The organism is Streptomyces sp. NPDC028368 (assembly GCF_055565615.1).
Genome location: NZ_JBVHTY010000003.1, coordinates 456,150 through 511,115, shown reverse-complemented (window position 1 = coordinate 511,115; position 54,966 = coordinate 456,150). Strand labels below are relative to the sequence as shown.

51 protein-coding genes, 1 pseudogene and 1 riboswitch (2 of these 53 running past the window's edge) are annotated in these 54,966 nt (G+C 71.3%); of the genes and pseudogenes, 29 read left to right on the top strand and 23 right to left on the bottom strand.

Features of this window, described 5'->3' with window-relative positions; all coding sequences use genetic code 11:
• Positions 1–605 carry the 3' portion of a FadR/GntR family transcriptional regulator gene (locus tag ACZ4S3_RS09420; protein WP_467928975.1) on the top strand. It extends 118 nt beyond the left edge of the window, so only the last 605 of its 723 coding nucleotides appear in the window; its start codon lies off the left edge, out of view; the stop codon is at positions 603–605.
• Positions 606–645: 40 nt separating this feature from the next.
• Entirely contained in the window at positions 646–1,890 is a 1,245-nt protein-coding gene (locus tag ACZ4S3_RS09415; protein ID WP_467929719.1) for a CynX/NimT family MFS transporter, read from the top strand.
• Between the two features lie 33 nt (positions 1,891–1,923).
• On the opposite strand, the gene ACZ4S3_RS09410 is transcribed toward ACZ4S3_RS09415, so the two are convergent.
• The 3 genes from ACZ4S3_RS09410 to ACZ4S3_RS09400 form a co-directional block, all read right to left on the bottom strand.
• Positions 1,924–3,009: a magnesium and cobalt transport protein CorA gene (locus ACZ4S3_RS09410; protein ID WP_467929717.1), complete on the bottom strand. Its 1,086-nt coding sequence runs from the start codon at positions 3,007–3,009 to the stop codon at positions 1,924–1,926.
• A 107-nt stretch (positions 3,010–3,116) separates the two neighbouring features.
• On the bottom strand, positions 3,117–4,280 hold the full coding sequence (locus ACZ4S3_RS09405; RefSeq protein WP_467928972.1) for a winged helix DNA-binding domain-containing protein: 1,164 nt from the start codon (positions 4,278–4,280) through the stop codon (positions 3,117–3,119).
• Between the two features lie 38 nt (positions 4,281–4,318).
• Positions 4,319–5,845, bottom strand: a complete 1,527-nt coding sequence (locus ACZ4S3_RS09400) for an MFS transporter (protein WP_467928968.1) — start codon at positions 5,843–5,845, stop codon at positions 4,319–4,321.
• A gap of 189 nt (positions 5,846–6,034) precedes the next feature.
• Between ACZ4S3_RS09400 and ACZ4S3_RS09395 the strand changes: the two genes are divergently transcribed.
• The 3 genes from ACZ4S3_RS09395 (at position 6,035) to ACZ4S3_RS09385 (ending at position 10,799) form a co-directional block, all read left to right on the top strand.
• Positions 6,035–7,039 carry a helix-turn-helix transcriptional regulator gene (locus ACZ4S3_RS09395; protein ID WP_467928967.1) on the top strand — a complete coding sequence of 335 codons (1,005 nt, stop codon included), beginning with the start codon at positions 6,035–6,037 and terminating at the stop codon, positions 7,037–7,039.
• 134 nt (positions 7,040–7,173) lie between these two features.
• Complete coding sequence (locus ACZ4S3_RS09390; RefSeq protein ID WP_467928963.1) at positions 7,174–9,486, top strand: heavy metal translocating P-type ATPase; 2,313 nt, start codon at positions 7,174–7,176, stop codon at positions 9,484–9,486.
• Positions 9,487–9,854: 368 nt separating this feature from the next.
• Positions 9,855–10,799 carry a beta-ketoacyl-ACP synthase III gene (locus ACZ4S3_RS09385; RefSeq protein WP_467928958.1) on the top strand — a complete coding sequence of 315 codons (945 nt, stop codon included), beginning with the start codon at positions 9,855–9,857 and terminating at the stop codon, positions 10,797–10,799.
• Positions 10,800–10,969: 170 nt separating this feature from the next.
• On the opposite strand, the gene ACZ4S3_RS09380 is transcribed toward ACZ4S3_RS09385, so the two are convergent.
• Together ACZ4S3_RS09380 and ACZ4S3_RS09375 are read right to left on the bottom strand one after the other, a co-directional pair.
• Complete coding sequence (locus ACZ4S3_RS09380; protein ID WP_467928954.1) at positions 10,970–11,191, bottom strand: hypothetical protein; 222 nt, start codon at positions 11,189–11,191, stop codon at positions 10,970–10,972.
• A gap of 69 nt (positions 11,192–11,260) precedes the next feature.
• Positions 11,261–12,181: a glutaminase gene (locus ACZ4S3_RS09375; protein WP_467928950.1), complete on the bottom strand. Its 921-nt coding sequence runs from the start codon at positions 12,179–12,181 to the stop codon at positions 11,261–11,263.
• Positions 12,182–12,406: 225 nt separating this feature from the next.
• Here ACZ4S3_RS09375 and ACZ4S3_RS09370 point away from each other — a divergent pair, with 225 nt between their 5' ends.
• The 3 genes from ACZ4S3_RS09370 to ACZ4S3_RS09360 all read left to right on the top strand — a co-directional run bounded on the left by ACZ4S3_RS09370 (position 12,407) and on the right by ACZ4S3_RS09360 (position 14,368).
• Positions 12,407–12,640: a hypothetical protein gene (locus ACZ4S3_RS09370; RefSeq protein WP_467928946.1), complete on the top strand. Its 234-nt coding sequence runs from the start codon at positions 12,407–12,409 to the stop codon at positions 12,638–12,640.
• A 155-nt stretch (positions 12,641–12,795) separates the two neighbouring features.
• The gene (locus tag ACZ4S3_RS09365) at positions 12,796–13,386 is read left to right on the top strand and encodes an N-acetylmuramoyl-L-alanine amidase (protein ID WP_467928941.1); all 591 of its coding nucleotides are present in this window, start codon (positions 12,796–12,798) and stop codon (positions 13,384–13,386) included.
• Positions 13,387–13,453: 67 nt separating this feature from the next.
• Entirely contained in the window at positions 13,454–14,368 is a 915-nt protein-coding gene (locus tag ACZ4S3_RS09360) for a 1-aminocyclopropane-1-carboxylate deaminase/D-cysteine desulfhydrase (protein ID WP_467928937.1), read from the top strand.
• A 49-nt stretch (positions 14,369–14,417) separates the two neighbouring features.
• On the opposite strand, the gene ACZ4S3_RS09355 is transcribed toward ACZ4S3_RS09360, so the two are convergent.
• Entirely contained in the window at positions 14,418–16,016 is a 1,599-nt protein-coding gene (locus ACZ4S3_RS09355; RefSeq protein ID WP_467928934.1) for a Na+/H+ antiporter, read from the bottom strand.
• A gap of 135 nt (positions 16,017–16,151) precedes the next feature.
• Between ACZ4S3_RS09355 and ACZ4S3_RS09350 the strand changes: the two genes are divergently transcribed.
• The 4 genes from ACZ4S3_RS09350 to ACZ4S3_RS09335 all read left to right on the top strand — a co-directional run bounded on the left by ACZ4S3_RS09350 (position 16,152) and on the right by ACZ4S3_RS09335 (position 18,663).
• A complete protein-coding gene (locus ACZ4S3_RS09350; protein WP_467928930.1) occupies positions 16,152–16,412 on the top strand; it encodes a UBP-type zinc finger domain-containing protein in 261 nt (86 codons plus the stop codon).
• A 32-nt stretch (positions 16,413–16,444) separates the two neighbouring features.
• The gene (locus tag ACZ4S3_RS09345; protein ID WP_467928925.1) at positions 16,445–16,933 is read left to right on the top strand and encodes a GNAT family N-acetyltransferase; all 489 of its coding nucleotides are present in this window, start codon (positions 16,445–16,447) and stop codon (positions 16,931–16,933) included.
• 304 nt (positions 16,934–17,237) lie between these two features.
• On the top strand, positions 17,238–17,651 hold the full coding sequence (locus ACZ4S3_RS09340) for an ATP-binding protein (RefSeq protein WP_003985353.1): 414 nt from the start codon (positions 17,238–17,240) through the stop codon (positions 17,649–17,651).
• A 43-nt stretch (positions 17,652–17,694) separates the two neighbouring features.
• Complete coding sequence (locus ACZ4S3_RS09335) at positions 17,695–18,663, top strand: RNA polymerase sigma factor SigF (protein WP_467929712.1); 969 nt, start codon at positions 17,695–17,697, stop codon at positions 18,661–18,663.
• 70 nt (positions 18,664–18,733) lie between these two features.
• On the opposite strand, the gene ACZ4S3_RS09330 is transcribed toward ACZ4S3_RS09335, so the two are convergent.
• Positions 18,734–19,195, bottom strand: a complete 462-nt coding sequence (locus tag ACZ4S3_RS09330) for a hypothetical protein (protein WP_467928920.1) — start codon at positions 19,193–19,195, stop codon at positions 18,734–18,736.
• Positions 19,196–19,291: 96 nt separating this feature from the next.
• Between ACZ4S3_RS09330 and ACZ4S3_RS09325 the strand changes: the two genes are divergently transcribed.
• Positions 19,292–20,275: a diacylglycerol/lipid kinase family protein gene (locus tag ACZ4S3_RS09325; protein ID WP_467928916.1), complete on the top strand. Its 984-nt coding sequence runs from the start codon at positions 19,292–19,294 to the stop codon at positions 20,273–20,275.
• 319 nt (positions 20,276–20,594) lie between these two features.
• Positions 20,595–20,852, top strand: a complete 258-nt coding sequence (locus tag ACZ4S3_RS09320) for a WhiB family transcriptional regulator (RefSeq protein ID WP_003983230.1) — start codon at positions 20,595–20,597, stop codon at positions 20,850–20,852.
• Between the two features lie 234 nt (positions 20,853–21,086).
• Here ACZ4S3_RS09320 and ACZ4S3_RS09315 read toward each other — a convergent pair whose 3' ends face one another.
• Both ACZ4S3_RS09315 and ACZ4S3_RS09310 read right to left on the bottom strand, forming a co-directional pair.
• Positions 21,087–22,559, bottom strand: coding sequence for a sensor histidine kinase (locus ACZ4S3_RS09315; protein ID WP_467928913.1), 1,473 nt, complete (start codon positions 22,557–22,559; stop codon positions 21,087–21,089).
• 407 nt (positions 22,560–22,966) lie between these two features.
• Positions 22,967–23,605, bottom strand: a complete 639-nt coding sequence (locus ACZ4S3_RS09310) for a TetR/AcrR family transcriptional regulator (RefSeq protein WP_467928908.1) — start codon at positions 23,603–23,605, stop codon at positions 22,967–22,969.
• Between the two features lie 135 nt (positions 23,606–23,740).
• On the opposite strand from ACZ4S3_RS09310, the gene ACZ4S3_RS09305 reads away from it, so the two are divergent.
• Entirely contained in the window at positions 23,741–24,514 is a 774-nt protein-coding gene (locus ACZ4S3_RS09305; RefSeq protein WP_467928904.1) for an SDR family oxidoreductase, read from the top strand.
• A 157-nt stretch (positions 24,515–24,671) separates the two neighbouring features.
• Positions 24,672–25,454 (top strand): glucosamine-6-phosphate deaminase, encoded by a 783-nt coding sequence (nagB, locus tag ACZ4S3_RS09300; RefSeq protein ID WP_467928899.1) that lies wholly within the window; start codon positions 24,672–24,674, stop codon positions 25,452–25,454.
• Positions 25,455–26,012: 558 nt separating this feature from the next.
• Here the strand turns inward: nagB and ACZ4S3_RS09295 are convergent.
• The 4 genes from ACZ4S3_RS09295 to ACZ4S3_RS09280 all read right to left on the bottom strand — a co-directional run bounded on the left by ACZ4S3_RS09295 (position 26,013) and on the right by ACZ4S3_RS09280 (position 30,813).
• Positions 26,013–27,563: a glycoside hydrolase family 3 protein gene (locus tag ACZ4S3_RS09295; RefSeq protein ID WP_467928895.1), complete on the bottom strand. Its 1,551-nt coding sequence runs from the start codon at positions 27,561–27,563 to the stop codon at positions 26,013–26,015.
• Between the two features lie 3 nt (positions 27,564–27,566).
• Positions 27,567–28,406, bottom strand: a complete 840-nt coding sequence (locus tag ACZ4S3_RS09290; RefSeq protein WP_467928891.1) for a carbohydrate ABC transporter permease — start codon at positions 28,404–28,406, stop codon at positions 27,567–27,569.
• On the bottom strand, positions 28,403–29,386 hold the full coding sequence (locus tag ACZ4S3_RS09285) for a carbohydrate ABC transporter permease (RefSeq protein WP_467928889.1): 984 nt from the start codon (positions 29,384–29,386) through the stop codon (positions 28,403–28,405). Before ACZ4S3_RS09285 ends, ACZ4S3_RS09290 begins: the two co-directional genes overlap by 4 nt.
• 161 nt (positions 29,387–29,547) lie before the next feature.
• Entirely contained in the window at positions 29,548–30,813 is a 1,266-nt protein-coding gene (locus ACZ4S3_RS09280) for an extracellular solute-binding protein (RefSeq protein WP_467928887.1), read from the bottom strand.
• A gap of 235 nt (positions 30,814–31,048) precedes the next feature.
• Here ACZ4S3_RS09280 and ACZ4S3_RS09275 point away from each other — a divergent pair, with 235 nt between their 5' ends.
• From ACZ4S3_RS09275 to mctP, 3 genes are all read left to right on the top strand, one after another.
• Positions 31,049–31,810, top strand: coding sequence for a GntR family transcriptional regulator (locus tag ACZ4S3_RS09275; RefSeq protein ID WP_467928884.1), 762 nt, complete (start codon positions 31,049–31,051; stop codon positions 31,808–31,810).
• A 141-nt stretch (positions 31,811–31,951) separates the two neighbouring features.
• Positions 31,952–32,221 (top strand): DUF3311 domain-containing protein, encoded by a 270-nt coding sequence (locus tag ACZ4S3_RS09270; RefSeq protein ID WP_467928880.1) that lies wholly within the window; start codon positions 31,952–31,954, stop codon positions 32,219–32,221.
• The gene (gene mctP / locus ACZ4S3_RS09265) at positions 32,218–33,909 is read left to right on the top strand and encodes a monocarboxylate uptake permease MctP (protein ID WP_467928876.1); all 1,692 of its coding nucleotides are present in this window, start codon (positions 32,218–32,220) and stop codon (positions 33,907–33,909) included. The genes ACZ4S3_RS09270 and mctP overlap by 4 nt, the downstream gene beginning before the upstream one ends.
• Positions 33,910–33,997: 88 nt before the next feature.
• Here mctP and ACZ4S3_RS09260 read toward each other — a convergent pair whose 3' ends face one another.
• A complete protein-coding gene (locus ACZ4S3_RS09260; protein WP_467928872.1) occupies positions 33,998–34,585 on the bottom strand; it encodes a Uma2 family endonuclease in 588 nt (195 codons plus the stop codon).
• A 143-nt stretch (positions 34,586–34,728) separates the two neighbouring features.
• On the opposite strand from ACZ4S3_RS09260, the gene ACZ4S3_RS09255 reads away from it, so the two are divergent.
• From ACZ4S3_RS09255 to ACZ4S3_RS09240, 4 genes are all read left to right on the top strand, one after another.
• Positions 34,729–35,232 (top strand): GNAT family N-acetyltransferase, encoded by a 504-nt coding sequence (locus tag ACZ4S3_RS09255; protein ID WP_467928868.1) that lies wholly within the window; start codon positions 34,729–34,731, stop codon positions 35,230–35,232.
• 106 nt (positions 35,233–35,338) lie between these two features.
• Positions 35,339–35,485, top strand: a riboswitch (cobalamin riboswitch).
• 161 nt (positions 35,486–35,646) lie between these two features.
• On the top strand, positions 35,647–38,070 hold the full coding sequence (locus ACZ4S3_RS09250; RefSeq protein ID WP_467928864.1) for a ribonucleoside-diphosphate reductase subunit alpha: 2,424 nt from the start codon (positions 35,647–35,649) through the stop codon (positions 38,068–38,070).
• Positions 38,070–39,125, top strand: a complete 1,056-nt coding sequence (locus tag ACZ4S3_RS09245; RefSeq protein ID WP_467928859.1) for a ribonucleotide-diphosphate reductase subunit beta — start codon at positions 38,070–38,072, stop codon at positions 39,123–39,125. The genes ACZ4S3_RS09250 and ACZ4S3_RS09245 overlap by 1 nt, the downstream gene beginning before the upstream one ends.
• 90 nt (positions 39,126–39,215) lie before the next feature.
• The gene (locus ACZ4S3_RS09240) at positions 39,216–41,204 is read left to right on the top strand and encodes a transglycosylase domain-containing protein (RefSeq protein ID WP_467928855.1); all 1,989 of its coding nucleotides are present in this window, start codon (positions 39,216–39,218) and stop codon (positions 41,202–41,204) included.
• A 40-nt stretch (positions 41,205–41,244) separates the two neighbouring features.
• Here the strand turns inward: ACZ4S3_RS09240 and def are convergent, their stop codons facing one another.
• The 6 genes and pseudogenes from def to ACZ4S3_RS09210 form a co-directional block, all read right to left on the bottom strand.
• Positions 41,245–41,889: a peptide deformylase gene (gene def / locus ACZ4S3_RS09235; RefSeq protein ID WP_467928850.1), complete on the bottom strand. Its 645-nt coding sequence runs from the start codon at positions 41,887–41,889 to the stop codon at positions 41,245–41,247.
• A gap of 67 nt (positions 41,890–41,956) precedes the next feature.
• Positions 41,957–42,943, bottom strand: a complete 987-nt coding sequence (locus ACZ4S3_RS09230; RefSeq protein WP_467929708.1) for a tetratricopeptide repeat protein — start codon at positions 42,941–42,943, stop codon at positions 41,957–41,959.
• 265 nt (positions 42,944–43,208) lie between these two features.
• Positions 43,209–44,534: an HD-GYP domain-containing protein gene (locus ACZ4S3_RS09225; RefSeq protein WP_467929705.1), complete on the bottom strand. Its 1,326-nt coding sequence runs from the start codon at positions 44,532–44,534 to the stop codon at positions 43,209–43,211.
• A 23-nt stretch (positions 44,535–44,557) separates the two neighbouring features.
• On the bottom strand, positions 44,558–46,036 hold the full coding sequence (locus ACZ4S3_RS09220) for an HD-GYP domain-containing protein (protein ID WP_467928848.1): 1,479 nt from the start codon (positions 46,034–46,036) through the stop codon (positions 44,558–44,560).
• A 331-nt stretch (positions 46,037–46,367) separates the two neighbouring features.
• Positions 46,368–46,673: pseudogene (gene rsrA, locus ACZ4S3_RS09215) on the bottom strand (mycothiol system anti-sigma-R factor); the annotation flags it as partial.
• Positions 46,670–47,374, bottom strand: coding sequence for a sigma-70 family RNA polymerase sigma factor (locus ACZ4S3_RS09210; protein WP_467929700.1), 705 nt, complete (start codon positions 47,372–47,374; stop codon positions 46,670–46,672). The gene ACZ4S3_RS09210 and the pseudogene rsrA, both read right to left, overlap by 4 nt.
• Positions 47,375–47,731: 357 nt before the next feature.
• Between ACZ4S3_RS09210 and ACZ4S3_RS09205 the strand changes: the two genes are divergently transcribed.
• Positions 47,732–48,319 carry a helix-turn-helix domain-containing protein gene (locus tag ACZ4S3_RS09205; protein ID WP_467928846.1) on the top strand — a complete coding sequence of 196 codons (588 nt, stop codon included), beginning with the start codon at positions 47,732–47,734 and terminating at the stop codon, positions 48,317–48,319.
• Between the two features lie 35 nt (positions 48,320–48,354).
• Here the strand turns inward: ACZ4S3_RS09205 and ACZ4S3_RS09200 are convergent, their stop codons facing one another.
• A complete protein-coding gene (locus ACZ4S3_RS09200; RefSeq protein WP_467928843.1) occupies positions 48,355–49,002 on the bottom strand; it encodes an alpha/beta hydrolase family protein in 648 nt (215 codons plus the stop codon).
• A gap of 31 nt (positions 49,003–49,033) precedes the next feature.
• Complete coding sequence (locus tag ACZ4S3_RS09195) at positions 49,034–49,864, bottom strand: SOS response-associated peptidase (protein WP_467928839.1); 831 nt, start codon at positions 49,862–49,864, stop codon at positions 49,034–49,036.
• 35 nt (positions 49,865–49,899) lie between these two features.
• Between ACZ4S3_RS09195 and ACZ4S3_RS09190 the strand changes: the two genes are divergently transcribed.
• From ACZ4S3_RS09190 to ACZ4S3_RS09175, 4 genes are all read left to right on the top strand, one after another.
• Positions 49,900–50,616: a M50 family metallopeptidase gene (locus ACZ4S3_RS09190; RefSeq protein ID WP_467928838.1), complete on the top strand. Its 717-nt coding sequence runs from the start codon at positions 49,900–49,902 to the stop codon at positions 50,614–50,616.
• 127 nt (positions 50,617–50,743) lie between these two features.
• Positions 50,744–52,117 (top strand): 3-phosphoshikimate 1-carboxyvinyltransferase, encoded by a 1,374-nt coding sequence (gene aroA, locus ACZ4S3_RS09185; protein WP_467928835.1) that lies wholly within the window; start codon positions 50,744–50,746, stop codon positions 52,115–52,117.
• Positions 52,118–52,131: 14 nt separating this feature from the next.
• Positions 52,132–53,139, top strand: coding sequence for a ribosome small subunit-dependent GTPase A (rsgA, locus tag ACZ4S3_RS09180; RefSeq protein ID WP_467928831.1), 1,008 nt, complete (start codon positions 52,132–52,134; stop codon positions 53,137–53,139).
• A gap of 91 nt (positions 53,140–53,230) precedes the next feature.
• The gene (locus ACZ4S3_RS09175; RefSeq protein ID WP_467928829.1) at positions 53,231–53,554 is read left to right on the top strand and encodes a DMT family transporter; all 324 of its coding nucleotides are present in this window, start codon (positions 53,231–53,233) and stop codon (positions 53,552–53,554) included.
• Between the two features lie 27 nt (positions 53,555–53,581).
• On the opposite strand, the gene ACZ4S3_RS09170 is transcribed toward ACZ4S3_RS09175, so the two are convergent.
• The gene (locus tag ACZ4S3_RS09170; protein WP_467928826.1) at positions 53,582–54,169 is read right to left on the bottom strand and encodes a TetR/AcrR family transcriptional regulator; all 588 of its coding nucleotides are present in this window, start codon (positions 54,167–54,169) and stop codon (positions 53,582–53,584) included.
• Between the two features lie 208 nt (positions 54,170–54,377).
• On the opposite strand from ACZ4S3_RS09170, the gene hisN reads away from it, so the two are divergent.
• Positions 54,378–54,966 carry the 5' portion of a histidinol-phosphatase gene (gene hisN, locus ACZ4S3_RS09165; RefSeq protein WP_467928822.1) on the top strand. 215 nt of this gene lie beyond the right edge of the window, so the window shows 589 of its 804 coding nt (coding positions 1–589); it begins with the start codon at positions 54,378–54,380; the stop codon falls past the right edge of the window.

Sequence of the window (54,966 nt, the reverse complement as noted above, 5' to 3'; positions counted from 1 at the left end):
TGGTGGAGCAGCTGGATGTCGGCCGCAACACCGTCCGTGAGGCGGTGCGCGCCCTCGTCCACACCGGGATGCTGGAGCCGCGGCAGGGCGACGGCACCTACGTCCGCGCCAGCAGCGACTTCGGCGCGGCCGTCCAGCGGCGGCTGCGGCGGGCCGAGCATCTGGAGGCGTACGAGGTGCGCGCCTCCCTGGAGCGCGATGCCGCCCGCTATGCCGCGCTGCGCCGCACCGACGAGGACCTCGCCGCGCTGCGCGGCGCGCTGGCCGAGCGTGGCCGGGCGTGGGACAGCGGCGATGTGGCGGCCTTCATCGACGCCGACGTGCGCTTTCACCGCGCGGTGGCCGCCGCCGCCCACAACACTGTGCTGGCCGAGCTGTACGAGCACCTCAGCGATGCCCTGCGCGCGACGCTGCAGGCGGTGGTCGGTACGCCGCTGCCCGATGCGGTACGCCACCAGCTCGACGCGCACACGGCCATCGTCGATGCCATCGAGGCCCGGGACGCCCAGGCCGCCGAGCAGGCGGCGCTGGCGCACCTCACCGAGGCCATGGACGCCCTGCGCGGGACCGGCCGGAAGATCTCAGGAGACGGCACAGATGCCTGACGAAGGACCCATGGCCACCGAGCCGATAGCCACCCGGCCGATGACTGCCCAGGCGGCGGCCGCCCCGGAGCCGGGCCCCGCCACCGCGCCCGCCGCCCCGGGCGTGACCGGCCGCCGCGCCCTCCACCTCGGCATCGGCGTGGTCCTGCTGGCCCTGAACCTGCGCCCCGCGCTGGTCGCCGTATCGCCGCTCGCCGGGACCATCCGCGACGACAGCGGGATGTCGGCCGCGGCCACGAGCCTGCTCACCGCGCTGCCGCTGCTCTGTTTCGGGCTGCTGGCGCCGGTCGCGCCGCGGCTGGGGCGGCGGCTGGGGATGGAGCGGTCGCTGCTCGGCACCATGGCGCTGATCGGCGCGGGCACCGGGCTGCGGCTGCTGGACTCGGTGGTCGCGCTGTTCGCCGGGACGATCGTGATCGGCGCGGGCATCGCCGTCGCCAACGTCCTGCTGCCCGGCCTGATCAAGCGGGACTTTCCGGCCCGCGCCGGGCTGATGACCGGTCTGTACTCCATGTCGCTGTTCGGCGGCGCCGCGCTCGCGGCCGGGATCACCGTCCCCATGCAGCAGGCCGCCGGACTCAACTGGCAGTCCACACTGGCCTGTTGGGGCGCCCTCGCGGTCGTCGCGCTGATCGTCTGGCTGCCGCAGGTGCGCTCCCGTACGCGGGTGTCGGCGGCCGCGGCGCGGCAGGCGGCACACCCGGTACGCGGCCTGTGGCGCGACCCGCTGGCCTGGCAGGTCACCGGCTACATGGGCCTGCAGTCGCTGAGTTACTACGCGGCCGCCGCCTGGCTGCCGACGATCCTCGAGGACGCCGGGATGAGCGCGGGCGACGCCGGCTGGATGCTCTCCTTCTCCTCCCTCCTGGGCATCGCCGGCTCGTTCCTCTCCCCCGTCATCGTCGGCCGCCGGCTGCGCGCCGGGGTACTGGCGGTGCTGGGTGCGGTGCTGTGCGCCACGGGCTTCGCGGGGATGCTGATCGCGCCGGTCGGCGGCGCCTACGCATGGATGACGCTGCTGGGCCTGGGCCAGGGCGCGGCGATCAGCCTGGCGCTGCTGTTCATCGTCCAGCGTGCCCCGGACGCCCGGCACACCGCCCAGCTCTCCAGCATGGCCCAGTGCTTCGGCTACATCCTGGCCGCCACCGGCCCCGCCGTCCTGGGCGCCGTCCACGACCTCTCGGGCAGCTGGACCGTCCCCCTGGCCGTCCTGCTGGCCCTGCTGCTCCCGCAGCTCGCGGCGGGGTGGGGCGCGGCGCGGCCCCGGCACGTGGCGGGACGGTAGCCGGTCACTTCCGGCCGGGGGCGGGAAGGCCGGTCAGAGCCAGCCGTTGCGCTTAAACCCGCGGTGGATCACCCAGCAGACCGCCACGATCAGCGCCATCACCAGCGGATAGCCGAACGTCCAGTGCTTCTCCGGCATGTACTCGAAATTCATGCCGTAGACGCCGCAGACCATGGTCGGTACGGCCAGGATGGCGACCCAGGCACTGATCCGGCGCATGTCTTCGTTCTGGGCGACGGTGACCTGGGCGAGATGGGCCTGGAGTATGGAGTTGAGCAGCTCGTCGAACGAGGTGATCTGCTCGGTGACCCGGTCGAGATGGTCGGCCACGTCCCGGAAGTACGTTTTGATCCGGGGGTCGACCTGCTCCATCGGCTGGGTCGCCAGTTCCTGCATCGGGCGGTCCAGCGGGGCCACCGCGCGTTTGAGTTCCAGCAGTTCGCGCTTGAGCTGGTAGATCCGGCCGGCCCCGCCGCCGCCCCGCACGGAGAAGACCTCGCTCTCGACGTCGTCGATGTCGACCTGCACGGCGGCCGTGACGTCGAGGTAGTCGTCGACGACGAGGTCGGCGACGGCGTGCAGGACGGCGGACGGGCCGAGCGCCAACTGCTCGGGAACGGACTCCAGTTGTTCGCGGAGCGGGCCGAGCGAGCCGTGTCCGCCGTGCCGTACGGTGATCACGAAGTCGGCGCCGGTGAAGACCATGATCTCGCCGGTTTCCACCACCTCGCTGGTGTCGGTGAGCCGGTCGTGGTCGACATAGCAGACCGTCTTGAAGACGGTGAAGAGGCAGTCGTCGTAGTGCTCGAGCTTGGGGCGCTGGTGGGCGTAGACCGCGTCCTCGACGGCGAGCGGGTGCAGTCCGAACAGCTCGACAATTCCGGCGAATTCCTTCTCGGACGGCTCATGAAGCCCAATCCAGACAAATCCCCTGCCGGATTCGCGGACCCGGCGTATCGCCACATCGGCCGGGTGGTTCCCGTCCTGCCGCACGCCGTCCACATACACCGCGCAGTTCACCACGGCGGTACCGAGCGGTGAACGCGCCGGGTGGCTGAGGTCGACCCCCCGGGTACGCGGCTGCGGCAGCCGGACGGCCTTGCGGAGGTTGCTGATCATCGACACGCAGCCCAGTATGGCGGGCGACGGCCCGGGAACGGTACGGCGAAGGGCCACTTTTTACGCCCGCGTGAAGCGCCCTGCGACGGCGTCGGCGGCCGCGCCCGTCAGGCGTGCGGCCCGACGGCGACGGTGCCGATCGTCAACTCCGCGGTGCCCTCTAGGACTTCGCCGACCCGGTGCGCCTGTGCCTCCAGGGCGCGCCGCTGCCCGGCGGTCAGCGGGGCCAGCGGCTCGACCGTGACATGGACGCGACGGCCCGCCCGGCGCTGGTGCCAGACGCCGCCGACGATTCCGTCGATCAGCAGCACCGGATAGTTCCCGGCCTGCCCCCTGGCCAGCGCGCGCTCCGCCGCCCGGCCGGGGAAGAGCAGATGGCGGGGGCGGCAGGCGATGCCGTAGGCGTCGAAGTAGGGCAGGAGGCGGACGCCGGAGGGGTCCGTGGTGGGGCCCGCGGTGTCGCCGGCCAGGATCCAGGCGGGGGAGCCGGCGAAGTCGACCCGCTGGAGACCGTCGCCCAGGGAGGCGAAGAGGTCCGCCGCCCATCGGTGCGGGGCACCGCACCAGGTGGCGAAGTCCGCGGAGGTGGCCGGGCCGTAGGCGTGGAGGTAGCGGCGCAGGAGGGCGGCGAGGGCCGTCGGGCCGGGCTGCGGGCGGAAGCCGGGCAGGGCGCGCCGGGGGCTGGTGTAGGTGACCTTGCGGCCGCGATGGGGGCCGAAGCACAGGGCGCCGCGCTGCCCGGCCAGATGCATGACCTGCCGCCAGCGCGGCCACATCGCCTGGAAGGCGGGCACCACCAGGTCGCCGGCCCAGGGCCCGGTGGCGGCGACGACCGCCTCGCCCAGCTCGTCGACGGTCAGCTCGGCGCCCTCCCCCAGGGCGTCCTCGATGGCGGCGAGGACGCGTTCGGTCTGCTCGGGGGTGAGCCGTACATCCGGGGCGGAGAGGCTGTTCCCCGGCGGTACGGCCGACAGCGCGCCGGTCCACATCGGCAGGTCGGCGGCGGGCAGCAGATGCACCGTGCCGCGCGGGCCGTGCGTCTTGACCAGGGTGCGGTCCTTCCAGAGGGCGTCGCGTACGGCGGTGCGGGTGCCCCGGTCCGTCCGCAGCATGAGCGAGAGCTCGGCGGCGGACAGCACCTGGGCGTGCGCCCCGCACATCGCGGCGGCGATCCCCGCGGGGTCCGGCGGCATCGGCGCCCCGGCGAGCCCGGCACGCTCCAGGCGACGGGCGCTGATCTCGGGCCAGGTGAGGGCGAGGGGGCTCGGCACGCTGATGACTCCTTTGTGTGGGAGGGGTGACGGCGCGGTCAGGAGGCCGGGGCGTCCTGCGTTCGCACCCGGCGCGGCAGCAGGAACAGCAGACCGAAGACGAGGACCAGGCCGCCCGAGATCCACCAGAGGGAGTTGACGGTGGCCGAGACGAAGGAGGCGCCCGGCGCGGTTCCGCCGCCCGCACGGTCCGTGACCCCGAAGAAGGCCACCGACGACAGGCCGAGGCCCAGCGCCATCCCCAGCTGGCCGGTGGTGTTGAAGATGCCGGAGGCCGAGCCGGAGTGCTCGGCGGGCACCTCGGAGAGCACGGAGTCGGTGATCGGGGCGACGATCAGGCCCATGCCCGCGCCCATCAGCAGCATCGCCGGGACCATCTGCCAGGACTGCAGGGCGGTGCCCAGGTGCCCGGCCTCCCAGAGGTAGAGCAGCGCCCCGGACAGCATGATCAGCGCGCCCGCCTGGAGGACCTTGCGGCCGAAGCGCGGCACCAGCTTCTGTACCGACATCCCGGCCGCGGCCGAGCAGGCGAGCGAGAACGGCACCCCGGTCAGTCCGGCGTGCAGCGGGCCCCAGCCCAGACCGAGCTGCATATGGAGCGTCCAGATCAGGAAGAACAGGCCGCTGACGGCGCCGAAGGTGAGCTGTACGCCGGCGCCGGCCGCGAAGGTCTTGATCGAGAAGAGGGAGAGTTCGACCAGCGGCGAGCCGTCCTTACGCGCCTTGGCGCGCTCGTAGCGGACGAAGAGCGCGAGGACGAGCGGGCTCGCGGCCATCGAGACGAAGCCCCACAGCGGCCAGCCGTTCTCGCGGCCCTGGGTGAGCGGGTAGAGGACCATGAGCAGGCCGAGGGTGGCCAGCGCGGTGCCGATGAGGTCGAGGCGGAGTGCGCGCGGGGCCTTGGACCCGGTGACGAAGCGGCTGCCGAGCAGGATGCCGGCGACGCCGACCGGCAGGTTGATCAGGAAGATCGGGCGCCATTCCAGGCCGAAGAGGTTGCCCTCGGTCAGCAGCGCGCCGATCAGCGGGCCGCAGACCGCGCCGAGTCCGATCACCGCGCCGAACATCCCGAAGACCTTGCCGCGCTCGTTCGCCGGAAAGCTGACATGGATGATCGCCAGCACCTGCGGCACCATCAGCGCGGCCATCGCGCCCTGCAGCACCCGCGCGCCGACCAGCATGCCGGGACCGGCGGCGAAGCCGCACAGCGCGGAGGCGAGGGTGAAGCCGGCCATGCCGAGCAGAAAGAGCTTCTTGCGGCCGTAGATGTCGCCGAGGCGGCCGCCGGTGATCAGTCCGATGGCGAAGGCGAGGGCATAGCCCGCGGTGACCCACTGAACGGCGCTGAAAGAGGCGCCGGTGTCCTTCTGGATGCTCGGGATGGCGATGTTCACGATGGTCGCGTCGACGAGGTCCATGAAGCTCGCGGTCAGGACGACGGCGAGCGCGATCCAGCGTCTGCGGTCGGCGGGCACGGGGGCTGCGGGACCCGCCTGCGCGGGGGCGGCTCCGGCCGCGTCGGCGGGGACGGCCGCCTCGGCGGGGGCGGGGACGGTCGTGGTCATGACGTTCGCTCTCCTGGTCTTCGTATGCCGTCGCATGTCTGCGGATGCCCGCCTATGCCTTCGCATGTCTGCGGATGCCTGCTTACGACGGCCGCCTGCAGGTCCGCCGCGGACTTACCCGCGACGTCTTCGACACTAGAAGGCGTATAGGACAGCCTCGGTCCTACATTCACCCGCATCATCGAGGGCATGAGTGAGACATCGGCACGGCTCCTGAACCTCCTGTCCCTGCTCCAGACCCCCCGCGAATGGCCCGGCAGCGAACTGGCCGACCGGCTGGGGGTCACCTCCCGCACGATCCGGCGCGACATCGAGCGGCTGCGTGACCTGGGCTATCCCGTCCACGCGACGCTGGGCGCGGTGGGCGGCTACCGGCTCGCCGCGGGTACGGCCATGCCGCCCCTGCTGCTGGACGACGAGGAAGCGGTGGCCATCGCGGTGGGGCTGCGCTCGGCCGCCGGGCACGCCATCGCGGGCATCGAGGAGGCGTCCGTACGGGCGCTCGCCAAGCTGGAGCAGGTACTCCCGGCCCGGCTGCGGCGGCGGGTGGGCACGCTCGGCAGCGCCACCGTCCCGATGCCGGCCGGCGACGGCCCGACCGTCGACCCGGAGCAGCTGACCGTGCTCGCCGCGGCGATCACCAACCACGAGCGGGTGCGGTTCCGCTACCGGGCGGGCGCGGGCGAGCACACCAAACGCCTGGTGGAACCGCACCGGCTGGTGGCGGCGGGGCGGCGCTGGTACCTCGTCGCGTACGACAACGACCGCGAGGACTGGCGGACGTTCCGGGTGGACCGGCTGACCGAGGCGTTCGCGACGGGCGTGCGGACCCCGCCGCGCGAGCTGCCCGCCACCGATGCGGCGGCCTACATCAAGGAGCGGATGCAGGGGATGGGTCCGGCGCCGCAGCGGGCGGTGGCGACGGTCCACGCGCCGGCGGCGGAGGTGGCCGCGCGGCTGGGCGGCCGGGCGGGTGAGGTGGAGCCGGTCGACGCGGAGTCGTGCCGGTGGCGCAGCGCGCCGGATTCGCTGGAGTGGCTGGCGATGCGGCTGGCGATGCTGGGGTGCGCGTTCACGGTGCATGAGCCGCCGGAGCTGGTCACGTATCTGCGCGCGATGGGTGAGCGGGCGCTGCGGGGGGCGGGGAGCGGCGAGGCGGGGGAACCGGCCGGATCGGCCGGATCGGCCGGGTGACGGAATACCCCTAGGGGGTATATGGTTCTGTGTAGTGGACGCCGGTCGCCCCGCAGCCGCCGTCCTCGCACCGCACGAACCGCCCGGCACGCCCCGCCCCAGCACCATTGCGAACGCCACACGGAGGAGCAGTCATGACGACCGCGACCGGAGAGCACATCGGCGACCAGCGCGTCGAGCTGGAGATCGGCGGAATGACCTGCGCCTCCTGCGCCGCCCGGATCGAGAAGAAGCTCAACCGCATGGAGGGGGTCACCGCCACCGTCAACTACGCCACCGAGAAGGCGAAGGTGGCGGTCGCGGAGGGCAGCGGGATCGAGACCGCGGACCTGATCGCCACCGTGGTGAAGACCGGTTACACCGCCGCGCTCCCCGAGCCGCCCGCCCCCGCACCGGCCGCCGAGGAGGACGACAGCGGCGGCGGGACCACAGGGGAGAGGGTCCCGGACGCCCTGGACGCCCTCCGCCGGCGCCTGTTCCTCTCCCTGGCCCTCTCCCTCCCCGTCGTCCTCATGGCGATGGTCCCGGCCCTGCAGTTCACCAACTGGCAGTGGCTGTCGCTGACCTTGGCGGCCCCGGTGGTGGCCTACGCGGCCTGGCCCTTCCACAAGGCCGCCTGGACCAATCTGCGGCACGGCGCGGCCACGATGGACACGCTCATCTCGATGGGCACCCTCGCCGCGCTCGGCTGGTCGCTGTGGGCCCTGTTCTTCGGGACCGCGGGCATGCCCGGCATGACCCACCCCTTCGAGCTGACCATCGCCCGTACGGACGGCAGCGGCAGCATCTACCTGGAGGCGGCGGCCGGCGTCACCACCTTCATCCTGGCCGGGCGCTACTTCGAGGCACGGTCCAAGCGGAAGGCGGGCGCGGCGCTGCGGGCGCTGCTGGAACTGGGCGCGAAGGACGTCGCCGTCCTGCGCGACGGCCGCGAAGTCCGTGTCCCCACCGCGGAGTTGAGCGTGGGCGACCGTTTCGTCGTACGGCCCGGGGAGAAGATCGCCACCGACGGCCGGGTGGCGGAGGGCGCATCCGCCGTGGACGCGTCGATGCTCACCGGTGAGTCCGTCCCGGTGGAGGTCGCTCCCGGCGACACCGTCACCGGGGCGACCGTCAACGCGGGCGGCCGGCTGGTCGTCGAGGCCACCCGGATCGGCGCGGACACCCAGCTCGCCCGGATGGCCCGCCTGGTGGAGGACGCGCAGAACGGCAAGGCCGCGGCCCAGCGGCTCGCCGACAAGATCTCCGCGGTCTTCGTCCCGGTCGTCATCGCACTGGCCATCGGCACCCTGGGGTTCTGGCTGGGCACCGGCGCGGGCGCGGTGGCCGCCTTCACCGCCGCCGTGGCCGTACTGATCATCGCCTGCCCATGCGCCCTGGGCCTGGCCACCCCGACCGCGCTGATGGTCGGCACCGGCCGGGGCGCCCAGCTGGGCATCCTCCTCAAGGGCCCCGAGGTCCTGGAGTCCACCCGCAAGGTCGACACCATCGTCCTGGACAAGACCGGCACGGTCACCACCGGTGTGATGACGCTGACCGGCATCCATCTCGCCGAGGGCGTGTCCCATGACGAGGCGCTGCGCCTGGCCGGCGCCCTGGAGCACTCCTCCGAGCACCCGATCGCCCGCGCCATCGCCACCGCCGCCGAGGAGGCCGCCGGCCCGCTGCCGACGCCCGAGGACTTCGCGAACGTTCCCGGCCTCGGCGTCCAGGGCATCGTCGAGGGGCACGCCGTCCTGGTGGGCCGCGAGCGGCTGCTGACCGACTGGAGCCAGCAGCTGCCGCCCGCCCTGGCGGCGGCCAAGGCCGAGGCTGAGGCGGCGGGCCGCACCGCGGTCGCGGTCGGCTGGGACGGCACGGCCCGCGCGGTGCTGGTCGTCTCGGACGCGGTCAAGCCCACCAGCGCCGAGGCGGTGCGCCGGCTGCGCGGCCTGGGCCTGACCCCGGTGCTGCTCACCGGCGACAACAAGGCGGTGGCCGAAGCGGTCGCCAAGGAGGTCGGCATCGACGAGGTGATCGCCGAGGTGCTCCCCGAGGACAAGGTGGCCGTCATCGAGCGCCTCCAGGGCGAGGGCCGCTCGGTCGCGATGGTCGGCGACGGCGTCAACGACGCGGCCGCCCTGGCCCGCGCCGACCTGGGGCTCGCGATGGGCACCGGCACCGACGCCGCCATCGAGGCCGGTGACCTCACCCTCGTACGGGGCGACCTGCGCGCCGCGGCGGACGCCATCCGCCTCGCCCGCGTCACCCTCGGCACCATCCGCACCAACCTGTTCTGGGCCTTCGGCTACAACGTCGCGGCGCTGCCGCTGGCCGCCGCCGGCCTGCTGAACCCGATGATCGCGGGCGCCGCGATGGCCTTCTCGTCGGTCTTCGTCGTCGGCAACAGCCTGCGCCTGCGCCGCTTCCGGGCGCTGACGTCACAGCCCGTGACGGCCGTCGGCTGACCGGCGACGGCGCACCCCGCGGCCCCGGCAGCCCCGCTGCCGGGGCCGCGGCACATCCGGCGCCGCGCCCGCAGGCGGAGCAATCCCCCCGCGGCACCGCCCCGCTGCCGTTGGATCGGGCGGACGGGCCGACCGCTGTCCCCTTGACCGCACCCGCCCGCCCGGCACCGTGTACGTCCCGGCACGGTGCGGGGCGCCCGCGTCCGATGCGTGCACGACGGTGGCGCGGCAGCCGGATCTCCGCGGTGCGGCGGTCGGATCTCTCCAGTTCTGACGGCGGAACATTGGCGGATCGCGCAACCGCCGGCCGGCACCTAGGGGTGACACTGGTCGCATACCCGCCCGCCCACGTACCTACAGGGGAACTCATGACGGGGTCACGCGTCCTGGCGCTCGGCCACTACCAGCCCTCCCGCGTGCTCACCAACGACGATCTCGCCCGGCTCGTCGAGACCGATGACGCCTGGATCCGCAGCCGCGTGGGCATCCGTACCCGGCACATCGCCGCCGCCGACGAGACGGTCGACTCGATGGCCGCCGCGGCCGCCGCCAAGGCGCTGGCCACGAGCGGGCTGGCCCCGCGGGACATCGACCTCGTACTGGTCGCGACCTGCACGGCCGCCGACCGCAGTCCGAACGCCGCGGCGCGGGTCGCCGCCCGGCTCGGCCTGGTCGCGCCGGCCACGATGGATATCAACGTCGTCTGCTCCGGCTTCACCCATGCGCTGGCCACCGCCGACCACGCCATCCGGGCCGGTTCCGCGACGAACGCGCTGGTCATCGGTGCGGAGAAGTTCACCGACGTGGTCGACTGGACGGACCGTACGACCTGCGTCCTGGTCGGCGACGGGGCCGGGGCCGCGGTGGTCACCGCGTCCGACGAGCCGGAGCCGGCGATCGGCCCGGTGCTGTGGGGTTCGGTCCCCCAGATGGGCAACGCGGTACGGATCGAGGGTGAGCCGGCCCGGTTCGCCCAGGAGGGCCAGACCGTCTACCGCTGGGCGACCACCCAGCTCCCGGCCATCGCCCGCCAGGTCTGCGAACGCTCCGGCATCCTCCCCGAGGACCTGGCCGGTGTCGTGCTCCACCAGGCCAACCTGCGGATCATCGAGCCGGTCGCGGAGCGTATCGGCGCGGTCAACGCGGTGGTCGCCAAGGACGTGGTCGACTCCGGCAACACCTCCGCGGCCTCGGTGCCACTGGCCCTGTCCAAGCTGGTCGAACGCCGCGAGATCCCGTCCGGCGCGCCCGTCCTCCTCTTCGCCTTCGGCGGCAATCTCTCGTACGCGGGGCAGGTCATCCGCTGCCCGTGAGACGGGCGGACGGCCACGTCCGATGCGTTCACCCCCGGACCGGCGGGCTCCCGCGCTCGCCGGGATCCGGACGGCCACGGGGGGGATCTCTTCGCCCCACGGGGTGAATCTCTTCGCCTCACGATGTGGATCTCTTCGCCCCGCCGGCCCGACCGGCCGCTCCCGGCTCGTTACGGCTGCTCGCGCAGATAGTGCGCACCGCACAGGAAACAGAACGGCTCGGCCTTGGACGAGCCCCAGGCGTCGGCGGGCAAGGTGGCCGCGGCCGGAGCCAGGTCTCGCCCGCACATGGCTGTGAGGCTGCCCACCCGGCACATGTGCCACAGCTTGACCGGCGTGTCCTCGTGCGGCAGCACGCCTTCCTCGTATTCAGCACGGATCTCGTGGTCCATGGCGGTGCACCTCCTAGCCCAACGATGCGCCGAGCGGGGGCGGGCCACAACGCAGGCGGGCGGCCGGGGTCAGAACACCGACCAGCCGGTCAGCGTGGTGAAGTGGTCCAGCGCCGCCGCGCCCGCGACGGAGTTGCCGCGGGTGTCCAGCCCCGGGCTCCACACGCACAGCGTGCAGCGGCCCGGCACCACGGCCACGATCCCGCCGCCGACCCCGCTCTTCGCGGGCAGCCCCACCCGGTAGGCGAACTCCCCCGCCGCGTCATACGTCCCGCAGGTCAGCATCACCGCGTTGATCCGCTTGGCCTCGCGGGCCTCGAGCAGCCGGGTGCCGTCGGCGCGCAGCCCGTGGCGGGCCAGGAAGCCGCCGGCGATGGCCAGGTCGCGGCAGTTCATCTCTATCGAGCACTGCCAGAAGTAGTGCTCGATGACGCTGGGGACCGGATTCTCCAGATTGCCGAACGACGCCATGAAGTGCGCCAGCGCGGCATTACGGTCCCCGTGGTCGGCCTCCGAGTCGGCCACCGCCTGGTCGAAGGCCAGCTCCGGATTGCCGCTCTCCTCGCGCAGGAAGTCCAGCAGCGAGGTGCTGGCATCGCCCGTGAGGGTCTGCAGCCGGTCGGTGACAACCAGGGCGCCCGCGTTGATGAACGGATTGCGCGGAATGCCGTTCTCCGCCTCCAGCTGGACCAGCGAATTGAACGGCGTACCGGACGGCTCGCGGCCCACCCGCCGCCAGATGTCGCCGTGGCTGCCGTGGCTCTGGGCCATCACCAGCGCCAGCGAGAAGGTCTTGGAGATGGACTGGACGGAGAACGGGACCTCCCAGTCGCCGACCCCGTACACCTCGCCGTTGATGTCGGCCACCGCGATCCCGAAGCGGTCCGCGGCCACCCGCTCGAGCGCCGGTATGTAGTCGGCGACCTGTCCCTGCCCCGCGTAGGGCCGGGCGTGGGCCGCTACCTCTTCGATCACGGCCTGGTAGTCCATGACGCACACGCTAACCTGGCGCGCGGATCAGCCCCATCGGAGCCCCCGCCGGCGCCTTCACCTCGGCCGGCCCAGACCTCCGCTCACGGCAGGCGCTTGCGCCGTGCGGCCCACCCGTGTCGCGCTCTTCGCTCACGTACCTCAGCCTGGCACGGGAACCCCACGGCCGGCCGCGCCGTTGATCCCTTTGATCCCCTTACGACACCGAGCTTCACGGAGGCAGCAATGTCAGGGTTCCTCGACCGTGCCAAGGAGCAGGCCCAGCGCGGACTGGCGCAGGGCAAGCAGAAGGTCGACGAAGTGCAGGCGCACCGCGCCGGATCCGAGCTGCTGAAGAAGCTGGGTGCCGCGTATTACGCCGAGCGCAGCGGCAGCGGCTCGCCCGAGACGACCCGGGAAGCGCTCGACGCGCTGGAGGCCCACATCAACGCCCACGGCGACGCATTCCTCCGCGGCTAGCGGCGGGCGCGCGCCCGGCCGGAATCGCTCGCACACCCCCCGAACAACCGGTCCGTTTTATGCCGTTCCACTCCATCGGTCCCGACCCATCCCGTAGAAGCGAGGCATGAGGCGGTGCGCGGTCGGCGGCCGCCGCGCACCGATCGGAGTCGGCCATGGCCGTACCGCTGTCCGCCGCCCAATTCCTCGACGCGCTCAAGGCCGAGGGACTGCGGGTCGTCGAGGTCGGCGACTGGAGGACGCACAACCGCGGGCACATGGGCCCATGGGGCCCGGTGCACGGCATCGTGGTGCACCACACCGCGACGTCCGGCGCCGAGGGCACCGTCCGGCTCTGCTACAACGGCCACACGGATTTGCCGGGCCCGCTGTGCCATGGCGTGATCACCAAGGACGGCGCGGTGCATCTGGTCGGCTGCGGCCGCGCCAACCACGCCGGACTCGGCGACGGCGACGTCCTGCGGGCGGTGATCGCCGAGAAGCGGCTGCCGCCGGACAACGACACCGACACCGATGGCAATCAGGTCTTCTACGGCTTCGAGTGCGAGAACCTCGGCGACGGCACGGACCCCTGGCCGGCGGCCCAGACGGAGGCCCTGGAGAAGGCCGCGGCGGCACTGTGCCGGGCGCACGGCTGGAGCGAGCGCTCGGTGATCGGCCATCTGGAGTGGCAGCCGGGCAAGATCGATCCCCGGGGCTTCACCATGGACGGGCTGCGCGAGCGGATCCGCGAACGCCTGAAGTGACCCCGCACCGCCCGGCGGACCGCACCGGACCCGCACGCCACACCGGCCGCACGGGACAATGGGTGCCATGTCCCGCCCCGATCCCGACATCCTGCGGCCGCGCCTCCCCTCCCCCCTCCAGGAGATCGCGGACGAGCCGTTCGCACGCCGCGGCGTGCGGCTGCTGCTCAAGCGGGACGACCTGATCCACCCGGACCTGCCGGGCAACAAGTGGCGCAAGCTCGCGCCCAATCTGCGGGCCGCCGCCGCGTCCGGTGAGCGCGCTCTGCTGACCTTCGGCGGCGCGTACTCCAACCATCTGCGCGCCACCGCGGCGGCCGGCCGTCTCCTGGGCTTCGCCACCATCGGTGTGGTCCGCGGCGACGAGCTGGCCGCCGCCCCGCTCAACCCGTCCCTGGCCCGCTGCGCCGCCGACGGCATGCGGCTGCACTTCATCGACCGGGCCCGCTATCGCCGTAAGACCGACCCGGACGTGCTCGCCGGCCTGCGCGAGAGCTTCGGCGCCTTCCGGGTCATACCGGAGGGCGGCAGCAACTCCCTTGCCGCACAAGGCTGTACGGAACTGGGCCGGGAGCTGCGCGGGGCCGCGGACACGGTCGCGGTGGCCTGCGGCACGGGCGGCACCCTGGCGGGCCTGGCCGCCGGGCTGGGCCCGGACCAGCGGGCCATCGGCTTCCCCGTACTCAAGGGCGGTGGTGCCGGGGGCCCGCACTTCCTCCAGGAGACGGTCGAGGAACTCCAGCGCGCGGCCTTCGGCGGTCCGCGCGGCGACTGGCGGCTGGAGGACCGCTTCACATGTGGCGGATACGCCCGCAGCACCCCCGGGCTGGACGCCTTCGCCGACGCCTTCGAGGCCCGCCACCGGCTCCTGGTGGAGCGCGTCTATGTCGCCAAGCTGCTGTACGGGCTGACGACGCTGGCCGAGGAGGGCGCGTTCGCCCCCGGCAGCACGGTGGCGGCCGTGATCACGGGGACGCCGTGAGCCGGGCGCCCGTCGGGCCGCCGGCCCGTAAGCCATCGGGCCGGACGCGCTAGGCCCGCTCCCGGTACGCCGCGGCCTCCTCCAGGTCCAGCCTGCGCAGCAGGGTCCGCAGCATCTCGTCGTCGATGCGGCGGGCGTCGCGCAGCTCGACGAAGACCCGGCGCTCGGCGTCGATCATTTCGCGGCTGAGCCGCCGGTAGGTCTCGTCGGCGGATTCCCCGGTTTCCTCGTTGACCGTGCCGAGCCGCTCCCACACGGCGTTGCGGCGCCGCTCCAGGACCGTGCGCAGACGGTCGGCGAGGGGCCCCGGCAACGCGTTGCGCGGGTCCTCGAGGAGTTCGTCCAGCAGCGCCTCGGCGGCCCGTGAGGCGTCGTTCTGGGCCTGTGCCTCGGCGAGCGTCTCGGCCTGTACGTCGCGGCCCGGGAGTTTCAGGGCCTTGATCAGCGGCGGCAGCGTCAGGCCCTGGATGACGAGGGTGGCGATGACGGTGGTGAATGTCAGGAACAGCACCAGGTTGCGGGCCGGAAGGGGGCCGCCGCCGTGCACGGTGGCGGGGATGGAGAAGGCGATGGCCAGCGACACCACCCCGCGCATCCCGGCCCAGCCGACGATGACCGGCGCCCTCCAGTCCGTATCGGGCTCGCGGGCCCGGATCCGGGCGGACAGGAAGCGCGGCAGGTAGGTGGAGGGAAAGACCCAGACGATGCGCGCGACGACCACGACGGCGAACAGCACGGCCGCGTACCCCAGGGCCTGTGCCGTGCCGAACTCCCCCAGGCCGCGCAGCACCACCGGCAGCTGCAGCCCGATCAGCGCGAAGACCGCGGACTCCAGGACGAAGGAGACGACCTTCCAGACGGCGTCCTCCTGGAGCCGCGTCTCGAAGTCGACCTGCCAGGAGCGGTGGCCCAGGTAGAGGGCGACCACGACGACGGCGAGCACCCCGGAGGCGCCGACCTGTTCGGCGGCCGCGTACGCCACGAACGGGATGAGCAGCGAGAGAGTGTTCTCCAGCAGCGCCGAGTCCCGCAGCCGGCAGCGCAGCCAGTGCAGCGGCACCATCAGGACCAGGCCGATGCCGATGCCGCCGAGGGAGGCGATGGCGAATGCCTTGATGCCGTCGGCCCAGGTGGCGCCGATCCCGACGGCCGCGGCCAGCGCCACCTTGTAGGCGGTGATCGCGGTGGCGTCGTTGACCAGCGATTCACCCTGCAGAATCGTGGTGATCCGGCTCGGCAGCCCGAGCCTGCGGGCGATGGCGGTGGCCGCGACGGCGTCCGGCGGCGCGACCACGGCGCCCAGGACGAGGGCCGCGGTCAGCGGAAGCCCCGGGATGACCAGATAGGCGGCGTAGCCCACCACCAGGGTCGCGAAGAGGACATAGCCGACCGACAGCAGCGCCACCGGCCGCAGATTGGCCCGCAGGTCCAGATACGAGCTGTCCAGCGCGGCGGTGTGCAGCAGCGGGGGCAGCAGCAACGGCAGCACGATGTGCGGGTCGAGGGTGTAATCGGGGATACCGGGGATGTACGAGGCCGCGAGCCCGGCGGCGACCAGCAGCAGCGGCGCCGGAACGGGGGTGCGCCGCGCCAGCCCGGCGACCCCCGCGCTCCCCGCGACCAGCAACAACAGCGGCATCACGTCCATCGGTCCCGTCCCGTCCCCGTACCTCCGCCGGCCCTCCCGGCGATCTACCCTGGCCATCATGAGCGAGCGCAGCGAGCGAATCATGGAAAGGTGCGCGCCTCGCGCATGCGAGGCCGAGCGGAGCGAGGGGTCGGCATGAACGAGTGCACGCATGTTCCCGGACTGCCGCGCGCCGAACCGGCCCCGCTGAGCGAGACCTGTCTGGAATGCCTGGCCGTCGGCAGCCACCCGGTGCAGCTGCGGCTGTGCCTGGTGTGCGGCCATGTCGGCTGCTGCGATTCCTCGCCGTACCGGCATGCGACCGCGCACTACAAGGAGACCGGCCACCCGGTGATGCGGTCCTTCGAGCCGGGCGACGAGTGGCGCTGGTGCTTCGTCGACCAACTCTTGGTGTGAGCTCCTCGCGGGCGTCCCTTTAGCCTTGCGGCATGATCCGCGAAGCAAGCGTTGAGGACGTCCCCGCGATCCTGGCCATGATCGCCGAGCTGGCCTCGTACGAGCGCGCACCGGAGTCCGCGCAGGCCACCGAGCCGCAGCTGAAGGAGGCGCTCTTCGGGGCCCACCCGGCGGCCTTCGCCTTGATCGCGGAGGCGGACGGCGCCCCGGTGGGCTTTGCCCTGTGGTTCCGGAACTTCTCGACCTGGACGGGCACGCACGGTGTCTATCTGGAGGACCTGTACGTACGGCCCGAGGCGCGCGGCGGCGGCCACGGCAAGGCGCTGCTCGCGGCCCTCGCCGAGATCTGCATGGCCCGCGGCTACGAGCGTTTCGAGTGGTCAGTCCTGGATTGGAACGAACCGTCCATCGGTTTTTACCGGTCGATCGGCGCTCAACCCATGGACGAATGGACGGTCTTCCGGCTCACTGGAGATGCGCTGCACAACCTTGCCGCCTTCTCGCGAGTCAACGGAGCGTAATCGGCATGGATTTGACTGTGCACCCCTCTAGCCACCGTCCGTACCCGTAGCCCTACAATAAGTAACAGTGCGTGACAGTGGCGGCGCGGGGCGAGCATGCCCCGGAGCGTCGCCCGGATGGCAGCCGTGCTCCTTCCGGGCGACACCGGCCCACCGATCGCGATAGCGTCACAGCCGAACCATGTGCTGCGCCGGTTCGTTCTCCTTTCACACGACGGGAGAATCGGCCGGCGTGGATGTCCCGAGGCCCTCGGAGACATCCAGCATTCCAGCTCAACCAGCTTGTGCCACCTTGGAGGTGAGGGTGTCCCAGATCGCAGGCGAGCCCGGGACTCAGGACTTCGTGGAAGTCCGTCTGCCCGCTGCGGGTGCCTACCTGTCCGTGCTGCGTACGGCCACGGCCGGACTCGCAGCCCGCTTGGACTTCACCCTCGACGAGATCGAGGATCTGCGCATCGCGGTCGACGAGGCCTGCGCGATCCTGCTGCAACAGGCCGTCCCCGGCAGTGTGCTGAGCTGCGTCTTCCGCCTGATCGATGACGCGCTGCAGGTGACCGTGTCGGCTCCGACGACCGACGGCCGTGCCCCGGAGCGCGACACCTTCGCCTGGACGGTGCTCTCCGCTCTGGCCGGCAAGGTCGATTCCACCGTCGCCGAGGACCGTACGGTCACCATCAGCCTGTACAAGGAGCGCGGCGCCGGTCCCGGACCGTCATGACCGAACAGGGGGCCCCGTGAAAGATCTCGAACGCGGCACGCGGATGGCGTCCGGAGTCGCCATCCCCGAGCAGCAGGCCCGGCCGCATCCGATGGGCACGGACGACCACGGCGGCCGGTTGGACGCGGCGGAGCAGGCAGAGCGGGCGGACCATATGGACCAGAGCGAGCAGCAGGGGCAGCAGGCGGATCGGCACGATCCGTCCGGCCCCGACCAGAAGCCCCAGGAAGACCAGCGTCCCCGCGAGCCGCACGGTCCACAGGACCGCAGCGGCGCGCGGGCGATGTTCTACGAGCTGCGCGGGCTGCCCGACGGCTCTCCGGAGCGCGCGGAGCTGCGCAACGTCCTCGTACGGATGCATCTGCCGCTCGTCGAGCATCTGGCGCGGCGGTTCCGCAACCGCGGCGAGCCGCTGGACGATCTGACCCAGGTCGCCACCATCGGTCTGATCAAGTCGGTGGACCGCTTCGACCCGGAGCGCGGCGTGGAGTTCTCCACGTACGCCACCCCCACCGTCGTCGGCGAGATCAAGCGGCACTTCCGCGACAAGGGCTGGGCGGTCCGCGTCCCGCGTCGCCTCCAGGAGCTGCGGCTGTCGCTGACCACGGCGACCGCCGAGCTCTCCCAGCGGCACGGCCGGGCACCGACGGTTCATGAGCTGGCCGAGCACCTCGGGATCTCCGAGGAGGAGGTCCTCGAAGGTCTGGAGTCGGCGAACGCGTACAGCACGCTCTCCCTTGACGTGCCGGACACGGACGACGAGTCGCCGGCCGTTGCCGACACCCTCGGCTCCGAGGACGAGGCGCTGGAGGGGGTGGAGTACCGCGAGTCCCTCAAACCGCTGCTGGAGGATCTCCCGCCGCGTGAGAAGAAGATCCTGCTGCTCCGCTTCTTCGGCAACATGACCCAGTCGCAGATCGCCCAGGAGGTCGGCATCTCCCAGATGCATGTCTCACGCCTCCTGGCCCGCACCCTGGCGCAGCTGCGGGACAAGCTCCTGGTGGAGGAGTAACTCTTACGTGTACGCGAAGTGGGCGGGGCCGCTACGGCCCCGCCCACTTCATTTACGTCCCGCTGTCCCGTTATTCCGTTTCCCGGGGGCCGATGCCCAGCGCCACGGTGGCCGTCGGGTTGACCAGCAGGCCGAGGACGACGACGGCGACGACGGCGAGCCCGGCACCAGCCGCGATCAGCGCCCCGCCGCCCTTGATCAGCGTCCAGGCCACCGGCAGCGCCACGATCTGGGTGATCAGCGAGGGGCCGCGGCTCCAGCGGCGGCGCAGCCACAGCCCTCGCGCGGCGACGAGCGGCAGCGCGGCAAGCGCGAGCACGGTCACCCCGCCCATCTCGGCCTGCTGCGGACTGTCCGGCGACCCGGCCAGCCCCATGATCAACATGTAGGCGCCCATGGCGGCCAGCGCCAGCCCCTCGACAGCGGTGAGCGCCGCGGCGGCGCTCAGCCGGGCGGGTCGCGGGCCGGTCGGCTCGGGTGCGGCGGAGGTGCCGGCGGCTCGGTTCGCGGACTGTTTCTGCTGACTGCTCACCCCAGCAGGGTAGCGCCGCGCTGTGCGGGGGCCGGGGCCGACCGAACCCTGGACGGGACGTGAAGCGAGTACCGGCAGGTAGGTACGCTGCTTCATATGCGCGCACTTCTCGTGGTCAATCCCGCAGCAACCACCACCAGTGTCCGCACCCGTGACGTGCTCACCCATGCGCTCGCCAGCGACCTCAAGCTCGAGGTCGCCGAGACGAAGTACCGGGGGCACGCCCGTGACCTGGCCCGGGAGGCCACCGAGGGCGGGGAGACCGAACTGGTCGTGGCGCTCGGCGGCGACGGCACGGTCAACGAAGTCGTCAACGGCCTGCTGGCGAACGGCCCCGATCCGGACTCCCACCCCCGGCTGGCCGTCGTCCCCGGTGGCTCCACCAATGTCTTCGCCCGCGCGCTGGGCCTGCCCAATGACGTCGTGGAGGCGACCGGCGCCCTCCTGGACGCGCTGCGCGACCGCAGCGAGCGCACCGTCGGCCTGGGCCTGGCCTCCGGCACCCCCGGGACCAAGGACGAGGGCGCACCGCCCCGCTGGTTCACCTTCTGCGCCGGCTTCGGCTTCGACGCCGGCGTCGTGGGCCGCGTGGAGCAGCAGCGCGAACGCGGCAAGCGTTCGACGCATGCCCTGTACGTGCGGCAGTTCGTACGTCAGTACCTGGGCGAGCAGAACCGCCGGCACGGCTCCATCACGCTCGAACGTCCGGGCGGCACGGCGGGCACCACCGAGGTCGTCGAGGACCTTGTGATGTCCATAATCTGCAACACCGCCCCCTGGACCTACCTGGGCAATCGCCCGATCTACCCGTCCCCCGGGGCATCGTTCGACTCGGGCCTGGATCTGTTCGCACTGGGCAGGCTCTCGGCCCCGGCGGTGGCCCGGTACGGCACCCAGCTCCTGACGTCAACACCGCACCGCGGCCCCCGGGGCAAGCACGCGGTCTCACTCCATGACCTCACCGAGTTCACCTTGCATTCGCAGGCGCCACTGCCGTTCCAGATGGACGGGGACCACCTGGGACTGCGTACGAGTGTGACGTTCACAGGCGTTCGCCGTGCACTGCGTGTGATTGTGTGAGCAGTAGGGCCTAAAGTCCTTTCACTCGAACGTTTAGGCTGTCCTCCACCCCCTGGAATGACGGCTGTGACCGAGGCGACACCAAGGAATCAAAAAAAAGTTTCCGGAAGGGGTTGTATCCGCCGCCGAGGTTTGCGAGTCTCTTCATGGCGATCGGGACGGCCGCTTTACCGGCCCCCTTGAGAGCCCGAATCCCCTCCTCATTCCACAGGACCGCACCAGTTCACAGCTGGATTTCGGCCCTTCCCTTGTGGAGGGATTCGTGAAAGCGTTCACATTCACAAGCAACGTTCCCGTCATACGAGGAGATGGAGCAGCCATGGACTGGCGTCACCGCGCCGTTTGCCGCGAGGAAGACCCCGAGCTCTTCTTCCCCATCGGCAACACCGGTCCTGCGCTGCTGCAGATCGAGGAAGCCAAGGCCGTCTGCCGCCGCTGCCCCGTCATGGAGCAGTGCCTGCAGTGGGCGCTCGAGTCCGGCCAGGACTCCGGCGTCTGGGGTGGTCTGAGCGAGGACGAGCGCCGCGCAATGAAGCGCCGTGCAGCTCGCAACCGGGCGCGCAACGCCAGCGCCTGAGCCAGCAGCCCCGTGGCCCCCGAGCCGCAGCGCGCAGTACCCCCGATGCAGCCCCGGCGCTGACAAGCCCGGTTGTTATCGCATCGCAATAGCTTTGAGCCCCGGACCAGATGGGTCCGGGGCTTGTTGCTGTTCACCGGCTCTTACGGCACTGCGGCGCCGCGTCGGAACGCTCTCCCTCAGAGCGGCTTCCCCCAGAGCCGTTTCTCGGCACCGCTTCCCGGTGGCCGCTTCTCAGTGCTGCTTTTCGGCGCGTACGGGGACGTCGAGGACGACCTGGGTGCCGCGCTCGGGCGCCCGCACCATGTCGAACGTGCCGCCCAACTCCCCCTCCACCAGGGTCCGTACGATCTGCAGCCCCAGGTTTCCGGCGCGCTGCGGATCGAACCCCTCGGGCAGACCGCGGCCGTTGTCCTGGACGGTGACCAGCAGCCGCGGCTCCGTACGGCTGCCGCCGCGCACCGCGCCGACCTCGACCGTGCCGCCTTCCGCCTGGTCGAAGGCGTGCTCCAGGGCGTTCTGCAGGATCTCCGTGAGCACCATCGACAGCGGGGTGGCGACCTCCGCGTCCAGGATGCCGAAACGGCCGGTGCGCCGGGTGGTCACCTTGCCGGGGGAGATCTCCGCGACCATGGCCAGCACCCGGTCGGCGATCTCGTCGAACTCGACCCGTTCATCGAGGTTCTGGGACAGCGTCTCGTGCACGATCGCGATCGAACCGACCCGGCGTACGGCCTCGTTGAGCGCCTCGCGGCCCTGTTCGGAATCCATCCGGCGGGCCTGCAGACGCAACAATGCGGCAACGGTCTGGAGATTGTTCTTCACCCGGTGGTGGATTTCCCGGATGGTGGCGTCCTTGGTGATCAGCTCCCGCTCGCGACGTCTCAATTCGGTGACATCGCGCAGCAGCACCAGGGACCCGATGTGCGTTCCCTTCGGCTTGAGCGGAATGGCGCGCAATTGGATCACGCCTTCGTCGCCCTCGACCTCGAATTCCCGGGGGGCCCAGCCGCTGGCGAGCTTGACCAGCGCCTCGTCCACCGGGCCGCGGGCGGGCGCCAGTTCGGCGGTGGCCTGTCCGAGGTGGTGGCCCACCAGGTCGGCTGCGAGGCCGAGCCGGTGGTAGGCGGAGAGCGCGTTGGGGCTGGCGTACTGGACGACACCGTCGGCGTCGAGCCGGATCAACCCGTCGCCGGCGCGCGGCGAGGCGTCCATGTCGACCTGCTGGCCGGGGAAGGGAAACGATCCTGCAGCGATCATCTGGGCGAGGTCGGAGGCGCTCTGGAGGTAGGTGAGCTCCAGGCGGCTCGGCGTCCGCACGGTCAGCAGGTTCGTATTCCGCGCGATCACCCCGAGCACCCGCCCCTCGCGGCGGACCGGAATGGACTCGACCCGTACCGGCACCTCCTCCCGCCACTCCGGGTCGCCCTCCCGCACGATCCGCCCCTCGTCCAGCGCGGAGTCCAGCATCGGCCGGCGGCCGCGCGGAACGAGATGACCGACCATGTCGTCCTGATAAGAGGTGGGGCCCGTATTGGGCCGCATCTGGGCGACCGAGACATAGCGGGTGCCGTCGAGAGTGGGGACCCACAGCACGAGGTCGGCGAAGGAGAGGTCGGAGAGCAGCTGCCACTCCGAGACCAGCAGATGCAGCCACTCGAGGTCGGAGTCGCTCAGAGCGGTGTGCTGGCGTACGAGATCGTTCATGGAGGGCACATCTTGGAGCCTACCGGCGTACGGTGTACCTGTTGTCGTACCTGATGTTCGGACGCATCTCCTGTCGGGCCTTCCAGCGGTGCCTCTCGATGGCCCGTGCAGGGGCATGGACAACCGAGAATGGTCTAGTCCACAATGTTGGGCGCAACACACTTTCTGAGGGTTCCCTCAGATCCTGATCCTCCGCTCTCCCCGCACAGGAGAGTGGAACGAGGCCCGAAGCGCTCTCTGCCCTGACTGCGCCGAGGCCTCCGATCGACCGGCCTCGGGCCGGGACCGTACCCCTACCGCACATGGGGTATCTCCCGGCCGGCAAACGGGGTCGGCCGATGTCAGCTCCGGGCTGCGGTGCCGGACAGGCTGAGGGTCCTGTCCCGGCGCCGCGGCCCGCGGGTGCTTCAGGGGGCTTCGGCCGTACGGGCCTCCCTCGTCTCCGGCCAGGCCTGCATCGCCAGCTCGGCCACGGCCTCCAGCGTCGCCCGGTCCGCGCCGTCCCGCGCCTGCTGCGACATGCCCTGCACCACGGCCCCTGTGTAATGGGCGAGCGCGAGCGCGTCCGTATCGGCGGGGAGTTCACCGGATGCGATGTCCGCGGAGATCGCCTGCTCGAAATCCCGGCGGTTCGACCGCCTCATCTCCCTCAGGGACTCGGCGACCTCGGCTGATGCGGGGGCGATGTTCTGGGCGGCGCTGATGACGAGGCAGCCGCGGGGGCGGCCGGGGACGGTGTACTCGAAGGCGGCCTCGCGCAGTGCCCGTTCGACACCGCGGCGGGCGGTCGGCTCCTCCGCCACGGCGCGGGACAGAAACCCGCCGTACAGCCGCCCGTACTCGGCCACGACCTCGTCGAACAGCGACCGTTTGTCGCCGAAGGCGGCGTAGAGGCTGGGTGCACTGATGCCCATGGTGCGGGTGAGGTCGGAGATGGATGTGGCTTCGTAGCCCTGCTCCCAGAAGGACCGAATCGCCTGCTCGAGGGCCGTCTCCCGGTCGAAGGAGCGGGGCCTGCCGCGCTGTTTCGTTTCCTTGCTCGCCATGGAGTGAATTCTATAGCGGCCGGTACGGAAGCCTGTTATGTTTTCTGTAGCGAGCGATACAGAACGCGCGGTGCGGGACATCCGTGCGCGCACGTCGCACGCCTGGCGACACAGGGAATGGGGAGGGGCACTGCCATGGGTGCACTGCGGGGCAAGACGGCACTGGTGACGGGCGGCAGCAGGGGGATCGGCCGGGCCATCTCGGAGCGGCTGGGGCGGGACGGGGCACGGGTCGGCGTGCACTACGGGCGCGATGAGACGGCGGCCAAGGAGACGGTCTCGGCGATCGAGAGCGCGGGAGGCCAGGCCTTTGCGGTCCGGGCCGAGTTGGGGGTGCCGGGAGACGCCCAGACGCTGTGGGCCGCATTCGCCGAACGGTCCGAAGGGCTGGACATCCTGGTCAACAATGCCGGGATCAACAAGGCACTCGACGGGACGCTGAAGCCGATCGGAACGGTGACGGAGGAGGATTTCGACCACCTCTTCGCGGTCAACACCAAGGCGCCGTTCTTCGTCGTCCAGCAGGGACTGGCCCTGCTGCGGGACGGCGGCCGGATCATCAATGTCTCGACGGGACTGACCCGCGGCGCGGCCAAACCCGAGCTGATCACCTACGCCATGTCCAAGGGCGCGATCGATGTCTTCACCTCGACGCTCGCCAAGGAGCTGGGCCGGCGCGGGATCACGGTCAACGCGGTGGCGCCCGGCGCCGTCGACACGGACATGAACGCCGGCTGGCTGCGCGGGGAGGCGAACGCCGGGGCGCGGGACACGCTCGGGGCGATATCCCCGCTGGGCCGGGTCGCGGACCCCACCGACATCGGGGACGTTGTGGCCTTCCTCGCCTCTGACGACAGCCGCTGGGTGACGGGCCAGTGGATCGACGCAACGGGAGGCGTGCTGCTCTGACGGCCGGCGCCGACCCGTCGGTCCGGTGGCCCGTGCGGCCATCGGACCGACGGCAAAACATCCCCCGCCGTTCGCCGACGACACCCGGTTCCGCGGGCCGCCCTCTGCTAGATTGGTCTATACCACATAGCCCATTCTCCAGAACGGCAGGCCAAGCGTGGAAGTTGTCATCGTCCCGGACGCCACGGCAGGCGGAGAGCTCATCGCGGAGGCCGTCGCCACCCTGATGCGCCGCAAGCCCGACGCGCTGCTCGGCGTGGCCACCGGCTCGACCCCGTTGCCCATCTACGAGGCGCTCTCGGCGAAGGTCCGGGCCGGTGCGGTGGACGCCTCGCGGGCCCGCATCTGCCAGCTCGACGAGTATGTGGGCCTGCCGGCCGGACACCCCGAGTCCTACCGTTCGGTGGTGCTGCGCGAGGTGGTGGAGCCGCTGGGTCTCGGTGCGGACTCCTTCATGGGGCCCGACGGTTCGGCGGAGGATGTCCAGGCCGCGTGCGAGGCGTACGACAAGGCGCTGAGCGAGGCCGGAGGGGTGGATCTCCAGCTGCTCGGCATCGGCACCGACGGGCACATCGGCTTCAACGAGCCCTGCTCGTCGCTCGCTTCCCGTACCCGCATCAAAACGCTCACCCAGCAGACCCGGGAGGACAACGCCCGCTTCTTCGACAGCCTCGACGAGGTACCGCACCACGTCATCACCCAGGGCATCGGCACGATCCTGGAGGCCCGTCACCTGGTCCTGCTCGCCACGGGCGAGGGCAAGGCCGACGCCGTGGCGCACGCCGTCGAGGGCCCGGTCGCCGCGCTGGTCCCGGCCTCGGCGCTGCAGCTCCACCCGCATGCGACGGTCGTCGTCGACGAGGGGGCGGCCTCCAAGCTGAAGCTCGCCGAATACTTCCGGGCCACGTATGCGGCGAAGCCTCAGTGGCAGGGGATCTAGGCCTCGTCGTCGGGGCGCGGTGAGGCGTTCGGCGAGGGCCCGCAGGTCGGGGAGGGCGGCGGCGATGCGGGATGCGGAGTCGTCGGGAAGGCCGGCCAGGGCGCGGGAGATGTCGGAGTGCAGGCGGGCGTCGACCTGACGGCTGCCGGCGTGCGTCCGGGGGGGGCGTAGCTGGACGGCGCGGCGGTCGGCGGGGGCGGGGGTGCGGTCGATCAGGCCGTCCGCGGCCGGCTTGGTGACCAGGGTGCTGACGTTGCGGGGCTGTGTCCGCAGCGGCTCGGCGGCCTGACGCACGCTGATGCCCGGCCGGTCGAAGACCAGTTGCGTCAGTCCGACCCGGGCCTACGGGCGCGTCTTCTCGCCGGCCGGGGGCGCTTGGCCTGCAGCAGTACGCGGTGCAGGGGCCGTTCGGGACGGGGGAGTTCAGCGGGCGTGTCGGGGCGTTCACGGCGCGCACCCTACGGCTGCGGCGGCGCTCTCAGCCGCCGGCCGCCGGCCCGCTCCCCGTAAGCATCCGATCCCCGCCCTTGCCCCCTCCCCGTCAGCGCCCCCTTCCCGTCAGTCCCCGCTCCCCGTCACGCTCGTGAGGGCCTCCGCCACCGCCTGGCCGCACACCCGGGCCGCGCCATGGGTGGCGATGTGGAGGGCGCCGGTGGGCGGAGACTGCGGGACGCCCATTTCGATGACCGCGGTGCCGGGGCGGGCCGCGATGAGGGTGCGCAGCGCCTCGGCCATCCACGGATGGCGGTGGGCGTCGCGGACGACGGCGACGATGCGGCGGCCGGCGGCCTCGGTGAGCAAGCCGTCGATCAGGGCGGGGGTGCCCGCCGCGGCCGCGGACCCGGCGGTGCAGGTGGCGGTCCGGGTGCCGGGGAGCAGCCGGGTGAGTTCGGCGGCGACGCCCCAGGGGGTCTCCTCACCTACGGCGATGTTGGCGAGGGGGGTGAAGGCGGCGACGTAGGCGGGGGCGGTCAGTGGAGCGTACGGGCGGTCGCCGGCGGTGATGCGCAGGGCGCGCCGGGCCGCGGTGAGGCCGATCCCGGGTGCGGGCGCGGCCCCCTCCCCCGCGCCCGCACCCCGGGTCCAGCGCGCCAGGGCGCGCACCCGTGCCGCGGCGTCGGCGAGCCGCTTCTCCGACAGCTCGCCCTCGCGCACCGCCCCCACCAGAGCGTCGCGCAGCCGCAGCACGGTGTCCTCGTCGGCCAGTCCCCCGCCGACACAGATGGCGTCCGCGCCGGCCGCGATGGCCAGGACGCTGCCGCGCTCGATGCCGTACGTGGCGGAGATGGCCTGCATTTCCATGCCGTCGGTGACGATCAGACCGTCGAAGCCGAGACCTCCGTCGGCGGCCGGCGCGCGCAGCAGGCCGTGCAGGGCGGCCGGGCTGAGCGTCGCCGGGTGGTCACCGTCCAGGGCGGGCAGCAGGATGTGCGCGCTCATCACGGCCTTGGTGCCGGCGGCGACGGCGGCGCGGAAGGGGACCAGTTCGCGTTCCTGGAGGGTGGGCAGATCGGCGGTGATGCGCGGCAGGTCGTGGTGGGAGTCAACGGCGGTGTCGCCGTGCCCGGGGAAGTGTTTGGTGCAGGCGGCGACGCCGGCCGACTGCAGCCCGTCGATGTAGGCGGCGGTGTGCCGGGCGACCAGCTGCGGGTCGGCGCCGAAGGAGCGGACGCCGATGACGGGGTTGTCGGGGTTGGAGTTGACGTCGGCGGACGGCGCCCAGTTGAGGCTGATGCCGCAGTCGGCCAGACGGCGGCCGAGTTCGCGCGCCACCTCGCGGGTCAGGGCGGTGTCGTCGACGGCGCCGAGCGCGAGATTGCCGGGGAAGGAGGAGCCGCCGCGCACTTCGAGGCGGGTGACATCGCCGCCCTCCTCGTCGATGGCGACGAGGAGGTCCGGCCGTGCGCTCCTCAACTGAGCGCAGAGCGCGGCAAGTTGTTCGGGGTTTTCCACATTGCGGCCGAAGAGGCCCACCGAGGCCAGGCCCTCATCGAGGCGGCGGAGCAGCCAGGTGGGGGCGGTGGTGCCGGTGAAGCCGGGCTGGAGGACGGCGAGCGCATCGCGGGTGAGGGTGTCGGTGGAACGTACGGGGCCCACAAAGGCAGTCATGCGTTATCCCTTCACTGCGCCGGAGGTGAGACCGCCGACCGCCTTGCGTTGCAGGAACAGGAAGAGGAGCAGGATCGGGACGGCGAAGAGGGAGGCGGCGGCCATGGTGGCACCCCAGTCGTCCCCGAACTGGCTCTGGAACTGCGAGAGCCACAGCGGCAGGGTGCCCGCGTCCGGCTCCTTGTTGAGGACCAGAACGAGCGGGAATTCGTTCCAGGCGGTGATGAAGCCGAAGAGGGAGGTGGCCATCAGCCCGGGGGCGAGGAGCGGGAAGACGACCTTGAGGAAGGCCTGGCGGCGCGAGCAGCCGTCGACCATCGCGGATTCCTCCAGTTCCCTGGGCACCGCGGCGACATAGCCGCGCAGCGTCAGGAGGGTGAAGGGCAGCACCATCAGCATGTAGAAGAAGGTGAGCGGGAGGAGGCTGTTGAGCATGTCGGCATCGCGGACGATCAGATAGATCGAGATCACCATGACCTCCCAGGGCGCCATCTGGGCGACCATGAAGGTCAGCAGGATGCCCCTGCGGCCCTTGAAGCGCATCCGGGTGAGGGCGAACGCCCCGCAGAGCGCGATGACCAGCGACAGGCCGACGGCGAGGACGGTGACGACGGCCGAGTTCCCGGCCAGGGTCCAGAAGTTGGGGGCGTTCACCGCCGTGGCGAAGTGCTCGAAGGTGCCGTGGAAGGGGAACCACACCGGGTCTTGGGTGATGATGTCCCGGGTCGGCTTGAAGGCCGTGCTGAACATCCAGTAGACGGGGAAGACGAAGCCGATGGCGAGCACGACCGCCGTCGCGTTGGGCCAGATGCGGCCGGCCGTCGAAAAAGCAGCGCGCTTCACAGCTCGTTCTCCTCTTGCCGTTCCTGCTTGAGCGTCAGACGCAGGTAGTACGCGGTCATGGCCACCAGCACCACGATCGTCAGCAGCGAGATCGCGGCGCCCATGCCGAAGTGGAGGTTGCCGACGCCTTCGGTGAAGGCGTAGATCGGCAGGGTTTCGGTGAGCCGGTCCGGGCCGCCTTCGTTGATCGCGAAGATCTGCGGGAACGCCTTGAAGACCCAGATGACTTCCAGAAAGGTCGTGGCGAGGAAGAAGGGCTTGAGGAAGGGGAAGGTGACGGAGGTGAAGACCTGCCAGGTGCCCGCGCCGTCCATCCGGGCCGCTTCGTAGAGCTCTTCGGGGATGGTCGTGGTGGCGGCGTAGAGGTTGAGGGCCACGAAGGGCAGCGACTGCCAGACGATCAGTACGGTGATGACGAAGAAGGTCGACAGCTGGGTGCCGACCCAGTCGTAGTGGGCCATCGCGTGCCAGCCGGCCGCGTCCAGCAGCCAGTTGACAACGCCGTAGCGGGAGTCGAAGAGCCACTGGAAGACGGTGGTGGCGGCGATCACGGGCATCGCCCAGGCCAGCACCAGCGCGGCGGACAGCGTCAGGCGCATCTTCTTGCCGAGCCGGGCCAGCAGCAGCCCGATCAGCACGCCGAGGACCATGATCAAGACGACGTTGACCGCGGTGAAGACGATGGTGCGGAGGGTGACCCGCCAGAACTGCTCGCTGCCGAGGATTTCCTGGTAGTTGCCGGTCCCCCGCCACTCGGTGAGGTGCTGGATCAGCTCCTTCATATTGAGGTTCTGGAAGGAGAGCAGAATGTTGCGCACCATCGGCCAGCCCAGGAAGACCGCGGTCGCGAGCAGGGCCGGGAGCAGCAGCAGATACGGGGTGGCCCGCCGTCTCCTGGGAGCGCGGCGGCCGGGCGGCTCGCCCCCCTTGCCGGTCCGCGCCGCGGCCTTCGTCACCGCGCCGTCGAGCTGCACTGCCATGGGCCCTGCTCCCCCTCGTTGCCGTCCTCGTTGCCGTCGGTTGCACCTGGTGGACGCGTACGGGACCGAGGACGGCCGGCCCCGTACGCCGCTGGTGGTCGTGAGTGGCGGCGAGTTACCCCATGGACGGGTAACTCCCGGGCGGATTTCTCCCGGGCGTTCTACTCCTTGGCGAGCCGCGCGTTGATCTCGGACTCGACGTCCTTGGCTGCGTCGGCCGGGGACTTACCGCCCAGCACGGCCGTCATATAGCTCTTGATCGGATTCGGCACGTTCTCCACCGCGGCCCACTGGGGAATCAGCGGAGTCGTCCCGCCGGACTTTTCCGCGGCCGGTGCGGCGGCGGCCGCGGCCGGATTCTCCTTGGCGGCGGAGGCCAGATCGGGGGACTTGGGCGTCCAGCCGGACTCCTTGACCATCTGGCCGTCGTTCTGCTTCGACAGGGCTATCTTCAGGAATTCCTTGGCGAGTTCCTGGTTCTTGCCCATTCCGGCGACGGCGAAGTTGGAGCCGCCGAGAAAGACGCCCTCGGGCTTTGCGGCGGTCTCACCGGGAATGGTGAAGAAGCCGATGTCCTTCTTGATTTGCGGGTTGGCCTTGACGGCGGTGGCGGCCTCATAGCCCATGGCGATAACGGCGCCGGTCTTCCCCTTGGCGAATACCTCGGCCTGCTGCGGGGTGGCCTCGTCCTTGTTCTTCGGGGCGGTGCTGAAAGCCTGGTACTGCCGGTAGATGTCCATGGCCTTGGAGACCTTGGGGTCGCCGAGGTTGGAGACCCACTTGCCGCCCTGCTTCTTCACCAGATCGGCTCCGGTGCCGATGGTCAGGCCGTCGAAGAAGTACCAGTTCTGGCCGGGGAGATACAGCGGCTCGGCGTCGGTCTTCTTCTTGATGGCGCCGAACGCCTTGAAGAGCTCGCCACGGGTCTTGGGGGTGTCCTTGAGGCCCGCCTCGGCCCAGATCTTCTTGTTGTACATCACCACGCGGTTTCCGGCGTACCACGGCAGCGCGTACTGCTTTCCGTCCACCAGCGCCGCCTTGTTGAAGGCGTCGTTCCAGTCGGCGCCGATGTCCTTCTTCAGGTCACCGAGGTCGGTCAGGGCGCCCGCCTTGGCGTAGGCGGCGGTCTGGGTATTGCCGATCTCGACCACGTCCGGCGGGGTGTCCTCGGAAAGGGCGGTGCTCAGCTTCTGCTGAATTCCGTTCCACTGCTGGACCTTGAACTCGACGGTGGCACCGGTCTTCTTCTTGAACTGCGCGGCGACCTGCTCGCTCCACTGCGCCGGATTCGATCCGCTCATCACCCATACGGTCAGCTTCTGGCCCTTGAAGCCATTCGCGCCCGCCTTGCCGTCGCTGGACCCACAGGCAGCGACACTCACCAGCATTCCCGCGACCGCGGTCGCCGCTATGAGCCCACGCTTCATTGCGCTCTCCCCCAAAGGCCGGGTGTGGTCTTTAATGGTTTAGACCAGTGCCCGCAGCTTGGCCTAGACCTTTAGGGGTGTCAAGGGTGTATAAGAGTCGCTGTCAGGTCCGTTACCGGACCGACATCCGGCGGGCCTGCGAGGGAGCACGGGAAGACCACTCGTGCCACGATGTGAGCCGCTACGTACGGAGGAGCCGGTGACGGCAGCTCGACAACAGTCGGAGAGGCGGGTCATGGAGACCGAAGGCGGCAGTGCCGAGAGCGCCGGCAGCGCCCCGCGCACCGCTCGGGTGCCCAAGTACTACCGCCTCAAGCGGCACTTGCTGGAGATCACCGACACGCTGCCGCCCGGCACCCCGGTACCGCCCGAGCGCACCCTGGCCGCGGAGTTCGACACCTCCCGCACGACGGTCCGTCAGGCCCTCCAGGAACTGGTCGTCGAGGGCCGCCTGGAGCGCATCCAGGGCAAGGGCACCTTCGTCGCCAAGCCCAAGGTCTCCCAGGCGCTGCAACTGACCTCCTACACCGAGGACATGCGCGCCCAGGGGCTGGAGCCGACCTCTCAGCTGCTGGACATCGGCTATGTCACCGCCGACGACCGGCTGGCCGGGCTGCTGGACATCACCACCGGCGGCCGGGTGCTGCGCATCGAGCGGCTGCGGCTGGCCAGCGGCGAACCGATGGCCATCGAGATCACCCATCTGTCCGCGAAGCGCTTCCCCGCGCTGCGCCGCAACCTCGTCAAATACACGTCCCTCTACACCGCGCTGGCCGAGGTCTACGACGTCCGTCTGGCCCAGGCCGAGGAGACCATCGAGACCTCGCTGGCCACCCCGCGCGAGGCCGGCCTGCTGGGCACCGATGTCGGCCTGCCCATGCTGATGCTCTCCCGGCACTCCCTCGACGCCCAGGGGCAGCCGGTGGAATGGGTCCGCTCGGTCTACCGCGGCGACCGCTACAAGTTCGTCGCCCGGCTGAGCCGCCCCACCGACTGAGAGCGCCACCGGCGGCGCACCGGGAGCCCGCAACTCACGTATGCCATACCGATATGCGGACACCTAGTGACGCGCGCCACGACCCTGCCTTAGATTTCCAGCCGATTACCCAGGAGAAAATGCCACGGACGGAGCCCCGCCATGCCAGAGTCAGCGCCAGCAGCCGCGCCCCCGGAGCCCAGACGGATCGTCACACCCACGCGGGTGGTGGCCGCGGTGTGCCTGCTCGCTCCGTTCGTGGCGATGCTGTGGGTCAGTTCGTACGCAAAGATCGAGCCGACGCTGATCGGGATCCCGTTCTTCTACTGGTACCAGATGCTGTGGGTGCTGATCTCGACCGCGCTGACGATGCTTGCGTACAAGCTGGTGCAGCGTGAGAAGCGCGCCCGCAAGGATGGTGTGACCAAGTGAGCCTCTACGCCTCCGCCGCCCACACCCCCGCCACGCACCTCGCGGCCGCGCCCACCGGCGGTGTCAACGGCGTCGCACTCGCCGTCTTCATCTTCTTCTTCATCGCCGTGACGGTCATGGGCTTCCTGGCCGCCCGCTGGCGCAAGGCCGAACAGTCCGCCAACCTCGACGAATGGGGCCTGGGCGGCCGCAGCTTCGGCACCTGGGTGACGTGGTTCCTGCTCGGCGGTGACCTCTACACCGCGTACACCTTCGTGGCCGTCCCGGCGGCGATCTACGCGGCCGGCGCATCCGGCTTCTTCGCCGTCCCGTACACGATCCTGGTCTACCCCCTCATCTTCACCTTCCTCCCCCGCCTGTGGTCGGTCTCGCACAAGCACGGCTACGTCACCACCTCCGACTTCGTGCGCGGCCGCTTCGGTTCCAAGGGCCTGTCGCTGGCCGTGGCGCTCACCGGCATCCTCGCCACGATGCCGTACATCGCTCTCCAGCTGGTGGGCATCCAGGCCGTCCTGGACGTGATGGGTGTCGGCGGCGGCGAGAACACCAACTGGTTCGTCAAGGACCTGCCGCTGCTGATCGCGTTCGCGGTGCTGGCCGCCTACACCTACTCCTCGGGCCTGCGGGCGCCCGCCCTGATCGCCTTCGTCAAGGACGGCCTGATTTACCTGGTCATCGCCGTCGCGATCATCTACATCCCGATCAAGCTGGGCGGCTTCGACCACATCTTCGACGCGGCGGGCAAGGCGTTCGCCCAGCCCGGCGCCGTCCCCGGCAAGCCCCGCGGCGAGCTGACGAGCGGCCCGCACGCGCAGTGGGCCTACGCCACCTTGGCGCTGGGCTCCGCGCTGGCGCTCTTCATGTACCCGCACTCCATCACGGCCACGCTGTCCTCGCGCAGCCGCAACGTGATCCGCCGCAACACCACCATCCTGCCGCTGTACTCCCTGATGCTGGGCTTCCTGGCGCTGCTCGGCTTCATGGCGATCAAGGCCGGTACGGACATCCAGGGCAACCCGCAGCTGGCGATTCCGCAGCTGTTCGAGGACATGTTCCCCAGCTGGTTCTCCGGCGTCGCCTTCGCCGCGATCGGCATCGGCGCTCTCGTACCGGCGGCCATCATGTCGATCGCCGCCGCCAACCTCTTCACCCGCAACGTCTACAAGGACTTCCTCAAGCCGGACGCGACCGCGGAGCAGGAGCACAAGGTCGCCAAGCTGGTCTCGCTGCTGGTGAAGGTGGGTGCGCTCGTCTTCGTCCTCACCATGGACAAGACCGTCGCCATCAACTTCCAGCTGCTGGGCGGCATCTGGATCCTGCAGACCATGCCGTCCCTGGTCGGCGGCCTGTTCACCCGCTGGTTCCACCGCTGGGCGCTGCTGGCGGGCTGGGCGGTCGGCATGCTCTACGGCACCCTCGCGGCATACGGCGTGGCCAGCCCCACCCAGGCCCACTTCGGCGGCTCCAGCAAGGAGATCCCCGGCATCGGTGAGATCGGCTACATCGGTCTGACCGCGTTTGTGCTGAATGTGGTGGTGACGGTCGTGCTGACCTTCGTCCTGAAGGCCGTCAAGGCGCCGGAGGGCGTCGACGAGACCAGCCCCGCCGACTACACCGCGGACGCCGGCGACAAGGGCGTCACGGCGGAGCTGCCGAAGACTGCGGAGGGGGCGCCGGCGGGGCACTGAGCCGGCGGCTTGCTCACGCCGAAGGGCCGCCGCGTTCCCCGGGGAACGCGGCGGCCCTTCGGCGTTTCATGGGCCTCTGCCCGCGGGGTCAGTTCACCCAGTCTTTGAGCGCCTCGGTCTCGAGCGTGATGCCCACGGGATCCGGCAGGTGGAGCGTCTTGCCGTACGGCGCCGTATGAACGTTCTCGTAGCCGGCGCCGTCAGGCTCGCTGTAGACCACCGCCTGGCACTTTTGACGGTCGATCAGCAGGTAGAGCGGAATGCCGGTCTCCGCGTATGCGCGTGCCTTCTCCACACGGTCGCGCCGGTCAGTGTCGGAGTCGTGCGAGGTGACCTCGACGACCATCAGCACGGGGCTGGGATCCGCCCACTCGCCCTGCCCCACGAAGGCCTCACTGGGCGCGAGCGAGCCGTCAGGGCGGGCACGGCCGCCTCGGTAGGGCTGCACCTTCAAGCCCTGGGTGGCATCGAGCCAGAGCTCCGGCCGGTGCTGCATGCAGATACGCGTCAGCCACTGGATGATCCGCCCGTGATCCCCGTCCGGCATGAGCTTGCTCCTGACCTGCCCGTCGATGAGTTCCAGCCGTGCACCTTCTTCCAGGCGGGCGAATATCCGGGCGACCTCTTCGAAGTGCCCGGTGTCCATGACGTGCGGCCGGTCAGCGAGCGCGGTCATGAGGTCTTCTCCTTCTTCTGTCGGCCGGAGCTGGGAACGTAAAAACGACGATAGCCGAGGCCACCGACAGGCACCGCTCGGTCACCTCAGAGAGAGCTGCCACGGTCGCCTGATTGTCAGACCCACCCCCCACACTGAACCCCATGGACATCACGATCAGGCCCGCCCAGCAAGCCGAGTTCGGCCTCGTCGGTGACCTTCTGGTGGAGGTCTATCTGGCCGACGGGCTACTGACCTTCGGGGAGAACGACACGTACGCCGCCGAGCTGCGGAAGGTCGCTCATCGGGCGGAGCACGCCGAGGTGCTGGTGGCGGTGGACACGGCGAGTGGGGCGGTGCTGGGGGCGGTGACTTTTGCCGCGTACGGGAGCCCGTATGCGGAGCTGGCGGGCCCCGGGGAGGGGGAGTTCCGGATGCTGGCGGTGCGGGCCGAGGGACGCGGGCGGGGCATCGGTGAGGCGCTGGTGACGGCGTGTGTGGAGCGGGCCCGCGGGCTGGGGCTGCGGGCGGTGGTGCTCTCCTGTCTGCCGCACCTGCTGCCCGCCCACCGGCTCTACCGCCGCCTGGGATTCGCGCGCGCCCAGGAGCGGGACTGGGATCCGATACCGGATTTCACGCTCTGGGCGTTCACCCGGGAGCCGGCCTGAGCGGCATTTCCGGGCCCTGCAGCGGCCGATGGCCGTTCGCACACCTGTAGGAGTGGTATGAGGTAGCGACACAAGATGTGGGGGTGCATGCGGAGAGCAGCACAAGATGTATGCTCGTGCTCGCTGTCGCCGCAGGGGAATCCGGTGCGAATCCGGGACTGTCCCGCAACGGTGTACGAGCGCGCCCAGGTAGCCGTACGGCCAGCTCACGCGCCCAGGAAGTCCGAGGACCTGCCGACAGCACGCCCGCGCCGCCATCGGTGCGGACGTCGATACGTCCGGGCCCCGAGGGTTGGGCAGGTGGACGCCGCGCGGTGTGCCCGCGCACCCCTGAGCGTCACGGGGTGCGGCATGCCCGCGTGCGCCCGTCGCGCCGCGCCCTCCCGGCCCCCGCCGAGTGAGGGAGAGCATCACGTGACCATCGCGCCAACGGAGCCCGCGTCAGACGCCGAGGTCGTGCAGCCCGCGGTGGCCACACCTGACACCTCCGCCGACGGCACTCCGGGTACCGGCGGGCCGGGCGCCGCCCTGCTGCGCACTCTGACCGAGCTGACCGCGGACCTGACCGCGACCGACCCCGGCAAGGTGGCCGCCGCCGCGCTGCGCGGCCGTCACCCGGGCTCGGACGAGGCCGAGTTGCGCTCGCTGGCCATCGAGGCCGCGGCCGGCCTGATCGGCGACGAGCCGCAGTACTCCAAGCTTGCCGCGCGTCTGCTCACCCTCGCCATCGCGGAGGAGGCCGCCGGCCAGGGCGCCACCGGCTTCGCCGCCTCGGTCGCGACCGGTCACCGCGAGGGCCTGATCGCCGACGGGACCGCGGAGTTCGTACGGACCCACGCGGAGGCGCTGGACGCACTGGTGGCGAAGTCCCTGGCGGACGGCGCCGACGACCGGTTCGGGTACTTCGGGCTGCGCACCCTGCACTCCCGTTACCTCCTGCGGCACCCCACGACCCGTCAGGTCATCGAGACCCCGCAGCACTTCCTGCTCCGGGTCGCCTGCGGCCTCGCCGAGGACCACTCCGCGCGGGCGCTGGCCGATGTCGCAGAGCTGTACCGGCTGACCAGCACGCTCTCCTACCTGCCCTCCTCCCCCACCCTCTTCAACTCCGGCACCCGCCACCCGCAGATGTCCTCCTGCTATCTGCTGGACTCCCCGCTGGACGAGCTGGATTCGATCTACGACCGCTACCACCAGGTGGCGCGGCTGTCCAAGCACGCGGGCGGCATCGGCCTCTCCTACTCCCGCATCCGCGCCCGCGGTTCGCTGATCCGCGGCACCAACGGCCACTCCAACGGCATCGTGCCGTTCCTGCGCACGCTGGACGCCTCGGTCGCGGCGGTCAACCAGGGCGGCCGGCGCAAGGGCGCCGCCTGTGTCTACCTGGAGACCTGGCACGCCGACATCGAGGAGTTCCTGGAGCTGCGCGACAACACCGGCGAGGAGGCCCGCCGTACGCACAACCTGAACATCGCGCACTGGATCCCGGACGAGTTCATGCGCCGGGTGGAGGCGGACGCCGACTGGTCGCTGTTCTCGCCGTCGGATGTGCCGGAGCTGGTGGACCTGTGGGGCGCGGAGTTCGACGCCGCGTACCGCAAGGCCGAGGCCGACGGCCGGGCGCTCAAGCAGATCCCGGCCCGGGTCCTGTACTCGCGGATGATGCGCACCCTGGCGCAGACCGGCAACGGCTGGATGACCTTCAAGGACGCCGCCAACCGCACCGCCAACCAGACCGCCGAGCCCGGCAAGGTCGTGCACTCCTCCAACCTGTGCACGGAGATCCTGGAGGTGACGGACGACGGGGAGACCGCGGTCTGCAACCTGGGATCCGTGAACCTCGCCGCCCATCTCGGTGAGAACGGCGAGATGGACTGGGAGCGGCTGGACGCCACGGTCCGTACGGCCGTCACCTTCCTCGACCGCGTCGTGGACATCAACTTCTACCCGACCGAGCAGGCCGGGGCCTCCAACTCCCGCTGGCGCCCGGTGGGTCTGGGCCTGATGGGCCTGCAGGACGTCTTCTTCCGGCTGCGGCTGCCCTTCGACTCGGCCGAGGCGCAGGATCTGTCGACCCGGATCTCCGAGCGGATCATGCTCGCCGCGTACGAAGCGTCCGCCGATCTCGCCGAGCGGCACGGCCCGCACGCGGCCTGGTCCGCGACCCGCACCGCCCGCGGCGTGCTGCACCCGGACCACTACCCGAACGCCGAGCCCCGCTGGGCGGACCGCTGGGCGGCCCTGCGCAGCCGTATCGCCGCGACCGGAATGCGTAACTCGCTTCTGCTCGCGATCGCGCCGACCGCGACCATCGCCTCCATCGCGGGCGTGTACGAGTGCATCGAGCCGCAGGTCTCCAACCTCTTCAAGCGCGAGACGCTGTCCGGCGAGTTCCTGCAGGTCAACGCCTATCTGATCGAGGAGCTCAAGGCTCTGGGGCTGTGGGACGCGCGGACCCGTGACGCGCTGCGCGAGGCGAACGGCTCGGTGCAGGACGTCGGCTGGATCCCCGAGGAGATCCGGGCGCTGTACCGCACCGCCTGGGAGATCCCGCAGCGCGCGCTGATCGACATGGCCGCGGCCCGTACGCCGTACCTCGACCAGAGCCAGTCGCTGAACCTCTTCATGGCGTCGCCCACCATCGGCAAGCTCAGCTCGATGTACGCCTACGCCTGGAAGCGCGGCATCAAGACCACGTACTACCTGCGCTCCCGTCCGGCGACCCGGATCGCCCAGTCCGCGCGCGCCGCGTCCATTCCCGCCCAGCTGCCGGTGGCCGACCCCGAGGCGGTCGCCTGCTCCCTGGAAAACCCCGAGTCCTGCGAGGCCTGCCAATAATGACCACCGCACCCGAGACGAACGCGGCCGCCGCGCACACGGCCACCACCGGCACCAAGAACCTCCTGGACCCGGGCTTCGAGCTGACGCTGCGCCCCATGCGGTACCCGGACTTCTACGACCGCTACCGCGACGCGATCAAGAACACCTGGACCGTGGAGGAGGTCGACCTCCACTCCGACGTCGCCGACCTCGCCAAGCTCTCGGCCGGCGAGCAGCACATGATCGGCCGGCTGGTGGCCTTCTTCGCGACCGGCGACTCCATCGTCGCGAACAACCTCGTGCTGACGCTGTACAAGCACATCAACTCCCCCGAGGCCCGGCTGTACTTGAGCCGGCAGCTCTTCGAGGAGGCCGTGCACGTCCAGTTCTACCTGACGCTGCTGGACACCTATCTCCCCGACCCGGACGACCGCGCCGCCGCCTTCGCCGCCGTGGAGAACATCCCGTCCATCCGGGAGAAGGCGGGATTCTGCTTCAAGTGGATGGACTCGGTCGAGAGCATCGACCGCCTGGAGTCCAGGGCCGACCGCCGCCGCTTCCTGCTCAATCTGATCTGCTTCGCGGCCTGCATCGAGGGGCTGTTCTTCTACGGCGCGTTCGCCTATGTCTACTGGTTCCGCTCGCGCGGCCTGCTGCACGGCCTGGCGACCGGCACCAACTGGGTGTTCCGCGACGAGACCATGCACATGAACTTCGCGTTCGAGGTCGTGGACACGGTCCGCTCCGAGGAGCCCGATCTCTTCGACGACGAGCTGGAGCAGCAGGTCGTGGACATGCTGAAGGAGGCCGTCGAGGCGGAGCTGCAGTTCGGCCGCGATCTGTGCGGTGAGGGCCTGCCGGGCATGAACACCGCGTCGATGCGCGAGTACCTCCAGTGCGTCGCCGACCAGCGGCTGCAGCGGCTGGGCTTCGCACCCGTATACGGCTCGGAGAATCCGTTCTCCTTCATGGAGCTGCAGAACGTCCAGGAGCTGACCAACTTCTTCGAGCGCCGGGCCTCGGCCTATCAGGTGGCCGTGGAAGGCTCGGTCTCCTTCGACGACGAGTTCTAGCCACCACCGGCCGCCCGCCAAATATGAGCATTCGGTTAGCGGGCGGCCGGAACGGCAACCGGGGCCCGATGCCGCCCCATCTAAGTGGGCATGAGGGGTACGAAGAAGGAGCGTCGCCCGGTGCGTCGCAGGGTCATCGACTATCCGCGCCAGGGGCGGCGGGGGCTGCGCCGCTGGCTGCCGTCATGGCGGCTGGTGCTCAGCACCTTCGGGATCGTCGTCGGAAGCATCGTGGGGCTGTTCCTTCTCGTCTACCTCACTGTCGACATCCCGAACGAGAATGAGCTGGCCGGCCAGGAAGCCTCCATCTATTACTGGGCGGACGGCAGCCAGATGGTCAGCGTGGGCGCCGTCAACCGGCAGAACGTCACCCTCGACAAGGTGCCCGATTCCGTCGAGAACGCGGTGATCGCGGCGGAGAACGCGACCTTCTACAGCGATTCCGGTGTCTCCCTCCAGGGCATTGCCCGCGCCATGGTGAACATGCTCTCCGGCGAGGAGGCACAGGGCGGTTCCACCATCACCCAGCAGTATGTGAAGAACACCTATCTCTCGCAGGACCAGACGGTCACCCGTAAGGCGAAAGAATTCATCATCTCGCTGAAGGTGAACAACCAGAAATCCAAGCGGGAAATTCTGCGCGGCTATCTCAACACCAGCTGGTTCGGCCGGAGTTCGAACGGGATCCAGGCGGCCGCGCACGCCTATTACGGTATCGACGCCGACAAGCTGAACCCGAGCCAGGGAGCGCTGCTGGCCGCCCTGCTGAAGGGGGCGGAGCAGTACGACCCGGCGCTGAGCAAGGCCAATCACGAGCGGGCCGTGGCGCGCTGGAAGTGGATACTCGACCGGCAGGTCGCCACCGGCAAGATGAGCAAGCAGGAGCGGGCCCGGTACACGCGGTTCCCCGAGCCCCGTGCGCCGGCGAAGCCCACCAGCCAGGCCGGTCAGACCGGCTATCTCGTCGATATCGCCAATAAGTTCATCAACAGCAGCACCGGCCTGACCGACAAGGACCTGGCGCGCGGCGGCTATCGCATTCACACCACATTCGACAAAACGCTCACCCACCGCCTGGAAAGCGCGGTCGCCGCCGTCCGTAAGAAGAACATCGATCCGAAGAAGCGGGCGACCGACACCTTTGTGGAATTCGGTGCGGCGTCGGTACGTCCCAAGGACGGGGCGATTGTCGCGCTCTACGGCGGCTCGGACGCGACCAAGCACTTCAGCAACAACGCCGACACCTCGGCCGTCCCGGTGGGATCGGCGTTCAAGCCGTTCGTGCTGGCCACCGCGCTGGAGCAGGAGGCCGAGGAGTGGGGTGCCCAGGCGCGGCCCGGAGACGAGGAGCGCACAACGGAGGATCTGCGCGGGGCCCTGACGACGGCGCAGAACCCGCCCTTCGTGGAGGCCGGGCAGCGTCTCGGGCTGGAGCGGATACGGGATCTCGTGGTGGCCGCGGGGCTGCGCGAGGAGAGCCTGGCGCAGCTGGAGCCGACCTTCCCGCTCGGCACCTCGGCCCCCAGCGCGATACGGATGGCGAGCGCCTACACCACCTTCGGCAACGGCGGGCTGCACGCCGATCCGTACGCGGTGTCCAAGATGACCCTGGACGGCAAGCCGCTCGACGGCTTCGAGCGGCCGGAGCCGGCGCAGGTCCTCTCCCCCGATGTCGCCCGGCAGATGACCGGGGTCCTGGAGGAGCTGGGCTGGCGCGCCATGGGAAGCCCCGACGACCAGGCCACCTTCCAGCCGGTCGCGGCGGGCGTCAGCGAGCCCGGTGACCGGATGAAGTCGGCGTGGTTCATCGGCAGCCCGTCCGGTGTGCCCTTCGCCCACGGGCGCGGGCCGGTGACCGGCGGCTCCCCCACCGGCGACGCGGCGGCCAAGGTCCAGGACAAGGGCCTCGGTGAGCGCGCCGGTGACGGCAACGAGCCGACCACCGCCATCACCATGTTCCGCAACAGGCCGGGCGCGCCCGAGCTGCTGCCGATGAACGGCGTGGGCGGCCCGGACTCCGGGCTGGGCACGGCCATCCCGCCGCAGATCTGGACCGCCTACCGGAAGGCGTCGTCCTGAGGGACCCCGCGGCGCCCGCGAGGTCCGAGCGCCCGGGGGCTCAGTCGTTGGCGACGACGGGGTAGCGCGGCTCCCGCTCGGCCATCTGCTTCAGCGCGTCCTTGCGGTCCCGCTTGGAGAGCCGGTCGATGTAGAGGTAGCCGTAGAGGTGATCGGTCTCGTGCTGGAGGCAGCGCGCGAAGTAGCCGGTGCCCCGGACCGCGATCGGCTCGCCCTTGGCGTCCTGGCCACGCACCACGGCGTAGTCGGGGCGGGCCAGCTCGGCGTACGCACCGGGCACCGACAGGCAGCCCTCGTTGGAGTCGTCCAGCACCCGCCGCCCGGCCGGCAGCTCGTCCAGCACCGGGTTGCAGACCGCGCCGACGTGCCGTACGCCCTCGTCGTCCAGGCAGTCGTAGACGAAGACCTTCAGGTCCACGCCGATCTGGTTCGCGGCCAGCCCCACGCCCTCGGCGGTGCGCTGGCTGGCGAACATGTCATCGATGAGCTGGGCGAGCTCGTCGTCGAACGCGGTGACGTCCTTGCACTCCTTGTGGAGCACGGGGTTGCCGACCACCGTGATCGGCCGCGAGGTGCCGCGCTCGCGGTGCGCGGCCTCGCGCTCCTCGGCGTCCGCCGTGTCGTCGAGGAACTCCTCGTCCACCTGCTGCTCACCGTCTTGATCAAACACCGGCTGCTGGGCCATGTCCGCCGTACGCCTTCCTGAAAACCCTGATAGTCGCCGTACAGCCTACGGGGACGCGGGCAGGAGCTCAGCAGACCTCTTCAAGATCGCGCCATTCCCGGCTGTCCGGGCTGTCGGCGACCCAGCCGTCGAGCAGGCCGCGGACCAGGGCGGCGGGCGCCGCGATGCCGCATTCGCGCTCCGGGACCCACAGGGAGCCCGAGCCCGCGGTGCGGTGCCCCAGCGGCCCCGGGTGGCCCGGTTCGCTGTGGTCGTGCGGGTCCAGATGCTCGCCGTCGCCCTCGTCGCTGGGCATCCGGCTCTCCGAGCACGTACGGCACAGCAGCCGCACCGACGACGACCAGTCCTCGGCGGCGAAGCCCGCATCGGCCGCCAGCCTCTCCAGGGCGTCCCGGTCGGCCTCCGTGGCGGCCTCCAGGAGCACCACCCAGGTGGGGACCGGCGAGGGCGCCCACAGCTCGATCTCGTCGAACACGGGATACGCGGGTCCTGCGGCGGTGGTCCGCTCGCCGTGCGGGACGCCGTCGTGCAGGACGACCTCACCCCAGCGGCGGCCGGAGGACGGCAGCGGGATGGAGAGCACCTCGATACGGGCCGGGTCCAGCCGGCGGCCCCAGACCACCTCGGCCTCGCCCTCCGGGGAGAGCCGGACCGCGGCGCTGCCCAGGGCCATCCCTACCGGCTCACCGGACGGCGAGCCCTCACTGGGGACCTTGAGGCCGTACGCCTGCCAGGCGCGGCGGGCCAGCGGCCAGTCCTGCAGGGCGGTGGCGGCGATACCCACGTTCCACCAGTCGGGCGCCCCGGTCTCGCGGTCCAGCAGGGCCACGGCGCGCAGGCCGGCGGCCCGCGCCTGCTCCCAGTCGTGCCGGAACTTGTGCAGCAGCGCGAGATTGAACCAGGACTCCGAAAGCCACGGCTCCATGTCCGCGGCACGGGTCAGCAGCGCCCCCGCGTCCTCGTAACGGCCGTCGCCGATCAGCGTGAAAGCGCGGTCGGTCGCCTGCCGCCACGAGGCGGAGGGCCGGTGCCGTACCTTGCCGAAGATCCTCACGATTCCCGCCTGCTGGTTGCTCTTGATGCCGCTGGCCAAGGTGTCCCGAGCGGCGCCCGGGGCCTGCTGGGGCCCACTCGACAACCTGCCACAGATTGCTGCCGGGCTCAGCCTGATTGCTGTGGCCCCCTGCGGCTCCTTGCCCTTCGCCGACCCCCTGAATCCCCCTACAGGGGGCTTCCTTCGCATCCAACCATGCCCATCTCGGGGGGCGCTCATTACCCATGGGTTCCACGACGTGAGACGGCCGGAGCCGCTCCCGCTTTCACCGCGCGTGATCCCTTGGGCACCTGACCGTTACCTCACGCCGCCCGCCCGCCGCCAGGACCCGGGCGAGCGCCTCGACGACCCGCGGTTCGTGGTCCTGTGCGGTGGACAGCCGCAGCCGCTCCAGGGCCCGCAGCGGACCGCCGGGGCCCGCGGTCTGCCGGGACAGGTCGTCGTAGGCGTTGACCGTGCGGACGATACGGGCGGTGACCGGCTGGTCGCGGTACGGATCCGCCTGCCGCTCGACGATCACCGCGACCTCCGCGGGCACGCCGGTCTGCCGGACAACGGCGCCGCCCAGCAGCGCGATCCGGCGCTGTTCGGCGGGCGGCAGCGGTGCGGTCGCGCCGGCCGGTACCGGGTCGAGGAGCGAGAGCTGCCCGATGTCGTGCATCAGCGCGGCGTATTCGAGAACGTCCAGGTCCGCTTCGTTCAGGCCCAGTTCGCGGCCCACGGCGCGGCTGAGCGCGGCCACCCTGCGGGCATGGCCGGGCGGGGTGTAGCCGGCGATCTCGGTGGCGCGGGCCAGCGAGGCGATGGTCTGGCGACAGGTGGCCCGTACGGCGGCGAAGCGGCGGAAGGCGAACTGGGTCAGCAGCAGCGGCAGCGCGCAGACGGGCAGCGCCCACAGCCCGGCGACGGCGGTGGTGAGCGAGATGACCACCCCGGTGGCGCAGATGGCCGAGCCGATGCCGAGCAGCGCCCGCAACTCGTCGCGCAGCAGGGGCCCGTAGGGCCAGCCGGTGCGGGCGTGGGCGAGGGCGGCGGCCAGTACCGCCTCGCTCAGCGCGGTGAGCGCCAGCAGCCCGACCAGGAAGAGCGGGTAGAGCCGGCCGTCGGCGCCCCACTGCGCCAACGTGCCGGTGTTGTACAGGGGTTGGAAGCAGGTGGCGGCGAAGCCTGCGGTCAGCACGCGGCGGGCGAGATGGTCGAGCGCATGGCCCCGGCCGAGCGCGAGATGCGGGACGAGCCCGACCAGGACGGCCGCCAGGACGACCGACACGACCTGCGGCACGCCGTGCGAGGTCGGCCGCCCGCCGGCCTCGCCCAGCAGCGCGTACGCGAGCGCACCGGCCGCACCGAGCGGCGCGCTCTCCCGCTCCCCGGGGGCCGGGCCGCCGGGCCCGGTGGCGCGCAGGGGCCCCCGGCGCAGCAGCTCACCGGCCACTATCAGCACCCCGAAGGCCAGCGCGATCCCGGGCTGCGCCAGGCCGTCCCACAGGGTCCGGCCCAGGCTCCAGACGGCAAGGACGGCGGCGGCCGCGTAGACGGCGGCGACGGTGGGGGCGCTCCCCCGGCTGCCGCTGGGCGGACCCCCACCCATGCCCTTGGAGCTGCGGGGGAGGCTCATGGCGCGCCGTTGCGGCCGGGCGCGCCGGGCCGGTGCGCCGTGGGCATGGCTTCGGGCACGTCCGGCCGCGCAGGAGGGACGTTTCCGCTGCGGGGCGGCGCCGCGGCCGCCGCCACACGGCCCGGCTCCGGGTCCGCCGCCGTCACCAGGTCGGGGTGCCAGCCATGGCGCTCCAGCGACGCGGCCAGCGCCGCGACCATCCGCGGGTCGAACTGCGCCCCGGCGCACTTGCGCAGCTCGGCGACCGCGGCCGGGACCGGGCGGGCGCGGCGGTAGGAGCGGGTGGAGGTCATCGCGTCGAAGGCGTCCGCGACCGCCACCACCCGCGCGAACTCGGGGATGTGCTGCCCGGACAGGCCGTACGGATAGCCGCGGCCGTCCAGCCGCTCGTGGTGGTGCAGGATCGCCGCCCGCGCCTCTCCGAGGAAGCCGATGCCGCGGACGATCTCGTGGCCGTACTCGGGGTGCAGCTCGATCACCGCGCGCTCGGCCGGGGTCAGCGGCCCGTCCTTGCGCAACAGCCGGGTGGGGACGCCGAGTTTGCCGACGTCGTGCAGGATCCCGGCGAACCGGAGCACCTCCATCCGGTCCTCCGCCATGCCCAGTTCCCGGGCGATCATCACCGACGCGCGGCCGACCCGCTCGCTGTGGCCGCGGGTGTAGCGGTCCTTGATGTCCACGGCCTGTACCAGGGCGCGGATGGTGGCCTGGTGGGCGGCGCGTTCGCGGTGGTACTGGGCGAAGACCCAGCAGGAGAGGTACATCGGCAGCAGGACCAGCAGCGCCGCCGGCGGTCCGTACGCGCTGCGCCACAGCACCGCCAGCATCAGTCCGGCGAGTCCGTGCACCAGGTGCGGGCCCAGGGAGCGGGTCAGCAGACCGCGCCAGGCGGTGCGCGCCGGGTGCCGCTCGGCGGCGATCAGCACCCCGCCGTCCAGCGCGGCGAGCACCGCGCAGAAGGTGAGGGCGGCGGCCGCGGCCGGAAGCAGGACCAGGGGGAAGGGCGGTACGGACAGCGGGTGATGGCCCAGGGCGCCCATGAGGGTGCGGCAGAGCCAGGAGGCCGCGCAGCAGGCCAGGGCGAGTTCGGCGGCGTGCCAGATCCGGCGGGCGGCCGCCGGGCGGTCCTCCACCGGCGCGATCAGCGCGCCGGGTACGGCGACCAGCGCGGCCAGCGGCGGCGGCAGCAGCAGAGCCCCGGCGAGCAGGACGGGGCTGGCCCAGCCGGACGGGAACGCCGCGGCCACCGTGGGAAGCCCGGCCGTGCCGGGGCCGAGCGGCGCCCGGTCGCCCGTCAAGCCGCCCGTCAGCAGGCAGCGGCGCAGCTGTTCGCACAGTCCGTACAGGGTGGTCAGGGCCAGGGCGCTGGTCCAGGGGGCACTGGCGCCGAGCCGTAAGGCGGGGGCGGCACACAGTGCCGCGGCCAGGGCGACACAGCCGATATACCCTCGCGCGGCCGCCGGAAGTCCCCGCATCGCGCCCTCCTCACGCTCCCCCAGGCTCTGAAGAAGCAGGGGAGACCCCCATGCCGGTGCCGCATCCGCGGTATGCCTGGGTCCGGTGAGAATAGAGGCGGCGGGGCGCCGAAAAAGCCGCTTCAGCGGATCGGGCGGGACGAATCGCCCCGCCCCTCACCCCTTAGGGTGATGTGCCGCGCTATTCGGCGCGCGCGGCCTCTTGGCGTGCATCGGCCGAATCGGCGGTGCCGGACGACGGACCGGACACGCCGGAACCGGGCGCCTTCGAGCCTCCGGCGGCGGAGCCCGCGGCCCGCTCCGCCTGCTCCCGCTCCGCCTGCTCCCGCTCCGCCTGTTCCTGCTTGGCCTGATCGAGCACGCTGACCTCGGGCACGGTCTCCCCTGCCCGGATCAGATCGATCCGGCCCATGACCTTGGAACGCAGGTCGCTGGGGACGTCGTCATGGCCGCAGCAGCGCTTGACCAGCTTCTTGACGGCCTGCTCCAGCCCGTACTTCTCCAGGCACGGCGAGCATTCGTCCAGATGCACCTGGAAGTCCGCGCACTCCCCTGCGGGCATCTCGCGGTCGAGATACTCATAGAGGTGATCAAGGACCTCTGAGCAGTCCTTCTCGTGCGGCTCTCCGCAGCTCATGATCCCGAGCCTTTCCGGTCGTGCGACCCCGACGTCCGCGCGGCCTGCGGATCCGCGGCCGTCGCCCCCGCGGGGACCAGCCCGCGCTCACGGGCGTAATCCTCCAGCATGCCGCGCAGCTGGCGGCGGCCGCGGTGCAGACGGGACATCACCGTGCCGATGGGTGTCCCCATGATGTCCGCGATCTCCTTGTACGCAAAGCCCTCCACGTCCGCCAGATAGACCGCGATACGGAATTCCTCGGGAATCTCCTGGAGCGCGGCCTTGACATCCGAATCGGGCAGGTGGTCCAGCGCCTGCGACTCGGCGGAACGCAGCCCGGTCGACATATGCGACTCGGCCCGCGCCAGCTGCCAGTCCTCGATCTCGTCGGCGGCGCTGCGCTGCGGCTCCCGCTGCTTCTTGCGGTAGGAGTTGATGAACGTGTTGGTCAGGATGCGGTACATCCACGCCTTGAGGTTGGTGCCCTCCCGGAACTGATGGAAGGACCCGTACGCCTTGGCGTAGGTCTCCTGCACCAGATCCTCCGCATCGGCCGGATTGCGCGTCATGCGCAGCGCGGCGGAGTACATCTGGTCCAGGAAGATGAGCGCGTCCCGCTCGAAGCGCGCATTGCGCTCGACGTCACTCTCCCGCCGGCCCGTGGTCTTCTCCTCAGCCGTGCCGTCGGTCCCTGCGTCGGTACCGGTGACCGGACCCACCTCCTCCAACACCGTGACGGATCCGGATGCGGACCCCCTCGAATCGGAGAATAGACGACGATCAGGTGCCGCCGCCGCTCCAGCCATGGCGGGCTGCGCCACCTGCATCTGCGACCACGACAGGTCGGCGGCCGGGCGGGCCGGGCAAGCGATTCCCATGCGGCGGACTCCCAATTCCTCGTGCTGCGTGCGCTGGGTACTTGATCCTTACGACTGGCACAACAGCCGGGCCCCGCGCGTCATTCCCGGGACGGCGGGGATATTTCGCAGGTGGCGGGTTCGTTCGCCGGACCGCCCGTCCCCGTTCTCCGAACCCGCCCTCTTGACAAACCTCCTTGCCGCTTCGGCAATGGAGCAATGAACGGGAACGCGTACGAGCAGGTGCTCACCGAGGTAGGCCCGCGCTTGCGACGGCTGCGGCAGGAGCGGGGCGTGACGCTGGGCGCGCTCTCGGAGGCGACCGGTATTTCGGTGAGCACCCTGTCGCGGCTGGAGTCGGGCGGGCGCAAGGCCACCCTCGAGCTGCTGTTGCCGCTGGCCCAGGCGCATCAGGTGCCGCTGGACGAGCTGGTGGGGGCGCCGGAGGTCGGGGATCCGCGGGTGCGGGCGGTGCCGCAGCGGCGGGGGCACCTGACCGTGGTGCCGCTGACCCGCCAGCCGGGGGCGCTGCAGGCGTTCAAGATGGTCATGGATCCGCTGGAGGGGGTGCCCGAGCAGCGTACGCATGAGGGGTACGAGTGGCTGTATGTGCTGTCGGGGCGGCTGCGGCTGCTGCTCGCCGACCGGGATGTGGAGCTGCGGGCCGGCGAGGCCGCGGAGTTCGATACGCGGCTGCCGCACTGGTTCGGGCCCGCGGGCGCCGAGCCGGTGGAACTGCTCAGCCTCTTCGGGCGGCAGGGCGAGCGGATGCACGTCCGCGCCCGTCCGCGCGGCCGCGCCGAATGAGCGCCGCGGCCGGTCCCGGGGCCCCGCGGCCCCGCTCAGCCGAACATCCCCGCCAGCCACCCGGTCACCGCATCGGTGATCACAGCCATCGACTCCGCCTCGCCGACCCCCGCCTTCTTCGGCACCGCGAACCCGTGGTCCGCGTACGACACCTCGGTGATCTCCGTGCCGGGCGGGAACTCCTCGGGCCGGCCGAACGGGTCGCGGCCGCCCTGGACGACCAGCGTCGGCACCCCGGCGCCGGTCAGCTCCTCGGCGCGGGACTTCTCCGGCCTGCCGGGCGGGTGCAGCGGAAAACTGAGGGCCAGTACGGCGTGCGCGCCCAGTTCGCGGGCCGTACGGCAGGCCACCCGGGCGCCGGCGCTGCGGCCGCCCGCCACCACCGGCAGCCCCGGCTTCTCCAGGGCGGGCCACAGCGCCGTCCACCCGGCATCCAGGGTTTTCGGTGCGGGTGCCAGCTTCTTCCCGGCCACCCGCCACGGCTGCTCGACCAGCGCCACGGTGTAGCCCCGGGCCGGCAGCGCGGCGGCCAGGGCACGCAGGTCGCGGGCCTCGATGCCGCCGCCCGCGCCATGGCTGACGGCCACCACGGCCCGCGCCGGTTCCACATCGCGAAACCAGGTGATGCGGGCGTCGCCCACCGGGGTCGTGACGGTCTCGCTCTCGTTCGCCCTCGTGCTCATGGGTCCATCCTGCCCCGCGCGGGCGCCCGGCTCAGAACAGCGTGCCGACCTCCGGGGCGGCGAGTTCCTGGAGCAGTTCGGGACCGTTGTTGCGGACGTTGCTGACCTCCGTCGGGACGGGATAGGCCCGCATCAGGCCGGCCGGCGGCGGGGTCAGCAGTCCGCGCAGGTCATCGGGGTCCGTACGGGCCGGGTCGAGCCAGGCGTCCCAGCGGTCCGGGGACAGGACCAGCGGCATACGGGGGTGGATGTCGGCCAGCGACTGCGGGCCCTCGCCGCCGTCGGCGCCGGCCAGCGGCGTGGTCTCCGCCTCGGTGGTGACGACCGTGCAGGTCACCCACCAGGCCTGGGGGTGGTCCGGGGGCAGCGTCCCGTCCCGCCAGAACTCGTACAGCCCGGCCATCGCCATCACGGAGCCGTCGGCGGGCGTCACGAAATACGGCTGCTTACGGCTCCGCTTCTTCTTGCCCTGCTCCTCCAGCCGGCGTTCCGCGGCGGCGGTGACCCACTCGAAGTAGCCGTCACCGGGGAGCAGGCACCGGCGGGCGCCGAAGGCCCGCTTGAAGGACGGCTTCTCGTGCACCGTCTCGGCCCGCGCGTTGATCATCTTCGCGGCGGCCTCGGGTGATTTCGACCACGACGGGACCAGGCCCCATTTCAGCGTCCGCAGCTGGCGCACCGGTCCGGGCGGGAAGGCGGCCGCCGCCTCGCCCTTGAGGGGACGTTCGAGCACCACGGGGACGTTGGCGGTCGGGGCGACGTTCCAACTGGGGGCCAGGGTCTCCTCCCGTTCCCACTGCTGGACACCGAGGAGGCCCACCAGATCCTCGGGCTTACGACTGGCTGCATACCTACCGCACATGCATGCCACACTGCCATGCCACACGAAGGGGAGACATGGATACCGACCACATCACGGACGTCTGGAGCCGCGTTTTCGGGGTCCAGCCGGATCCGTCCCTCTGGCTGGTGATCGTCACCGGGGTGCTGGCGCTCGGCGCCGTGGTCCCGGGCACCGCCTGGCGGCTGTCGCGGAACGCCGTGACCATCGCGCACGAGGGCGGGCACGGGCTGGTCGCCCTGCTCACCGGCCGCCGTCTGCAGGGCATCCGGCTGCACTCGGACACCTCGGGGCTGACCGTCTCCCGTGGCAAGCCGACCGGGCTCGGCATGGTGCTGACCGCCGCGGCCGGCTACACGGCCCCGTCCCTGCTGGGCCTGGCGGGCGCCGCGCTGCTGGCCGCGGGGCACATCACAGCGCTGCTGTGGGGCGCCACCGCGCTGCTGATCGCCATGCTGGTCATGATCCGTAACGCGTACGGCGTACTCACCGTGGTGCTGGCCGGTGCCGCCTTCCTGCTCGTCTCCTGGCTGACGGCGCCGGACGTCCAGGCGGCGTTCGCGTACGCGGTGGTGTGGTTCCTGCTGCTGGGCGGCGTCCGGCCGCCGTTCGAGATCATGGGCAAGCGGCGCAGGGCCGGCGGCGCCGCGGACTCCGACCCCGACCAGCTGGCGCGGCTGACCAACGTCCCGGCGGCGGTCTGGCTCGGCCTCTTCCATGTGGTGACGCTGTGCTCCCTGATAGGCGGCGGGCGCTGGCTTCTCGGCCTCTGAGCTCGCGCCCGCGCCCCCGTAATTCCGCCCTTCCGACGTCCGAGGGCACTACCAGCGCCATGTTTCGTCGGGGTTGCGCCAGTTTTGATCAAGATCGGGACTCTTGCCCAGCCATTAAAGTAAGGGCATGACCGACAGCCCCGCACTCCCCGCCCTGTGGCCCGCCCCCCTCGCGCCCGGGGCCGTCGATGCAACCGTCACCGTGCCCGGCTCCAAATCGGTCACCAACCGCGGCCTGATCCTGGCCGCCCTGTCCTCCGAGCCCGGCTGGCTGCGCCGCCCGCTGCGCTCGCGCGACACCCTCCTGATGGCCGAGGCCCTGCGCACCCTGGGCGTCGGCATCGAGGAGACCGCCTCCTCCAGCTCCGCCGGTTCCGCGGGCGCCGATGCGCTGCCCGGCGGCGGCGAGGCCTGGCGGATCATCCCGGCGGGCCTGCACGGCCCGGCCACCGTGGACGTCGGCAATGCCGGAACGGTCATGCGCTTCCTGCCGCCGGTCGCCGCGCTGGCCGACGGCCCGGTCCGCTTCGACGGCGACCCCCGCTCCTACGAGCGCCCGCTCGGCGGCGTCATCGACGCGCTGCGCACCCTGGGCGCCCGGATCGACGACGACAACCGCGGCGCGCTCCCGATGACGGTCTTCGGCGGCGGCGCCCTGGACGGCGGCCCGGTCGAGATCGACGCGTCCTCCTCGTCCCAGTTCGTCAGCGCCCTGCTGCTGTCCGCGCCGCGCTTCAACCAGGGCGTCGAGGTCCGCCACGTAGGGGCCGCGCTGCCCTCCATGCCGCACATCCGGATGACCGTCGACATGCTGCGCAGCGTCGGCGCCCAGGTGGACACCCCCGAGGCGGGCGGCGAGGCGAACGTCTGGCGGGTCACCCCCGGCGCGCTGCTCGGCCGCGATCTGGTCGTCGAGCCGGACCTCTCCAACGCCCAGCCGTTCCTGGCCGCGGCGCTGGTCACCGGCGGCCGGGTCACCATCCCGGACTGGCCCGAGCACACCACCCAGCCCGGTGACGCGCTGCGCGAGATCTTCACCGCCATGGGCGGCTCCTGCGAGCTGACCGACCACGGTCTGACGTTCACCGGCAGCGGCAGCATCCACGGCCTCGACGTCGACCTGAGCGAGGTCGGCGAGCTGACCCCGGGCATCGCCGCCGTCGCGGCCCTGGCCGACTCCCCCTCCACGCTGCGCGGCGTGGCGCACCTGCGGCTGCACGAGACCGACCGGCTGGCCGCGCTCACCAAGGAGCTCAACGAACTCGGCGGCGATGTCACCGAGACCGCCGACGGCCTGCACATCCGGCCGCGCCCCCTGCACGGCGGGATCTTCCACACCTACGACGACCACCGCCTGGCGACCGCCGCGGCAATCATCGGCCTGGCCGTCGAGGGCGTGGAGGTGGAGAACGTCGCCACCACGGGCAAGACCCTGCCGGACTTCCCCGCGATGTGGACGGACATGCTCGACCCGGCGGCCGTCCCCGCCCGGAGAGCCTGAGGGGTACGGCCGCCATGCGCCGCTACGGCAAGAACCCCGATGAGGACGACATCCGCGTCCGTCCCAACCCCAAGGGCAACCGCCCCCGTTCGAACATTCGCCCCAAGCATCTGGACGCCGGCGAAGGCCTGGTCCTGACCGTCGACCGCGGCCGGCTGACCTGCCTGATCGAGGGCCGTACGGTCACCGCCATGAAGGCCCGCGAGCTGGGCCGCAAGAGCGCGGTGGTCGGCGACCGGGTCGCGGTCGTGGGCGATCTGACGGGCGCCAAGGACACCCTCGCCCGGATCGTCCGGGTCGAGCCGCGTACCTCGACGCTGCGCCGCACGGCCGACGACGACGACCCCTACGAGCGGGTCGTGGTCGCCAACGCCGACCAGCTCGCGATCGTCACCGCCCTCGCCGACCCGGAACCGCGCCCCCGGCTCATAGACCGCTGTCTGGTCGCCGCCTACGACGCGGGCCTCGACCCGCTGCTGGTGCTGACCAAGTCCGATCTGGCCTCCGCCGACGACCTCCTGGAGTCCTACGGCGCGCTCGGCGTCCCGTACGTGGTCACCAACCGCGACGAGCTCACCGACGGCAGCGCCGCCGAACGCGTCCGGGAACAGCTGACGGGCCGTATGACGGCGTTCGTCGGGCACTCCGGCGTGGGCAAGACGACGCTGGTCAACGCCCTGGTCCCGGAGCGCCGCCGGGCCACCGGGCACGTCAACGCGGTCACCGGCCGCGGCCGGCACACCACCACCTCCGCGCTGGCGCTGCCGCTGCCGGACGACGCGGGCTGGGTCATCGACACCCCGGGCGTACGGTCCTTCGGGCTGCACCACATCGACCCGTCGCGGGTCATCCTTGCCTTCCCCGACCTGGAGCCGGGTACCGAAGGCTGCCCGCGCGCCTGCAGCCATGACGAGCAGGACTGTGCGCTGGACCGGTGGGTCACCGACGGGCACGCCGATCCGGCCCGCCTCTATTCGCTGCGCCGGCTGCTCGCCACCCGGGAGCGACGCGAGGGCGACTGATCGTGCGAATGGGCTGCCACCCGTCCGAGGTAACTGCATAATCGCTGCACGGCACGCGAAGCGGTCACCGACCCGACGGAGGCAATGGGACATGGCGTGGCTGCTGGTGGTGGTGGCGGGGCTCCTGGAGACGGGCTTCGCCGTCTGCCTCAAGCTCTCCCACGGTTTCACCCGCCTCTTCCCCACCATCGCCTTCGCCGCGTTCGCGCTGGCCAGCTTCGGGCTGCTGACCCTGGCGCTGCGCAAGCTCGACGTCGGCCCGGCATACGCGGTGTGGACGGGCATCGGCGCGGCCGGTACCGCGATCTACGGCATGGTCTTCCTGGGCGACCTGGTCTCCACCCTCAAGCTGGTCTCCATCAGCCTGGTCATCGTCGGCGTCATCGGGCTGCAGCTGTCGGGCTCGGCCCACTGAGGCCGCTCACCCGCACCTGAAAACCGCTCACCCGCCCCGCACCCCGGTGAACGCGCCCCGTACGAGCCGTGACACCGCATCGGGCCCGGCCCGGTCCGGCTTCCCCGCCGGGGCGACGACGCAGGACAGCGCCAGCCGCGCCGCGGTCTCGCAGGCGGCACCGAGGGCGGGCAGCTCCTCCTCGGGCCAGTCCGGCTCCAGGGCGGCGACGGCCCGGTCGCGGAAGCGGCCGACCAGTTCGGCGGGCTCCGGCCGCGGCGGGGCGGGCAGCCGGTCGCCCCAGCATCCCGTCAGTGCGGCCCTGACCAGGGGATTGGCGCGTGCGGTACGCACCGTCCAGGCGGCCGCGGCCACCACCCGGCCCGCCGCGTCGCCCCCCGTTCCGGCAGCGGGGGGCCGCCTGGTCAGCGCCCGCTCGACCCCGGCCAGATAGTTGTCGGTCTCCCGCCGTACGAGGGCGCGGGCCAGTCCCTCCTTGGTGCCGAATTCGTTGTAGAGGGTCTGCCGGGAGACCCCGGCCGCGGCCGCGACATCCACCATCCGGACGTCCGCCCAGTTCCGCCGCGTCAGCGCCGTATATGCGGCATCCAGCAAGCATTCACGCGCTGCGGGCATCCGTCGCCTCCCCGGCCGTCGGCCCAAAAGGCCGCTGTGCGCACAGAATTGACGGGGCACCAGGGGCTGTCAAGGGTCGCCGCACGGGCCGTCACCGCGCTTTTCGCGAGCCGCCGCGCCGCGCTCACACGGCCAGTGGAATGACCCGGTACGGCGGGCCGGGCATGGCCGGGTGACTCCTGCGTATACCTGTAGATACTGTTCGCACATGCCCGACTATCACGATGATCTCCGCCTCGGCCATGTCCTCGCGGACGCCGCGGACGCCGCCACCATGGAGCGGTTCAAGGCTCTCGACCTCAAGGTCGAGACCAAACCGGACATGACGCCCGTGAGCGAGGCGGACAAGTCCGCCGAGGAGCTGATCCGTGGTCATCTCCAGCGGGCCCGGCCGCGCGATGCGGTGCTCGGCGAGGAATTCGGCAGCGAGGGCGCCGGCCCCCGCCGCTGGATCATCGACCCGATCGACGGCACGAAGAACTACGTCCGCGGGGTCCCGGTGTGGGCCACGCTGATCGCCCTGATGGAGCGCGGCGAAGGCGGCGACCGCCCGGTGGTCGGCATCGTCTCCGCCCCGGCCCTCAACCGCCGCTGGTGGGCCGCCGAAGGCCTGGGTGCCTTTACGGGCCGCAGCCTGACCTCCGCCACCCGGCTGCGTGTCTCAGAGGTCGGCCGCATCCAGGACGCGTCGTTCGCGTACTCCTCGCTGACCGGCTGGGAGGAGCGCGGCAAGCTGCCCGGGTTCCTCGATCTGAGCCGGGACTGCTGGCGCACCCGGGGCTACGGCGACTTCTGGC

Coding starts and splice junctions, on each gene's coding strand:
- ACZ4S3_RS09415 (WP_467929719.1), top strand. CDS start 646: ATGACTGCCCAGGCGGCGGCCGCCCCGGAGCCGGGCCCCGCCACCGCG.
- ACZ4S3_RS09410 (WP_467929717.1), bottom strand. CDS start 3,009: ATGATCAGCAACCTCCGCAAGGCCGTCCGGCTGCCGCAGCCGCGTACC.
- ACZ4S3_RS09400 (WP_467928968.1), bottom strand. CDS start 5,845: ATGACCACGACCGTCCCCGCCCCCGCCGAGGCGGCCGTCCCCGCCGAC.
- ACZ4S3_RS09395 (WP_467928967.1), top strand. CDS start 6,035: ATGAGTGAGACATCGGCACGGCTCCTGAACCTCCTGTCCCTGCTCCAG.
- ACZ4S3_RS09390 (WP_467928963.1), top strand. CDS start 7,174: ATGACGACCGCGACCGGAGAGCACATCGGCGACCAGCGCGTCGAGCTG.
- ACZ4S3_RS09385 (WP_467928958.1), top strand. CDS start 9,855: ATGACGGGGTCACGCGTCCTGGCGCTCGGCCACTACCAGCCCTCCCGC.
- ACZ4S3_RS09380 (WP_467928954.1), bottom strand. CDS start 11,191: ATGGACCACGAGATCCGTGCTGAATACGAGGAAGGCGTGCTGCCGCAC.
- ACZ4S3_RS09375 (WP_467928950.1), bottom strand. CDS start 12,181: ATGGACTACCAGGCCGTGATCGAAGAGGTAGCGGCCCACGCCCGGCCC.
- ACZ4S3_RS09370 (WP_467928946.1), top strand. CDS start 12,407: ATGTCAGGGTTCCTCGACCGTGCCAAGGAGCAGGCCCAGCGCGGACTG.
- ACZ4S3_RS09365 (WP_467928941.1), top strand. CDS start 12,796: ATGGCCGTACCGCTGTCCGCCGCCCAATTCCTCGACGCGCTCAAGGCC.
- ACZ4S3_RS09360 (WP_467928937.1), top strand. CDS start 13,454: ATGTCCCGCCCCGATCCCGACATCCTGCGGCCGCGCCTCCCCTCCCCC.
- ACZ4S3_RS09355 (WP_467928934.1), bottom strand. CDS start 16,016: ATGGACGTGATGCCGCTGTTGTTGCTGGTCGCGGGGAGCGCGGGGGTC.
- ACZ4S3_RS09350 (WP_467928930.1), top strand. CDS start 16,152: ATGAACGAGTGCACGCATGTTCCCGGACTGCCGCGCGCCGAACCGGCC.
- ACZ4S3_RS09345 (WP_467928925.1), top strand. CDS start 16,445: ATGATCCGCGAAGCAAGCGTTGAGGACGTCCCCGCGATCCTGGCCATG.
- ACZ4S3_RS09335 (WP_467929712.1), top strand. CDS start 17,695: ATGGCGTCCGGAGTCGCCATCCCCGAGCAGCAGGCCCGGCCGCATCCG.
- ACZ4S3_RS09325 (WP_467928916.1), top strand. CDS start 19,292: ATGCGCGCACTTCTCGTGGTCAATCCCGCAGCAACCACCACCAGTGTC.
- ACZ4S3_RS09320 (WP_003983230.1), top strand. CDS start 20,595: ATGGACTGGCGTCACCGCGCCGTTTGCCGCGAGGAAGACCCCGAGCTC.
- ACZ4S3_RS09315 (WP_467928913.1), bottom strand. CDS start 22,559: ATGAACGATCTCGTACGCCAGCACACCGCTCTGAGCGACTCCGACCTC.
- ACZ4S3_RS09310 (WP_467928908.1), bottom strand. CDS start 23,605: ATGGCGAGCAAGGAAACGAAACAGCGCGGCAGGCCCCGCTCCTTCGAC.
- ACZ4S3_RS09305 (WP_467928904.1), top strand. CDS start 23,741: ATGGGTGCACTGCGGGGCAAGACGGCACTGGTGACGGGCGGCAGCAGG.
- ACZ4S3_RS09295 (WP_467928895.1), bottom strand. CDS start 27,563: ATGACTGCCTTTGTGGGCCCCGTACGTTCCACCGACACCCTCACCCGC.
- ACZ4S3_RS09285 (WP_467928889.1), bottom strand. CDS start 29,386: ATGGCAGTGCAGCTCGACGGCGCGGTGACGAAGGCCGCGGCGCGGACC.
- ACZ4S3_RS09280 (WP_467928887.1), bottom strand. CDS start 30,813: ATGAAGCGTGGGCTCATAGCGGCGACCGCGGTCGCGGGAATGCTGGTG.
- ACZ4S3_RS09275 (WP_467928884.1), top strand. CDS start 31,049: ATGGAGACCGAAGGCGGCAGTGCCGAGAGCGCCGGCAGCGCCCCGCGC.
- ACZ4S3_RS09270 (WP_467928880.1), top strand. CDS start 31,952: ATGCCAGAGTCAGCGCCAGCAGCCGCGCCCCCGGAGCCCAGACGGATC.
- ACZ4S3_RS09260 (WP_467928872.1), bottom strand. CDS start 34,585: ATGACCGCGCTCGCTGACCGGCCGCACGTCATGGACACCGGGCACTTC.
- ACZ4S3_RS09255 (WP_467928868.1), top strand. CDS start 34,729: ATGGACATCACGATCAGGCCCGCCCAGCAAGCCGAGTTCGGCCTCGTC.
- ACZ4S3_RS09245 (WP_467928859.1), top strand. CDS start 38,070: ATGACCACCGCACCCGAGACGAACGCGGCCGCCGCGCACACGGCCACC.
- ACZ4S3_RS09240 (WP_467928855.1), top strand. CDS start 39,216: ATGAGGGGTACGAAGAAGGAGCGTCGCCCGGTGCGTCGCAGGGTCATC.
- def (WP_467928850.1), bottom strand. CDS start 41,889: ATGGCCCAGCAGCCGGTGTTTGATCAAGACGGTGAGCAGCAGGTGGAC.
- ACZ4S3_RS09225 (WP_467929705.1), bottom strand. CDS start 44,534: ATGGGTGGGGGTCCGCCCAGCGGCAGCCGGGGGAGCGCCCCCACCGTC.
- ACZ4S3_RS09220 (WP_467928848.1), bottom strand. CDS start 46,036: ATGCGGGGACTTCCGGCGGCCGCGCGAGGGTATATCGGCTGTGTCGCC.
- ACZ4S3_RS09205 (WP_467928846.1), top strand. CDS start 47,732: ATGAACGGGAACGCGTACGAGCAGGTGCTCACCGAGGTAGGCCCGCGC.
- ACZ4S3_RS09200 (WP_467928843.1), bottom strand. CDS start 49,002: ATGAGCACGAGGGCGAACGAGAGCGAGACCGTCACGACCCCGGTGGGC.
- ACZ4S3_RS09195 (WP_467928839.1), bottom strand. CDS start 49,864: ATGTGCGGTAGGTATGCAGCCAGTCGTAAGCCCGAGGATCTGGTGGGC.
- ACZ4S3_RS09190 (WP_467928838.1), top strand. CDS start 49,900: ATGGATACCGACCACATCACGGACGTCTGGAGCCGCGTTTTCGGGGTC.
- aroA (WP_467928835.1), top strand. CDS start 50,744: ATGACCGACAGCCCCGCACTCCCCGCCCTGTGGCCCGCCCCCCTCGCG.
- rsgA (WP_467928831.1), top strand. CDS start 52,132: ATGCGCCGCTACGGCAAGAACCCCGATGAGGACGACATCCGCGTCCGT.
- ACZ4S3_RS09175 (WP_467928829.1), top strand. CDS start 53,231: ATGGCGTGGCTGCTGGTGGTGGTGGCGGGGCTCCTGGAGACGGGCTTC.
- ACZ4S3_RS09170 (WP_467928826.1), bottom strand. CDS start 54,169: ATGCCCGCAGCGCGTGAATGCTTGCTGGATGCCGCATATACGGCGCTG.